The organism is Pelagicoccus mobilis (assembly GCF_016595505.1).
In the GTDB taxonomy this organism is placed as follows: domain Bacteria; phylum Verrucomicrobiota; class Verrucomicrobiia; order Opitutales; family Opitutaceae; genus Pelagicoccus; species Pelagicoccus mobilis.
The window spans coordinates 1-41,128 of the sequence record NZ_JAENIL010000057.1 but is presented as its reverse complement, the minus strand read 5'-3'; the positions used below and the strand labels follow the sequence as shown (position 1 = coordinate 41,128).

Below are 41,128 nucleotides of genomic sequence, written 5' to 3'. Positions count from 1 at the left end.
GTGTGCCCCCCCCCCGAAGCGAGACGTTTCTCAAGGACCTTCACCGCCGCTTCCATCATCTCAGGGGTTTCCTGCCAAGTGTATTGGCGACCTGGATGCAATCCGAACAAGTGAGAAATGTGGCGATGCCCTGGATTCGCTTCGCCGACCCCATCGGTCCACTCTAAAATTCGCCCATCGCCCCCAATACGTACTGGAGCAAGTCGACTCAACGTATCCCGCAATCGAGCCCGAAACGCTTCATCCGTATCCAAAATCTCAGACGCTTCAATGCAGGCGGAAAAATTCTCGTAAATAATCTGATGATCCATCGCCGGCCCCATGCAAACCGCGGCCTGATATCCGTCAGGAGCGATGAACCGATTTTCCGGTGAAATCGAAGGTCCCGAAACCAAATGACCGGACACTGGATGTTCCACTAGAAAATCCAGGTAGAACTCGGCAGCGGCTTTCATGAAGGGGTAGCCCCTCTCCCTTAGAAACGCCTCGTCTCCACCGTGCAAGTAATGTTCCCAAAAATGAGAGCCGACCCACCCTCCCGCCATGGGCCACATACCATAGTTCGGCTTCCCAAATCCAGTAGTGAACTTCCAGGCATCGGTCGTGTGGTGAATGGCAATTCCATTCGCTCCATACATCTCTTCGGCAGTCTTTCGGCCGTTAGGGACGAGTCCCTCAAGGAAGGTGAAAAGCGGTTCATGACAATCGGCCAAATTGAAGACTTCAGCCGCCCAGTAGTTCATCTGGACGTTGATATTCACATGGTAGTCCGAGTTCCACGCCGGTTTAACGCCATCGACCCATATCCCCTGCAAATTAGCAGGCAATGTACCCGGACGAGAACTACTGATCAGCAAGTAACGAGCGAACTGAACATACATAGCCATCAGCGAAGGATCGTACGAACCTCGCTTGATCGCATCGATGCGCTCATCCGTCGCGAAACTCGACGCCACCGACTCTCCAAGGTCGATACTGAAGCGGTTGAAGTAGCTCTGGTACTCTTCCACGTGATCAATGAGAGCCTCCTCGAATATTCGCGTCGAAGCCGCTTCGAGTTGCCTATCAGTCGCACCCACCGGATCGGACTCTGCATAGTCAGTGGCTCCAGTTATCACGAGCACCAAGGAATCGGCATTTTCGATAGTAATTTCGCCCGAAGCCGTCGTCAGCGTTCCGCCTGTATTCAAAACCTTTACACGGCAGTGAGCCCTAACTCCCTCGCCTACATGTTCGTAGAGATGGATTTCGTCTCCCTCTACGGAAACAGTTGGCTTCCCGCCATTCCGCTTCAACGAAAGAGAGCAGTTTACGCGCCCAGGCTTATCGCCTCCGATCCGAACATAGATGGCCTGATCGACTGCCGACGCAAACACCTCACGCGTGTACGAAACGCGATTCTTCCAATTCCCTGTTTTGAACTGCACCCGAGTAATCGCAGTTTCCAGGTCCAATTCACGCCGATAACTGTGAGCGTCTTCCAGCCCCTCGTATTCGATATGTAGGTCAGCTAAAACTTGGTAACAATTCGTCCCGGATTCCAAGCGCTCCCCAAGCAGTTTCTCGGAAATCAATGACTCCGCCGCCTTGAACTTACCCTCAAAGATCAGTCTCCGGATTTCGTCGACGTGCTCATGCCCGCCTGGCCGGTCTTTGTATTCACCACCCCGGCTCCAGACGCTCTCCTCGTTGATCACAATACGCTCATCTTCGATCCCTCCGAGAACCATCGCCCCAAGGCGACCGTTTCCCACCGGGATACCGTGGTCCCATTGGGCAGCCGGCTCCTTGTACCACATGAGCAAATCGGCTTTGGCGTCACATAGAACGGTCACAAACGAGATAAAGGGCAAGAGGAGAGGTAGAAGCGTCTTTCGCATAAAACACAATTGGCTTGTAGGGTCGAATGACAGACCATTGCAAAGAAATGGCCCGTTCAAGTAGCGCAAATACTATATCCGTTTACTGGCCCGATCTACTAACAACTATGTTGCGCGATTCATCACATTTGTGCCCCAGCAACATGCCCTGCCTAGGGGGCTATATGCGAAAATGATCAACGCCTAAAAAAGACGCTGATCAATATTCTTTCTTGGCCCTTCGCATAGAGCGCTCAGCCGCCCCGTCTACTCAGAATCGAGCAGTCCAGCTTTCCGGTGAATTTCGGCTAGCTCTTCGGGAGCGATCTTAACGACTTTGCGATCGTAAGTGAGGATTCCGTTGATCTCGCCTTCAACGTCGGTGGTTTGCGTGTAAACGCCTGCGGCGATTCCGTTCTCCTTCAGTTCTCCGAGGATTTCCATCGAGCGGACGTAGCGTTCCTTGTATTCCTCGATTGTCTTTGGCAGTCCACCGTACCCCCAATTACGCTTCTTTTTTGACCAGAGATGCCCTTCCACCGGCCAACCGTGACCACCAAATTCCCCAACGACCTTGACGTAGTCATCGAACACCTCGAGGGCTAACGGGAAACTCGGATCTGGATAGTTGTGCTCGTCTGCGATATCGCCGACCTCGAAGAAGTTACCACCGCTGGCAATGTTGAGGTGACGCGTCGTGTCATACTCCTCGACCCATTTCCCGACTTTCATGGAACGATGCTGCCCCCACCGTTCGTTGAAGGTCGTCCAGACCACAACGCTTGGATTATTGTAAAGCGTGTCGATCATGACCTTCAGTTCCGCCATGCATTGCTCGTGGGCCCAATCCGGCCAATCCGCTTCAAGATTGTCACCATCTTCCGGCTTCCACCATCGATTGTTCTTGGGCTCGTAGTCCGGCAACTCGGCACGGAGCTTTTTCCAGATCGGCCATTCGTTCGGTCCTGCTCCACCGGATACATGGTCCTGCCAAACAAGAAAGCCGAGTCGGTCTGCATGATAGTAGTAACGACGTGGCTCAACCTTCTTGTGCTTACGAATCATGTTGAAACCAGCCTCTTTAAGGAAATCCATCTCGAATACGATTGCCTCATCAGAAGGCGGATTGAGGAAGCCATCAGGCCACCAGCCTTGATCGAGCGGTCCGAGGTGAAAGATCTCCTCGCCATTTAAAGTGAAACGCAGATTACCATCAGCATCGGTCTCCTTACCCACAGAACGGAAGCCGACGTAAGAATCGATCGTTTCCGTTACCTTTCCCTTCCGATCAAGCAGTTCCACTTTTAGATCGTACAATGAAGGCTCGTCTGGCGACCAAAGCTTGGCGTCCTTCACCTTCAGTGAAAATCCAGAAGCGGGTCCCGTCTTCTTGGATACAGTTTCACCTCCTTCGAGAACAGACACACGTACTTTCGCACCATTCGCGGACTCTCCCACAACTCTCGCTTCGAAGTCCAATCCACCATGCATGTCGCCGACGAACTTAATGCTCTCTAGATAGGTTTCGGAGGTCTCCTCAAGCCAAACAGTCTGCCAAATCCCAGAGGACGGTGAATACCAGATACCACTGTTCTTCCGCTTCTGCTTACCACGAAGCTGATAGCGATCTGCTGAGTCTGTATCGTCGACCACTCGCATCACGATTTCGTTCTCACCCGACTGTACGAGCTCGGTGACGTCGAAAGAGAACGGCAAATTCCCGCCGACATGAGATCCCGCGTATCCACCGTTGACCCACACACGGCAAGCATAGTCCACACCTTCGAAGTTCAGATGCAACCTGCCTTCTGGAGCACTCGCCAATTCAAAATCCCGGCGATACCAAATCACCTCATCAAGCTCCAAGCGCTTACCGATGCCTGACAACGGCGTTTCCAGGGCAAATGGAACTAAGATTTCATCCGTCCACTTCTTAGGCTTTTCCGCAGTGTCTTTAGTAATAGCGACATCCCATATTCCGTTGAGATTGGTCCAGTCATCTCGAACTAACTGAGGTCGCGGATACTCAGTCCATGCGTTCTCTGGCGTGACCGTCTGGCCCCACTCTGTTAACATCGTTCCTTCGACCGGCTTCCATTCGGCATTCGACATCAGCGTCATGCCAATCGTAGCGCTCACAACAGCAGCGATTTTCTTCATTTCTAGTTAGTAGATAAATTCAAATTATTGGTTTAGAAGTGGGCTAGCGAAGTGCCTCTGTTTCTTCGCAGCCTTGTGTGATTCGACACGATCCAAAGCTGCCCCTGGATCTCCTTGCTCTGTCCGCCAAGTACCGAGAGCTTTCGCCATACGAGCTTTCACTTCGGCGTATTCAACGCTTTCAGCCAGATTGTTCAATTGATGCGGGTCGTTTTCGTTCCGATACAACTCCTCGCCTGGACGACTCATGAATCTGGCAAGAGCTTCGTAGCTTCGCTCATCCGTACCCGCGGTCCAAAACATTGATGGTACATAACCGTTGTGCTCCACCTTCGCCATCAGGTGCTTTTCAATGTAGATTCGATCTGGCTCCAAGTTCTCCAAATAATGAAAATCCCCGTCTGTGACTCCGCGAATTGGATACGGCGGCCCCTCGGGAACATTATTGTGCATAAAGAAAGCATAATCGCGGTGACGTTCTGATTCGCCGTTCAGGACACTCAGGAAGCTAGATCCATCAAAGGCGTCACTCTCGAACGTCCCGCCAACCGCATCAAGCAGTGTCGGCAGCACATCACAGTATTGGACGAGAGCATCAGTTCGAACACCCGCTTCAACTTTCCCTGGCCAACGAACAACAAAGCCTGTCTTCACTCCCGCAGACCAATTCGTCCACTTCGCTCCTGGGAACTGGGCACCCTGCTCGGAGGTAAAAATGACAATCGTATTATCAGCGAGACCTGTCTCCGCGAGGATATCCAATGTCTGACCTACCTGCTCATCGAGCACTTCGATCTCAGCTAAGTATCTGGCAAACCACTCCCTTGTCTCCTCGGTATCCGCTAAATGGGGAGGCATTTTGAACGCCTTCTGATCAAACTTGCTTGGATCACCAACCGTCCATGGAGCGTGAGGCGACGTTAGCGCAACAGTCAGAGCAAAGGGCTGTTCGCGGTCACGTGTCATAAACTCCTTGATCGGCGCCGCCTCGAAATAGCTCGTATCCGCAACGCAGTCTGGCTCAACTCCAGACACCGTTTCGTAGGGATAGACAGAGGCGGGTCTCAGGTGCGTCTTACCAGTCAAACCCACCCGATACCCTAGGTCTTTCAAATAATGAAAAGAACTCTTAGTCCCTTCACGAGCGGGAGCGTGGTTCCAAGCAACGCCCGATCGAAACGGATACAGTCCCGTCTGGATCGAAGCACGACAAGGAGCGCACATCGCCATCGACACATAGGCCTGGTCGAAAGTCATTCCTTCCGTAGCCAACGTATCGATACGTGGCGTCTTCACATTCTCACCACCATACAGGGACAGGTCGCTGTAAGTCGCATCATCACCGATGATCAGCAGTATATTTGGTTTCACACTCTCAGCACTCGCCTGGAAAGACAGGCAAAGCAGAGATAAAATTAGCATCAATCGATTCATATCAGTTATCGGTAGTTCGCTTTTCCGGTTTCGGGTAGACGCCTACTTCGTTGGCCCACTCCAGCCATTCTGCAGCCAAGTTCGCGACGAGTTCCGGCTTCTTCTTCGCAAGGTTATTCGTTTCGCTGCGGTCTTTTTTCATGTTGTACAGCTCCCATTTCTTTTCATTTGGTCCTCCTGGCACGGAAACGTTGCTCCCGACCAGTTTCCAATCTCCTTGCATGATGGCAGCATGGTCCTCGTGCTCGAAGAAGAGCGGATCCTCTCGTTCTAAGCTCTCACCTTTGAAGGCTGCATCCAAACTGACTCCCGGAAGATCCGCGATTCTTCTACCGTCATACGTCTTCGGATACTTCGTGCCAGCTAGGTCGTAAAACGTGGGGGCTAGGTCGATCAAGTAGGCTGGTTCTCTGTACCAGTCCTTTTGCGGCTTCACCCCTTTCGGCCAGTGCGCGATCATCGGCGTACCAATTCCACCTTCATGAGTGTAGTGTTTGAACTTTCGGAACGGAGTATTCGACGCGTTCGCCCAAACTTCACCGTAAGACGGTTTAGTCCCGTAAGTTCTTTCCCAAGCATCAACATCAAATGGATCCAACTTTCCGCCGAGCTTACCGCCTTCCTGGCAGGCACCATTATCGGAAAGAAAGAGGATGAGAGTGTTTTCGTATTTGCCCATCGCTTTGAGTCGATCCACAAGTTTCCCGATATTCTGATCCATACGATCAATCATCGCCGCATAATAAGCCATGCGAAGGTCCATATCCTTCTTCTTCTCTTCGCTCATCTCCTCCCACGCTTTGTGAGAGCGTTTCGGGAGTTTCCACTTATCATCAATCAAGCCGAGCTCTCGCTGACGTTTCAGGCGATCTTCACGCAACTGATCCCAACCTTCCGAATATTTGCCGACGTACTTCTGCACCTCCTCTTGATGGGCATGCAAGGGCCAGTGAGGCGATGTGTAGGCGAGGTACAAGAAAAACGGGCGATCTTCGTTCGCTTTCTCTTCCTCGATAAACTGCAACGCATAGTCAGTGAACGCATCGGTCGTGTAGTAGCGTCGGTCCGTTGTGCTCTCCGGATTCTGCACTTTCTCGTTGCCTAACCAAATCCCGCGCGGGTGCTCCGGATAGAAAAAATTGGTCGCTCCTGCTAGGCTTCCGTAGAATTTCTCGAAGCCACGCTGCAGAGGCCAGCGACTTTTATCATTCACTCCCAAGTGCCACTTTCCTGACATCAAGGTTGCGTATCCATTGTCTCCTAGCACCTCTGCCAAAGTAACACAGTCACGATTGAGAAAACCACGGTAGTTTGGAAACTCAGGCCCATGGTCCATCTTCCCTGTATTCGGTGGATTTGTCATCCAACCGATTCCCGTCTGATGTGGATGAAGCCCAGTCATCAGTGAGGCCCGAGTCGGGCAGCAACGAGCACTGTTGTAGAAGCGAGAAAACTTCATCCCACCGTCAGCCAACGCATCAAGCGCAGGTGTCTCGATTTCGCCACCGTAGGAACCGATATCGGAGAAGCCCATGTCGTCGGCCAAAATGACAATCAGATTAGGCCGGTCATCACTTTTTGCACAAACCGAGATCGCAAAGATAAACAGTGCAAAAACGGATACGATTGATCGAAGTAGAAGTGTCATTTGTTTTGATCTTAATAGCATCAGATGTAGGGCTGGTGCTTGCCGCCACGCCGCGTTGCTCGCGGAAATCACTGTGGTTGATGCGGCATGCCGCAAGCGGCAGCCCTACACACTATCTATGGTGATGAACAAGTAATTAAAGGGTATCAGCCCTACTTGGTCGAGAATCGGTAAACAGTCTTGGTTTCGTAAGTCTCGCCTGGCTTCAAAAGCGTAGATGGGAAGTTCTTTTGGTTTGGTGAATCAGGATAGTGCTGCGTTTCTAGACAGAGGCCACCACGGTAAACGTAAGTTTTGCCAGACTTCCCTTTCAAGCGACCATCGAGAAAGTTTCCGCAATAGAACTGGATACCTGGCTCACTGGTGAGCACTTCCATGTAGCGACCAGAACTCTTTTCATAGAGAGTCGCTGCGAGACGCATCCCATCTGTATCCAATTCACCGGACAGCACCCAGTTGTGGTCATAACCGAGACCGTAGGTTAGTTGTTGATTCTCTTTCTTGATATCCTTTCCAATCGACTTCGCTTTCTGGAAATCGAAGGGGGTTCCCTTCACGGGGCGAAGCTCACCGGTTGGAATCAAGCCTTCGTCGACAGGCGTAAACCGATCTGCTGCGATCATTAGCTTGTGACCGAGGATCGTACCATTCCCCTCTCCTGCTAGATTGAAGTAGGTATGATTGGTCAGGTTGCAGTGTGTCGCCTTGTCTGTCTGTGCCCAATACTCGATGGAAAGTGAATTATCGTCGCCGAGACTGTAGCGCACTTCGATGTCCAAGTTGCCTGGATACCCTTCTTCGCCGTCTTTAGCGAGGTAGGAGAATACAACAGAGCTACCCTCGATTCGTGCATCCCAAACCACCTTGTCGAAACCGATCACACCTCCGTGCAAGTGATTCTCCCCGTTGTTGGTCGCGAGAGTATATTCTTCTCCGTCGATGGAGAATTTACCCTTCGCGATGCGATTTCCGTAACGACCTACGATAGAGCCGAAATATGGCTTGTCGACCGCGTTCATGTAGGAAGACACATTGTTGTAGCCCAACGCCACATCTGCGACTTCGCCATTACGATCTGGAACAAGAATCGAGGTCACGGTCGCTCCATAGTTAGTGAGCGTCACCGACATTCCTGAGTCGTTGCTCAGCGTGAAGCTTCGAATATCATCGAAATCGTCTACGGAGACTGTTGCTGCCGAAACAATCCCGACAAATGCAAGAGATGCGGCCGAAACCAATGCGCGCTTAAATTTTGAGTACATACCTATTTATCAATCGATTGGGGTTAAATTACTTCTTTCCTCTCTGAGCTACCGCCGAGGGAAATGGATGTTGATCAGCAATACGTTCCAGCGTCGCCAACACTTCAGGTTGCGACTCGGCCAAGTTCACTGTCTCCAGAGGGTCTTTCTCATAGTCGTATAGCTCGTATATCGGACTCTCTTTCTCGTTTAGGTCTACCCAACGGACCATTCGGTAGCGGTCGGTGCGGATTGCTTGTCCAACGAGGTTGCCGCGTTTCGCGAAACTGTGGTAAGCATGATCGCGTATCCGTTCCTTGGAGTCTTTCAAGACTGGAACCATGCTCACTCCGTCGATGGGCTGCGGAACCTTCGGAGCTGGCAATCCAGCAAGTTCCGCCAGCGTAGGATAGATGTCGACAGTCTCTGCGAGCTGCGTAGTCGAGCTTCCCGGTTTCGCGACTCCTGGAGCGACAATCAAATAGGGAATCCGATTCGCTTGCTCGAAATTCGAATGTTTGGTCCAAGAACCATGATCGCCCAAATGCCAACCGTGGTCGCCCCAGAGAACGATGATCGTGTTGTCCTCCATCTTCAGTCGCTTGAGCTCATCGATCACCCGGCCAATCTGAGCGTCAACATACGACATCGAAGCGTAATATCCGTGGATTACATAGCGCTTCAGGTCATCAGAAATCGGCCCCGTTTCAGGAAAGGGTTTGAAGTTCGAAATTTCTCCTCGTCCCTTGACGGCAAACGCAGGCGTTCCCTTGGGAGCTTTTTCAAACTCGGGCATAGGCAGTTTTGCCGCGTCGTACATATCCCAATACTTCTTGGGGGCTGAGAACGGGAGGTGCGGACGAGCGAACCCAACCGCCATGAAAAATGGCTGATCCGGGTTCTTCTTCAACGTCCGCAAGCGGTTGATCGCGTGCGTCGCCACCCGACCATCTGCATAAGCTTCATCCAACACGTCTGGAGCTTCCCCCAAAGCCCCTCGAGGGATGTCCTTCATCGGAGGGAGCTTGAAGTGCATACGCGAGTTTTGGAAAAACACTTCTTCGCGCGTCAGCTGGCGATTCGTACTCTCCGGCACAACGTACTCAATCACCTTCTCCTTGTGGTGAGGAATCGACCAGGAGGCTTCGTCGTTCGTATTGCCATGCCCGATGTGGAACACCTTGCCCATCGATTCGACATGGTATCCGTTGTTCATGAAATGTTGCGGAAGCGTCACCGCATCTGGATACACCTCGCGGAACTGTGTTCCGAACCGATAAAAGCCCGTGCTCGTGGAACGTGAACCGAGCAGCAGATTGTACCGCGACGCCATGCACACCGATTGGTTGCAGTACGCGAGGTCGAAACGCATCCCCATATTGGCAAGGCGATCGATGTTGGGCGATATCGCATGCTCATCACCGTAAGCTCCCAAAGTCGGTTTGAGATCGTCCACGAGGATCAACATCACGTTTGGTCGCTCACTAGCGAAACCGTGGCTTGCGGCCCACAACATTAATCCACTCGCAAGTGCTCTCAGTGTTACTTTGTTCTTAATCATCTATTACAAATTCAAAAAACTCTTCAGTTCTTCGTTGGGGTTAATCTGATCGAAAATGGATATTGGCTACCAAGCGGAGACACGCTCGATATCGGGGTGAGAAATTTAGCGCAAAACGGCGGAATCGATTAGTCCATGCGGCTCAATCAACCACCGTTTTTGTGCCAAACATCAGGGAAAGGACGTAATACTGTTCTATTCTTCTCATTCAGCAGCTCCCTACCAACTGAACCGTTGCGTAATTCGTTACCATCCCGTGGGGCTCCTACTTCCAATCGTTCCGCAGATGCAGTCACACCTCCCGGAAGCATTCGGAAAACGGCTTGCGACTCTGCCCCCGTATTCTCCATCCAGAATGAAACAATAGTCCGGCGTTGTTCGCTTCGAAGCCAAGCCTGGGGAGCATGAGCATCGAAGCTAAACTCCGTAGCTAGGTGCTCCCCTCCGAGCTCAGGAATCTCAATTACCTTATCTGCTGTTGCTCCTTCCCTTGCCCACGGAAGCTCGGTACTACGTCGAGGATCAAAGGTACCGCCGTGCAACAGCACACTCTTGATCGCTTTTCGATCCACGAGGTAGTCGACTCGGATTCCAAGCAGAGCATTCGGATCGGATGACGCCTTCATGCTGAAAGTCTGCCCAACGAAAGACACAACCTCCGGCGTGTTGTCCATTGTCACCCCAGCAACTCCACGGCCGGTTTCGCCCTTCACGCCCACGCGAGCAGTCCAAGTCCTCCAATCGAAGTCACCGTAATCTCCTGTGATTCCATTCTCCGTTCGCCCCGCCCATTGCCAGGAACGGATGTAGGATGCCTCTAAATATGCTCCCTGTCTCGGTTCGCTCTCGGGCAAAATCTCGAAGTATACAATCCCAGGGCCAGGGATCTGCAAACGTTGCGACTCCAACGTTCCTTTTTGAAAATGTTCCACCAGCACAGGGATGCTCTCATCCGAAGAGCTCTCTTCGAGATAACTCCCGTGGTTTGAATCCACTCTGTACATCGAAACAGATCCCCTCTCGAAAGGCAGATTCGTAGTGGAGAGGTCAATACTTGCGGCTTCCTCAGACTCGTTCCAAAGCAAAACACCTGCTCCCATTGCGTCAGCAGAGGCAAATCCCTTAAGCCCCTTGGCTCCCTCTTTCCCAAGAGACAACATCTTTCTCTCAGTTGGCATTCGCCCATAAAAATCGAATGCATGGAAGATTGGCCGTTTTCTCAATTTATTGTCGATGAGTCCACCTTTGCGGTGATTAGGCCCTTGATGTTGATACCGGTTCCAAGTGACGAAAGGGATATCTGTCTGTTCGATAAAGTACTCTAAATCGGTCAAGAACTTCGTGGCTCCAACGGTTAGCTCACGCAAGTAGTGCCAAGGGACATCTGCCCCTGCCGGATAGTATTCGTACTCAGTAAAAACTAAGGGGACCGTTTGAAAGTCCGTCCCCATCGCCATTCTGGCTTTTTCAATAATGAAGTCGTTCCGATCGTCAGCGCCTCGCTTTCTTTTTCGCAGAGCCTTCTTGTGTCTTCCGTAGCTATGAATCGAGAAATAGTCCAATGGCAGATCGTCCTTTTTGACGTCCTGGACGAACGTCTCAATAAACGCTCCCGAAACTCTCTCGGAGTTTGCAACCGCTGGCCCCACAATCAAAGTATCCGGATCCGCCCTACGAATTGCGGGCGCAACGTTTTGGTAGATCTGTTTATAGTCACGACTAGTATCATCAGAATCTAAATACGCTTTTTCCTGAGGTTCGTTCCAGACCTCCCACATAAGCGGGTAAGTACCCTCGTACAGTCCCACAAACTCTTCCATAGCCCGTCCATAAAGATTAAAATCCCTGGGTGGTTCCTGTCTCGTTTTCCAATCCGCCCGTCGTAGGTCTTCCGGAGACTGGTACAAGGGGAGAATAGGAACGATCTGACGCTTGTGAGTTTCGCTAATGAAAGCAGTTAACGAGCGATCCCTTGTTACGCTCAGTTCCCCATTTTCATACGAGATAAGCTTGTCGCCACCTTGGTTCACCAGCGGACGAAAGGCTCGAATCTTCAAATCATCGAGCGGTTGCATCGCTACTTCAAGCGACGGCTTCTCCGCTAGACCCTCCTGAAAAAGACTGGCCTTTCCCTTAAGCAAAGGGAAATAGGCCGGTTTCGAGAAATCGACCGATACCTGTGTTTGAGCCGATGCTGACGGAACTGCAGCGAGAGAGGTAATCAGAAGAACTGAGAAAAACGTTCGAGCTGGAATCATTGTAAAAGAGGTAGGGTCTGACCGCCGGGCGAACCGCAACAATATTTGTCGGAACCCACTTCCGTGCGGCGTGCCCGGCGGTCACGCCCTACCTATGAATCTGTGAGTTTTTTGAAGATCTTGATTTCCTCTGGATCGTAAGGCGTACCGTCCATCCTTAGAAGGTCGTGGAACCAAATCTCCGGCTCCGGATAAGACTCGCCTGGGCGTATCACATTTCCGGATGCGCGCTCATGGTTCACGCTGATCTTTTTGCCTTCCGAATTGCGGCGGCTTTCCCAGTTCCAAATCGTCGCCGACTTTCCGGATACAAAGCCCCAATTAACTGCGCCAACATTCAGCTCCTTCATCAATGGCAGACTCGTTTCAACTACACTGCCTTTGTCGCGAGCCAGCCATTCGGTCACCATAACGGGGCGGCCATCCTTCTTGTATTCAAGAATCTCATCCCTCAAGCGTTCCACCGCATTTGTCCCCTTGCGAGGGTCGCCGCCATAGCTGTGAATTGAGTGCAAATCACTGTTAGTTCGGTTGATCAAAACATTGTTCTTTCCGATAGAACCTGAGGAGTTGGACATGATTGGTTGAGTCGGATTCACTTCTCGCGCCCAAACCCAGGAATCATAAACGAGTCGGTTAGATTTTTCACCGATTGACGACTTCACTTTCGTGGTTCCCATATCTCCGTTCAAACCGTTACCTCGTCCAGGCTCGTTATAGAGCTCCCACATGAGGACACGTTCATCATCTTTGAAACGTTCGATCGTCTTCTGCACATACCCCTTGAGGCGAGCGACTTCCGCCTTGGGAGATTCACCGTTTGCATAACGCAGGGCGACGTCCCGAGCAGGACTATTCACCCAACCCGAGTTGTGGTAACCCTTCACTGGAAGAGGCTGCTTACCAAGCTTTGGGTTCGGAAAGTGACAATCATCGAAAAAGACAAAAAAGGGACGGATCTCGTACTTCTGACAGATCGATAGAAACTGGTCCATTCGCTCGTAAAGCCCCTGTTCGTCATCTTCCCAAACCAGATCGTGCAAATAAACGCGTAGTGTGTTCATGCCAATGCCGGAAGCCCAGTCTAGCTCTAGATCGATCCGTTTTGGATCCCAAGTCGAGGCCTGCCACATGTCGATCTGATTGATCGCTGTAGCTGGATAGTAATTACAGCCAACGAGCCATGGTAACTCGCTGTACCAAGCATTCACTCTATCAGCATCCCAACGCCCTGGCACCGGAGTACTGTATTTCTCGTTGGCACGACCGCTCGTGGCGAGCGTTCCCAGTGCGAGCAAGCTCACGCAAATCGTTTTCAGTTTATTCATAGTGTAATTCGTGTTCGGCGGTTGAACCGCACTAATCGTAACGGCGACGGTAGAGACCGCCGCCGCACGTTGTTGCTAGATGAAATTCTAGAAGCTGAGCTTAGCGCTGAGCGAAACTTTTGTCGGAGCGACAACACGAGCACGTGTCATGTTACCAGCATCTTGGATACGGACGATCGAATAGTCGTTCTCCTGAAGGAGATCCTTAAGATTCAGCTGAATACTGAGTTTCTCCTTCTTCTTGTCACCCAACCAATTGACCTTGGTTTTGTATCCAAACAATAGATCCACTTCGGAAGTATCAAACCCGTAGATTTCCCTTCCGTCGATGGTCGCACCTGTCTCGACAATGTCCTGCCGAAGCTCGTCGCTAATATCCGCAGTTTGCAGAATTCCGACGAACGGAGCGTCAGAGTAGCGATAACCGCCACCAATGTAGAAGCCCTTCAGCGGGCCGTCATTGAAGTCGTAGCGAGTGAAAAGGCGGGCCTGGAAGTCACGGTGACCGTAGCTTTTAAGCCCCTCAACTGCTGTCATGTCGCGGAACCAGTCATTGAAGTTTTCGATTTCGGAGGCGATCGTACGACCATCAACACCGGGAATCGGCAGATCCAAACCGAAGCCTGTCCAAGTTGCCAACATGTCATCCTTTAAAGCACGGGTACGCTGGAGCATGTTCGTTTCAACGGTTTCGCTAGAGGTGACGTTCATGGTGAAACGCCAGTTCTCAGTCGGATTTGCAGTCATGCTGAGCTCCCAGCCAGATGTTTCCTTGTCGGCCAAGTCCCACGTGCTACCAACATAACGCAGAAGGTCAGCTTCCGAGCTTCCAATAAGATCCTGAGCGATCGCTTCGTCTAGGATACGATCGTTGCGGGCGATCACGTTGGGTTCCACAGAGAATCCACGAGCATCGTTCGCCGATGTGTTTTCGTAGTAAGCCGCACGGATACTAACACGGTTATCGAGCAGCTTAAGCATCACACCATACTCCTCGCTGATGCCCTCCAATACAGGGCGGAGAGAATTGTCAGGAATCAGTCCCAAAGAGTTACCTGGAATGTCGAAGTTTTCCGAGTTGTTGTAGAGCACACGCAACCAATCGGTCACCTCGCCCACTACACCGTAAGAGAAGTTGTCCACCGTACGAGAGAGCTCAGTGTAGTCCTCTGAAAAGATTTTAAGCCCAGTTTCAGGGTCACGCAGCGTAGCTCCAGTTTCTGGGTCAAGGGCAGTACGCACACTCTCGTCCACCTCTTCCTCACGGTATCCCATGGTGAAGATGACTCGGTCACGAAAGAGGAAGCTTTGGCTAGAGAGTTGCTGCCCCGTGTTCTTGCGAGTGTCGTCAGAGAGACTGTTGGTCGCCCATTGGGTTCCGATTGTCTCGAGCGTTCCGTCACCATCGCGGTCTACTTGAATTGTGGACATGTTTTCCCAGCTCGGCACGAAGTACTCGCTAGCATTACCGGGATTTTGGATGTAGTTGCGGGCAAACACACGATTTCGGCCTGCTTCTGGGTTCCCAGCTATGGGATCATCCACGCCAAGCTTACTGCCAACGCGGTAGCGGTTGCGTTCGCTCTGGCTCCACAAAGCCGCAATGACATGACGTCCTGTCCAGTCACTCTTGGTATTCAATTCGTAAGCCGCTGTTGCACGGTAGTTCGTGGTATCCCACAACTGAATACTCTGGTTCCAATTCCCTTCAACGAAGAGATCACCTTGGTACTCGTTAGTCTCACGGTTCTCTAGACTGTTTCCAAACCAGAAAGGACTTGGTTCTCCTCGAACAGCGTATGCCTCTTGACCAAGGTCATACCCAATCGAATCTCGATCCTGCTTGTTGTAAGCGAGCTCGACGAAAAGATTGTCTATCGGCTCCGCCTCCAGAGCGACCGTGAGATTGTCGAACTCCGAGTCCATGAAGTTCCCCGGCCCAGAATAGTACGCATCCAATGGAGCTAATTCGAAATCCAGCAGGGCATCATTGTTAGTGAAGGAGTCCGTGAAGTAGAGCCCCTGGGTATTTCGCCAGCCCTGATCGTCATCGACATAGATGATACGCTCGCGAAGAGGAGCCTTCTTAGTGCCGTTGTTGTAGCGTTTGATTCCGATCGCGGCTTGCGGTCCTTGATTCGGGTTCGTGACCAAAGTCGAACCATTCTCAGTCCAAGCAGAGATCCGGTCCTTCGCAACGAAGTCGCGGTTGTGAGTATTTACGAGATTCACGTTCTCGTAGCTGGCCCGCAACGTTGTCTTTTCAGCTAGCTTGTAAGTGGCCGCTAGATTGATTCGCTCATCGTTCTTGAACTCATAATCGCGCCACTTATCGCTGTCTTGCCAAAGACCGTTGAGGCGGACAGCAAACTTTTCGTTAATGCCCCAATTGTAATCGAGGGTGCTGCGAAGCGAGTCGTAGTTATCAATTCCAGCTGTGATACCGACGCTTCCAAAGTCGCGTCCAGGAATAGCTTTCTTTGTAGTAGTATTCAGGATGCCCCCTGCCCCACCAATACCAAAGAGAATGGAGTTCGCGCCGCGTGCTTCATCGAAGCGACCGCTATTGTAGGTGTCACCTGGGATGAAACTCTCAAAATAGTCACGGGTACGAGAGGCGACCATTCCACGAAGACGAAATTGGAAACCTGTACCGACAAAGCTCCCGCCCAATACGGCACCCGTTTGCTCGGTGGCTTCGACAACAGCCGAGGAAGAGTAAGCCATGAGATCGGCTTCATCCACCGCTCCGATATCCTCCATAAACTCTGGAGTGAAAACGGATACCGAGTTCGCGATGTCTTCGAGGTTAGAGTTCAAGCGACTGCCTGCGAGCGTGCTCGTGGCCGCGTATCCAACATCGTCAGATGCATCGACAGTGAATGGTGATAGCGTGAATACGTCTTCCTCATCTTCTTGGGCGAAGGAGTAAGGCAGGGCGGCGGTTAAAACCGCCAAAGCCAACAGAGTCCGCGAACTGCGGTTCGGTTTTTGTCTCATAGTGGGGGTACTCGTGTTTTTGGGTTCTATAGTTCGTATTTGATTCGAGACAGTGGCCGGGCAGACCGCTTGTCCCTTGATTCACGAAGCTACCACGCAACCGCCATTTTCCCTGAGAACCTGCGTGACAAAAAACCACCAAATTCTTGCCACCCCACCGCGGCCTACCGGAGATGTCTCAAAATTGCCGCCTATTGTCTCAAACGCGCCCCTAGCTAGCGCTCTCGCTATCTGCGGTGCGCTTCTGACGTGACGCACGGTATTCTGTAGGAGTGCCTCCGAACATCGACTTGAACCACTTGTTGAAGGTTCGCTGCTCCAATATACCAACGGCATCCATAACCTCACCCACTCGCATATCAGTGCTGAGCAATAATTGCCCTGCCCGACGCATTCGTCGCGTGCGAATAAAGTTAGCAGCCGAGACATCGGCCGTCGCCTTCAAGCGTCGATAAAGCGACCTGCGGCTCATACCCAACTTTTGGGCCAAGATTTCCGCATCAAACTCATAGTCGCCCAACTGCTCTTCGACGATCTCGTTCGCTCGGACTAGGAACGGGTCCTCAACCTCAGTCACTTGCTCTTCGACGAGACTGCGCTCAAGCTCGACCTTCAGTTTAGTCCGTAAACCATCTCGAATGGAAAGCTGATTAGCCAATCGTTGCTCCAAGGCTTCGATCGAAAAGGGCTTCCCAAGGAAGGCGTTCGCTCCCGCACGCAACCCTTCTATCTCATTTCGCTCCGAGGACGCAGCGGTCAACATAATGATCGGAATGTGAGCCGTCGCCAGATCAGCTCGCAAGGCACGACAAAGTTCAAACCCATCCATCTTTGGCATCATCCGATCTGTGAGGACAATGTCCGGAATCGTCTCACGTGCGCACTCCACACCGCTTACGCCGTCTTGTCTCCAGATCGTGCGATAGCTCTCTCCTAGCTCTCGACAAAGGAAATCACCCATCTCCTTGTCATCTTCCACGATCAACAGAACAGGCAGCCCTTCATCCGAATCCTGATCTTCGTCAACCGCGCTCGCCTCAAAGGAGTCCAGCACCTCACTTGCAGTCTCCTCCAGCGGTTGCATCGGAAAAGCAAAACTTACGCGAGATCCTGGATACTCTTCATTCTCAGGCTCGAGCGGACTTTCAATTTCGATAGAGCCGCCGCACACCTCCAGCAACTCATTTACATAGGCCAAGCCAATCCCGGTTCCCTTAACCGAACGCGACCGCTCATCCCCGCCCCTCGCAAAGGGCTTGAGCGCAAGCTTCACAAAATCGGGACTCATCCCAATTCCACGGTCCTCTACGGCTATGTAGAACTTCGAGCGATCTCCGTTCTTGACACGCAACGAAACCCGAACCACTGCACCATCTGGACTGTAGTGCAGCGCGTTTAAAACCAAGTTATTCAGGATGCTCCGCAGTTTTCCAACATCCACCTTACCCGGGAGGCTTTGTAGCGACGACTCGAATACAACACTCTGACCACGCTCACCTGCCATCACACTCATCGACTTCGCAAAATCGGAGACAAACACAGCCACATCCGCATGCTCTGGACGCACCTTCATCACACCGCTCTGAGCACGGCGAAAGTCGAGTAGCTGATCCACAATACGTTTCAACTCGTCAGACGCTTTTCGGGCACGCTTCAAGTAGCCCTGTACTTCTTCCTTTTCACTCAAGCGCATCGCACGCTCGAGTGGAGCCATCACCAGAGCGAGTGGGGTTCGAATCTCGTGCGAGATATTCGTGAAGAAGCTCAGCTTCTGCTGCTCGAGGGCGAGAAGATTCTTAGCACGATGTCGAATACCCAACACATAAACCCCAAGCCCAGCCACGGAGAATACAACCAGCATCGGGTAAAACCAGCTCTCCTTCCAAAACGGGATCGCAATCGTCAGATCGATAAACGAACCAACTGAATCGACATTGAAATCTAGATCCCGAGAACGAGCTTCTATTCGGTGCGTACCCTCTGACAGCTCCTGAAAAACCACTGAATGCGAATCGGAAAACGGCGTCCATGCTCCCCCATCGATTCGGTAGGAAAACTGTAAGTCGCTTTTATTCGTCCGCGAATAGTAGTCGGCTCCTTCCATTCTTCCGATAAACGAACGTGAATTTGCTTCCGAGGTCGCAACACGCCTCAAGGTCGTTGTCGGTGCGGTAAAATCGAATTCGTAACGGTATGAAAAAAACGGAACCTCACTCGACCAAGGAATGCTACGATTCAGCCTCTTTCGCATGTACCAGCTCGGGTGAACCAGATTTATCCAAAGAGCGCCATCAGCCGCAACTCTCAGAGCTCCTCCTCCTTCCGGCAAAGGACGAGCAAAGGGCAGTTTCAATGACTCGACCCATTGATCACCATCGAACCGATACACTGCATTCGAGGTCAACGCGACCACATCTCCGTTTTTCAGTATCGACAAATCAATGACGGATAGATCTTCCAAACCATCTTCGAAGGTTCGAAACCATCTGGTGCCATCATCACTGATCTGGAAGATCCCTTTCCCAAACGAAGCTCCCCACAGAGTACGTTCCGGCCCCATTTTCAAGGAATTTATCCATGATCCGGGTGCACCGAGACGGTTATTTTCGACGTTCACATCATCACCGGAAATTCGCATCATTCGACTCCCACCTGAATACAAAACACCCTCATCATCTGAGACGATCTCGTGCACACGCCAGGGAATACCATCCTCGTTAGCAGGCAGGACTTCACTCCACCATTTCTTTCCGCCTCGACGCGTCTTTAGCATGCCCGCCTGCTTTTTCGGCAAACTTCCCCACGATTGGCCACTGCCTAGGATGACTGTGCCATCATCCAGCTCACAGAACGAGTCGTAATCAAATTTCGTGGCAAAGGCAGGAAAACGCTGAAGTTCCCACTCCTCGCCATCAAACACCGATACAGCCGCCACGCGCTTGTGGGCTCCAATAGCCCAAATTTCGCCTGTTCGCGAAACGAACAAGCCTACTGCCGTATCGATCAAATTTGGATCTTCAATCGCCAAAACAGCATCCGAATCGTCCTGCGCTCTCACAACCTTTCCAAACTCGGTAGTGAACCAACGGTATCCAAACGCCTCACACTGAAAGTGATACCCATCAAATTGACGCCACGGGCTTTTCTCCAGACTCAAGTAAGTCAGGCCGCCCCTAACCGATCCATGCCACAAGCCGTTATTCGAATCGAATTGAAAGACATCAACGTCCTGCGAGTTTCCCGATACGTATTTTTCGAATACATCCACTTTGCCATCTTTGATCCGGTACAGGCTATCCGAAGAACATACCCACGCATTACCTTCCGGCCCCACTGCCATATCGTACACGATAGTCCCCCTCGTATCTTCGTTCAGGTAAACGAAGGTCCACTCTTCCGTTTTCAGGTCAAAATATCGGACTCGGCTCCCTCCCTTGATATCGCCAAACCACACCTTTCCATCACTCGTGGAAATCAGGCTCGAAAACCCGACGGGCGAATCATGCTCCGGCAGCATTTCCTCGCGAACACGAGTCGTTACAATCTCCTCTGCGGATCCCTCTGCTCGAAACACCTTTCTCGAGGCACCCTCGACCCACCAGATCGCCCCCTCGGCATCCTCGCAAAAATCCACGGCACTATTGCCAGGGGGAGCCAACCGAGACTCGCCATTCGCCATCAACACGCCAAAGCCAAGTTCGTGACCAAACCACAAGTCTCCCTCGGTCGATTCAAACAGACATCCCGCCGGCGAAACACTCCCTTCCAGCTCCACGATTTGCCTCCAGGTACCGTTTTCTAAGACATACAACCCGCTTCCGGTCAGGCCCACAACCTCACCAGAGTCCCTCACATGGAGTGCCTTAAACGGACCATCCTCTTCTCCACGTGGTAAGGGATAGTCGGTCCAAGAAACTCCATTGTAGCGAGCCGCCGATGCCATCGCTCCAACCCAAAGCGAACCATCTGAGCCAGCAGCGATCGTTCTCAAATTCACCCCTCCCGGCATATCGATCGACCGCCAGTTCACCGGCAGTTCCAGACTATCCAATTGCAAGGATTTCGCTTGCCCAAAGCTCAGTTGAGCGAAGTTCACCCCCAGAAACAATAGGAAGATGCCATAGCTGGCGGCACGTCTGAGGAGTGACAAACTCTTGGGGTGAACGAAAATCATAAACGGGAATAAAAGCGGGTCATACTAACAAATAGCTACCAGACGCGATAGACCGTTTGTGTCAACCTACCCTCCTGATCGTGCCACAGGGCGTCACAACGGCAACGCACAAGCGACTCAACAATTCAGCCCTGCCATGCTGGCCCCCACTCCACGTGCCATTTCCAGTGCCCCGTGTGCCAAAGGCTTGAGATCGCCCACGATACGCTCCACAGCCAGAATACAGATCACTCGCACAGCAATTAGCTCCCCCGATATGAAACCTCTCCAGATCTTTGCCATTCTGGCATCAATACTCTTCGTTCCACACTTCACGCTCTTCGCGGCCTCGTCCGGGAAACCCAATGTGCTCTTCATCGTCGTCGACGACCTAAACGACTACGTCTCCCTGCTCGAGGACTATCCGGGAATAAAAACGCCGAACTTGGACAAGTTCTCCAAGACAGCCATGACCTTCTCCCAGGCCTACTGCGCGGGTCCGATCTGCAATCCATCACGAACGTCCCTCATCAGCGGCATCGCCCCCTATCGCTCCGGAATCTACATTAATAGCGACCAACTCCGAGCCTCCCCACCCGTCGTGAAGTCTGTCCTGCTACCCGAGCAATTCAAACGCAACGGGTACCAAACGCTCTGGAACGGTAAACTCTTCCACTCCAGGCCCTCAGACAAACGCTTCGCCGCCATGTGGGACAACACCGAAGGCGGAAAAGGCCACTACGGTCCAAACGCAAAAAACAGCCCGATTCCGGACCACATCGAGCGACCCAAAAACTTCAACTACGAAGCCTGGACCGGTCCCGACACCGACTTTCCCGACTATTCCAACATGCTCATCAACGAGCAACGTTTGGCCCAAAAGTACGACGACCCCTTCTTCATGGTCTACGGGATCTACCGTCCCCACAACCCGTGGACAGCTCCCAAACGCTTTTTCGACATGTATCCGCTCGACGAGATCGTCATGCCGGAAGTCCCAGACGACGACCTCGATGACATTCCCGCGATCGGCCAACAATACGCCCGCCGCCCCGTCAGCCTCCAGGAGCTAAAAGAGGCCGGACAATGGAAACCGGTCGTCCAGTCCTACCTAGCTAGTATCAGCTTCATGGATTATTGCCTCGGCCGCGTGCTCGACGCCCTCGACAACGGCCCCAACGCGCACAACACCATTGTCTGCATCGTCGCGGACCACGGTTTCCACATGGGCGAGAAACAACACTTCGCCAAATACGCCCTCTGGGAAAAAACCACCCGCGTACTCTACACCTGGCGGGTCCCGGGCATGACCGAACCGGGCAGTGTTTCCAACGCGACCGTCAACCTACTCGATATCTACCCAACCCTAAACGAGCTCTGCGGACTGAGCGAGGTTCCTCAACGGTTAGATGGCAAAAGCATCGTTCCAATCCTTAAAGATTCAGACGCTGACTGGAATCGCCCCTCGATCACGACTTACCAGCAAAACGACCATGCGATTCGCACCGACCGCTGGCGATACATCCGCTACCGAGACGGTTCTGAAGAACTCTATGACCACTCCAACGACCCCAACGAGTACACGAACTTAGCACCAAACCCTGAATACGCCTCAGTCATAGCGAATCTAGCCAAACACCTCCCCAAAGAAAACGCCGCCCCCGTCGGAAAATTCAAAAAGCAAAAATAGGTAGGGCGGCATCGCCGAGGCCGCCGCTAAGCCCACCATCAGAACCACCCTTCCCCTAAAATGAAATTTCTCACCCTACTTTCCCTTTTCGCCCTCTCTCTACTAGCAGCCGCTAACGCCTCCGAAAAACCAAACTTCCTCTTCATTATCGCCGATGACTGCACCTACCGCGATCTCGGAGTATACGGAGGACAAGCCTACACGCCCAACCTGGAGAAGCTCGCGTCCCAAGGCATGAAGTTCGAACGCTGCTTCCAAACATCCCCAATGTGCTCGCCCACGCGTCACACGATCTACACAGGACTCTATCCAGTTAAAAACGGAGCCTTCACAAACCACAGCCACGCCTACGATCACGTCAAAAGTATCGTCCACTACCTGAAGCCCCACGGCTACCGCGTCGCTCTTTCCGGAAAAAGCCACGTCGCCCCCAAGTCCGTCTTCCCCTTCGAAGAAACCCGCATCACTGGCGAAGTCGCCAAAGAACAAACCATCATCGACATGGAAGCGGTCGACGCTCTCATGAGCGACTCCGCGAAAACCGGCAAGCCCTTCGCACTCATCGCCGGCTCAAACGAGCCGCACACCCCATGGAATAAAGGCAAAGAGTTCCGTAGCCGCTACAACACGAAGAAACTCAAGCTCCGTCCCTACATGGTGGATACAGAGTTAACACGTAAAGAATACCGCAACTACCTCGCGGAAATCTCCTTCTTCGACAACGAAGTCGGCCAACTCCTCGAACTCCTCGAGAAAAACGGACACGCAGAAAACACCATGGTCGTCGTCGTGTCCGAACAAGGAAACAACTTCCCCTTCGCCAAGTGGTCCTGCTACGACTCCGGACTCCAATCCGGCATGATCGTCCGCTGGCCGGGAAAAGTCGAACCAGGCAGTGCAACCGAGGCGATGGTCGAGTACATCGACATCCTCCCCACCTTCATCGAAGCCGCGGGAGACACACCACCAGAAGTGCTCGATGGCCAAAGCCTCATGCCTGTCCTCTCCGGAGAAACATACCACCACAAAGATTACGTCTACGGCCTGCAAACGAGCCGAGGCATTTTCAGAGGCCCTCACCACTACGGCATCCGCTCCGTCCGCGACGAGAAGTACAAACTCATCGTCAACCTCGACCCCGACGCCGAATTCTACAACACGATCAATCGGAGCGGATTCTTCAAGGAATGGCAAAGTCTCGCAGCAGAGGGCCACGAACACGCTCAAGCGGTCGTCAATCGCTTCAAGAAGCGCCCGGCCATCGAACTCTACGACATCACCAAAGACACGTACGAGATGACGAATCTCGCAAGTAATCCCGAATACGCAGAAGTCGTCGAGCGACTCAGCAAACAACTCGAGTCCTGGATGGAATCGCAGGGAGACGAGGGACAGGAGACTGAGCTCGCCGCGTTCTACCGCATGGGTGCTGGCAACGCGGAGTACAAAGCGTGGGCCAAAGAAAACGGCAACCCCATCAAAAGCAAACAGTAGAGTGCAATCGTATTGTACCCTCAACTACACTAAAAAAAGAATGACTAAGCCCCTATTAAACGCCCTTGCAATCACTCATCTGGCAATTGCCAGCATTTTCGCAGCTGAGGATACAACCTTACCACCTGGAGTTGAGCCCGCCATGCCCCGCGAGGTGATCGAAGCAGGACTCAAGTCACACGACCGAGCACTCTACATCAAACAAGGTTGGATACGCGACCCGTACATCACTTTGGGTCCCGACGATTACTACTACCTCACCGGTACAACCATCAACGCTGATGATCCTCGCGAGGAGACCGATCCTTACAACATAGGACTCTGGGATACCTCCGCAGTCGGCAACACCGTACAGGTCTGGAAAAGTAAGGACCTCATCGATTGGGACTACCTCGGCACCCCATTCACCTTGCAGGACAGCATGCACGAAGAACCGGGCAATCTCGTTTGGGCTCCTGAAGTACACTGGCTAGGCAGCCGTTGGGCACTGGTTCATTGCCCCGGAGGCAAAGCAAATTTCTCTCTCACAGAAGGAGCAGAGCTCAAAGGTCCCTGGACACATGCCATGACTCCCGAAACTCTCGGCCGCAAACATGACCCATCCCTCTTCAAAGATGGAGACACTTGGTGGATGCTCTGGGCCAACACCCGACTCGCACCTTTGAGCGACGACCTCTCCAAATTCACAGCCAAACCAAAACGTATCGACCCTTCCAGTACGCGTCCAGATCCCAAGGATCCCTCCAAGACCATCCGTCGCATTGGGCACGAAGGAGCCACCATGATGAAGATTGGCGACAAGTACGTGCACCTCGGTACTGCTTGGTCAACCGATCTCGGCCGTCAGGGCTCTTACAATCTCTACTACTGCACCTCAGATAAAATCGATGGCACCTATGGTCCCCGTAAATTCGCTGGACGCTTCCTCGGTCACGGCACTCCATTTCAAACTCGCGACGGCAAATGGTGGTGCACCGCCTTCTTCAATGGCAACGTCCCTCCCCTCGAGCGCGAAGGCATCGAAACCCGCGACCTAAGCGAAACCGCCCAAACCATCAACCAACGCGGCACAACAATTGTCCCACTCGAGGTACGTATCCAAAAAGACGGAGATATCTACATTCGAGCGAAAGACCCAGCCTACGCAAATCCTGGCCCGGACGAAGTCCAAGCCTTCAATTAGAACCAAAACACGCCTCTCTCAAATACTCGGACCATCCACCCAACGCGCTTCAACAACCGTGATGTGGTTCTGTGACGGAACTCCTCGCTCGTTCCGGTTCATTTGGTCGATCAGCTGATTCGCTGCAATTCTTCCTTTTTCTCCCCAGTTAGCCACCAGACCAGCAAATCCATCCAAGTCTTTTTGCATGTCTAGGTGCACGAATCCCACATCCTCTGGAACTCGTAGGCCGATCTTCTTCATGGTGCGATACAACTGCATATGCTGCGAAGCCACCACTTGCGGCTTGTGCTTCTCAAACCATGCTTGAAAACCTTCCTCAAGTTCCGAGATCGTTCTTGGTGTATAAATGCTGGCGGAATCGATCGACGGATACAGTGACGCCACTTGCTTGAAAGCCGCTTCACGCCGGTATCCAATAATCGACTCTGTCGGCAGAGTATTCACGAGTCCTATACGTCGATACCCTCTCTCCAGCAGCTTTTCGGCAGCGATCGCCATCGCTTGGTAGTGGTCGGTATCAATGCGATGAAGACTAGGATTCATCATAGAACGACCAATCGCCACCGCAGACAAGTTCGACAAGTCAACATCCAGTCGCTTCACCGGAACCCAGAAATGCTCGAAAATAACTCCTTGGATCCCTCTTGCGTTGATGATCTCGATCAACCGCTTGGGCGTCATCCCTGGCTCATTCAAGTAGAACTCTTCCAGGTCATACCCTTGTTTCCCCGCCTGTTCGCGCAAGCTCTCGCGTAGCTCGATCATCTGAATCGCCAGCTTCTTCTTGTAAGGCAGACAATGGATCAATCCCAGAGCTAACGCCTGCTCCTTTTTCCCACCGCGATGATGCCCCAGATCAGTCATCAAAGCTGAAACCAAAGGGTTTGGACGATACCCTAGCTCTTCCGCTACGTCCAATATCCGCTTGCGCGTTTCCCTATTGTGATTCGGGTGATTCCGAAGTACGCGGCTTACGGTCGTCTTGGAAACACCGACTCGGTCCGCGATGGTTTGCATGGTGGGGCGAGGCATGGAAACAGATATTTATGGTACGAGTTACATAAAGCTCAAAAGGGGGAGGGGTGTCAAACTCCCGTCGAATTCGCAGGGAATAAGTTACGTTCTTCGTAACGTAGCTAAAGTCATGTGCCACAAGCCCATTTGCCCGCCAGTCTTAATGTTACGGGTTACATGACTGGGAATTTGCGAGATCGACCGAAGATTCCTCTTTTAGAAAACACCTACAACAGCCCCACCCTGACCGCTCAAGTAAAGCAAATCTACCCCTGTATTGCCTGCTGGAGCTTTCGACTCTCAAGCCCCCGTTTGATGTTTCGTTCCCCGCCGCATGAGCCATGCGTTTCTGGGCACAGGAGATGACTGTTTCTTGAAACACTACATACCCAAGATGAACACAGGAGACACACCCACCTACCTAAATCTTGTAGTACGCAACTCACTACGCGTGGCTACACCTTCACTGCTCGCTCTTGCAGCGACAACTTCAACTTACTCCCAAGACGACGAACAAGTCTACGAATTATCTCCCTTCGAGGTAGATGGCTCAGACGATGTCGGATACGCTGCACAAAATACACTTGCGGGCAGTCGAATGAACAGTCGCCTGAAAGACACACCTACTCCGCTGACCGTCTATACGAAGGAATTCATGGAGGACATTGGAGCAGACAGCCTTGAGGAAACGCTCGAATATTCAGTCAATATGACTCCTGAGATGTCTCAGGACGAAGGCGATTTCGGGGCGAACCAGGGCACCGCCTTTGACGCGCGCTATCGTATCCGCGGACTGAATGCGGACCAAGCCCGCAACTTCTTTGCCTACGAATGGGACCAAGATATCTACAACATTGAACGCGTTGACGAATCCCGCGGCCCAAACTCTATTCTGTTCGGAATCGCCAAGGCCGGAGGCCTCATAAACTCCAGCACAAAGAAGCCGATCCTCGCCGACAATTTCACAACTTTGAACGTAACAGTAGGCGACGCTGATCGCTTTCGTACCAGTCTCGATTTCAATAAGGTCCTGATCGAGGACAAACTCGGCGTTCGCTTCAACTTGCTTCATAACGAAAATGGAGAAAACAAACGTCCTTGGGTTTCGCGTAGAGACGATCGCTACCACATGTCGGTCAAGTATCGCCCATTCGAAAAGACAACCATCGACTTCGAGTATGAATACGGCGACGTAATTGACTCTCCAACACAACCATTCGGGCCTCAGGATAGAGCATCGGTGTGGTTGGCCGCAGGGCGCCCACTTACAACTTCGCATGCCGGGTCTGCAGAAGGCCTGATCGGCTCAAACAGCGGCGCTGGTCACTACGTTTATATCGACAATGGCACCGGCATGGTCGCCAACCACTCAGGACTCGCCAAAACGAGTATCTCCGATGCCGGATTCCGTGACAACCACTTCACTTTCGACAACAACCTCCTGTCAGACCCTTCAGGAGTCGGAACGCTCGAAGTCCCCGTCTACGCTTCACTCTCCGGTCCACTCTCAATGAGAGGGTCGCGAGACATCACCAACATGACGGCGACCATAAACCAGCAATTCGGTGAAAATACGTTCCTTGAATTGGCTTGGGCGAAATACGAAGTCGATCGCTTTAGCCACCGAATGGGTGGTGGTGTCGATCTTCAGGGCGACCCCAACCCGACCCTAGCGGATGGCAGCCCGAACCCATGGGCAGGCGAACTGTTTTTCGAAACCCGTCTCGAACGTGATACTCGACTATTCACCGAAGATTACCTGAGGGCGACTCTGTCGCACGAAATCGACACCGATGGATGGCTCGGAAAGCACAGACTCGCCGGAATGGTACAGAGTCGCGAAAGTGGTTTTCAGCGAAACTCACAAATGCACTCTTGGGTAAACCCGTCTCAGGCAAACGACTACAGAGGCGGCCCTTTCACCAAAACGGCATGGGGTGGACAAAACCAAGTGAAGATCCGTCACTATCTCGAGTACCCGACCGACGTGAGCGACTGGCGTGTCGGCTCCGTTCCCGGAGTCGGCTTCGGCTCCGACTGGAATGGCGAGTCCCTCTCAATGACAGTTCCCTTCAGCGCTCTACGTTACTCCAGCGACTTCCCTGAGGTCGATCCCAACACTCCTGTAGAAATCGTTTCAGATTGGATCACAAATCGCGTCAAAGACGAAGAGTCGACAATCGATGCCAAAATGATCGCCGGTCAAAGCTTCTTCCTCGATAACAAGCTCGTAGTTACTTACGGACTACGTGAGGATGACTTCTATCTCTTTTCGCCCAACGGAAATGGATTGGTCGATCCAACTGACGGTCAACGCAACATCATCGACCGAGAAAACGCTCTCGTACAGGAGTTCACTGGCGAGACCGAGTCTTACGGAGCTGTCTATCACCTAACCGACCAGATCTCACTCATCTATAACTCCTCCACGAATGCCGGGATCTCCGACTATTCCGACAAAGACATCTTCGGTGCTCCAGGCGAACAAGGAGGAATCAATCCCGTCCCTAGCGGTAAGTCCGAGGACTTCGGTATCTCCGCGTCGCTTCTAGAGGGGCGTTTCTTCCTCAAGGCAGCGATGTTTGAAACGTCTTCCAACAACACCACTTCATTCCTGCAATGGGTCGACGGCAATCCGATCAGCGGTGTAAACAACCTTTACGACGAATTGGAAGACCTGGGCCTCATCACCGAAGCAACTAACCAGTCCCAACGAACAACCGCAGAAGTAGGAACCACCTCAGGCGGCTCAGAGGGATATGAGTTTACCGCGATCGGTAATCTTACCCCAAGCTGGAGAGCCACCTTCAACTACTCCTACACGGACGTATCCATAACAGATACCTTCCACGAGTTTACTCCATGGTGGGAAGGCAGTACCGGAAAGTCCTTTTTTCAGCAATTCGCCAGCGAGGTCATGATCGATCCAATTGGTGACCTGAATGAAGGCGCCACAGTTGCTGACGGAATCGCGTACATCGAGAACGCCGCGCAAGCGCGACAAGCTCTCGCAGGTGGCATCAAACCGGGCCAACGCCAAAAGAAAGCGAATTTCTTCACCAACTACACCTTCAGAGAAGGTCGATTCAACAACCTTCGCATAGGCGGTGGAGCTCGCTACGCAAGTGGTCGCATCCAGGTTCATCCTGACCTTGGAGTCTTGGAGCACAACGATTCGCTCTACTTCGACACGGTCATAGGCTGGACCAAGAAGTTCGAAAGATACACACTCGATCTACAGCTCAATATCCGCAACCTCTTCGACGAAGACGAGATTTCAATCAACCAGGTTGACACAGCCCAAGCGGCTGACGGCAACTACTACGTGAGAAACTACATCTTACCGAAACGACGCGACATTAAGCTTCGTGCAGCGTTCCGTTTCTAAGCGTCTATTGCTTTAATTCCCCTACCCCCAAACGGTGCGACTTCGGGTCGCACCGTTTTTTGTACAACATACGTCAGAACGCCAATCGCGAACGCACGGAACGAATCCGCAAAATAGATACAGTTTCCTTTTGCGTTAAAAGTAGATCTACCCATTTCTGAATACACCGTTTCCTAATCCACCTAATACGTGCCATCTACCCCTACCAAATTAGCACGCGTACTCCTCGCTCGTGCAGTCTGCCTACTGTTGGGTCTCTTAGTCTCGTCCGTATCGCTTGCGAAAGAGGCCTTTCCCGTACGCCCAGTCAAATTGATCATCCCTTTCTCCGCAGGAGGCGGAAGCGACACCTTCGCACGGATCATAGTGCAAGCGATTCGAGAGGAGAATCTCCTCCAGCAACCTATCGTCGTCATCAACGTCAATGGAGCAAGCGGGACCATCGGTTCTCGACGCGTCAAAAACGCTCGCCCAGATGGCTACACGATCATGATGCTTCACGATGCGATCTTTACCGCTAAGCATACTGGACTAACTTCCTACGGCGCCGAAGCATTTGCTCCGATCGCAGCCACAGGAGAAGTCGACTTAGTACTCACTGTGCAAGAGGACTCTCCGTTCAACAGCTTGTCGGAGCTTGTTGAATACGCATCCCAAAAACCTGATGAACTCGTTTACGGCACCGCCATCGGCTCCCCCACGCATATCATGGGACTCCTCCTAGAAGAGGAGCATGGTACGGCCAAATTTCGATACACCCAAGCAGGAAGCGGCTCGCAGCGAATCGTAGCCTTAAACGGAGGGCATATCGATCTTTCACCTTTTTCAGTCGAAGAATATCTCCGTTACGAATCCACTGGAATAAAGGCTCTAGCCGTATTCAGCGAGAAACGACACCCCAACATTCCATCCGTGCCAACCGCCAAAGAACAAGGTTTCGACCTAAACGCAGGAATCAGAAACTTCTGGTGGGCTCCGAAAGGAACTCCCCAAGAACATATAGACACGATTGCAGCAGTCCTAGCTAAAGCGATGGCTACAGAATATGTCCGTGAAAAGCTAGATGCCTCCGCCATTTCTCCTAGCGTCTTAATGCGAGACAACCTCGACCAAGAAATTGCACGTCGCGATGCAGCCATCTCCAATGTAAGTATTGCTAAAACTGATGCCGTACCCCGCTTCGAGCTTTGGGTGCTCGGCCTTGCCGCGGCTCTCCTTACAGCAGTCGTTGTGAGAAATCGACAAGCCCTGTCCGCAGGATGGTATTCGACGGAGTCAAAAAACCTCAAACTTCCACTCTGCATCGCCCTCACCTTTTTCTATGCGTCTACCATCGCGCTCGAGCTTAGCGGCTACGCCATTGCGACAACGTTGTACGCTTTCACTCTTTGCGTCATCGTAGGAGGTTTTTCACTACCAATCATCATCCGATCCATTCCCTTCGCAGCGACGATGGGATTCGGGCTATACTACTTGTTTACTCAGGTGCTCACCATCGACCTTCCCCGCTGAAGTAGCGACACAACAGCAAAGATGGACCTCATAATACCTACCCTTAACTACCTGTGCTCGCCGTGGCCGCTTTTCCTCATCGCCCTCGGCACGCTCTCCGGCATTTTGGTCGGAGCGATACCAGGCCTAACGGGCGGCATGCTGATAGCGCTCTCGCTTCCATTGACCTTCTCCATGCAAGGGACAGACGCGCTGGTTCTCATGGTCTCAATGTATGTCGGCTCGATCAGCGGAGGGCTCGTAACTGCTACCTTGCTAAAAATGCCGGGCACTCCCTCTTCCATCATCACGACCCTTGACGGCTATCCGATGGCGCAAGCCGGCAAGCCAGCCCGAGCGCTTGGGTTGGGAATATGCGCGTCTTTTGTTGGAGGGATCATTTCTTGGATCTTTCTGGCAACGCTAGCTGCCCCTCTCGCCGCCGTCGCCCACACGCTCGGCCCATTTGACTATTTTTCGCTAACCCTGACCGCCTTAGCGATCATCGCTTTGGTTGAAAAGTCGGTACTAACCGGAATTGCATCCGGCGTACTGGGGATTCTCGCGTCAATGCCCGGCACTTCACCCGTCACTGGAGATGTACGCTTCACTTTCGGGTATTCACAATTAGACGACGGTTTCAAATTGCTACCGACCTTGATCGGACTTTACGCCTTGAGCGAAGTCTTCATCTTGATTTCGAAAAAGAACGCCACTCCGCAAGCAACCCACACTGGGCGCCACGGCATGCTGATGTCCTTGAGAGACTACAAGAACCAAGCGGTTAATCTAATCCGATCCTCGGTGATCGGAACCTGGATTGGAGTTCTCCCTGGAATCGGAGCAAGCATCGGATCCGTCACCGCCTACACCGCCGCAAAAAAATTCTCTAAAAGCCCAGAAGAGTTTGGTAACGGATCAGAAGACGGCATCGTCGCCTCTGAATCAGCCAACAACGCCACAGTCGCTGGGGCACTGATTCCGCTACTCTCCCTCGGAATCCCGGCCTCCGTCGTTGATGCCATTCTGATCGGTGCAATGATCATTCATGGGCTACAACCGGGCCCACTGCTCATGAATAGCGATCCACTCGCAGTTTCCTCCATCATCGGAGCCTGTCTCGTAGCAAATGTGTTCATGTTTGTGTTCATGCTAATAATTTCCCCGTCGCTAACGAGACTAGCGAGTATTCCCAGATACCTGCTAACCTCAGGAATCATGGTTTTTTGCATCATAGGCTCTTACAGCCTAGCCAATCGCATGTTCGACGTATTCGTCATGCTGGCCTTTGGCATACTCGGACTGGGCATGCGCAAACTCGGGCTTGGCCTTGCCCCATTCGTAATCGGATTCGTTCTAGGCCCAATCGCCGAAGAGAATCTAGGCGCCGGTCTCATGGCCACCAACGGGAGCTGGGCACCACTCATAACGCGGCCCGTATCGCTTGTTCTAATACTTCTGGCGATCAGCCTAGTCGTCTGGCCAAGCCTAAAGAAACGGCAGCCACCTAAGCTCTGACAGCTTAAGTTGCCGGTGGTCACTGCAAATTGAGGCGCTGCCACATGGCAGCCCTGTGACTAGTCCTCAAACGTAATCCGGACTCTGTCTTCCGAAATGTATTTGTAGTACACTCTCCCGGTTTTCTCGTCCAATACCCAAACCGCATCTTCCGATGCTTCTGCGATCGAGTAATCCGAACTACGCTGCTCTAAATAGTAAACGATCGCAAACGCCGTTAAACACACAAAAAGGGCGGCCCAAAAGACCGCTTGGGGCAAGGACATGAATTTCATAGCAAGAGAGAACTAATTTTTCGGGAACCTATATCTAATCGAAACTCCCGTTAAATCCACCCCACAGCGAAAAAATAATAGCGTTTGACCATTAAGTGGCAGCCTCGCAGGGACTTCCCCGACATAAAAGACCCCAGAATTCGTGTTCTGAAATTCACAAGCAACGACTTAGAGGCCTTGAGCGTGGGAATCGATATTTAGAAGATTCGACGATAAAACTGAGCAATCGTAAAAGTACTCCATTCCCGCAAATATTCAACCACTTCGAAGAATCGATATTCAGGGTTAAGCTTTGTCGGCAACAAGACCTTGGTACGAATGCCAATTCAATCGCCCGGAGCGCTCAATTCATAGACCACTGGCTGACCGGAGCTTTGAGTCACCACCAGCTCCTCTAAACCGTTACCGTCGAGATCGCCCCAAGCCATCCCACGAGGGTAGCCACTAAGCCCGAGACCCGACTCCTTTGCCAAAACAGTTCTGAACACTCTCCCTCCCGCGTTGAGAAACAACGCCAGATGCCCCTTCTCGAACCTCTTCGCCCAGGGCTCAGGACTTGGCTGCTCAAGTGAAAGCAAAAGATCAGTCGCTCCATCTCCATCTAGGTCATGACTTAGAACGCCGCGAACTTTCCCCGATTGGGCAAACGAAGGCAAAGGCTCGAACGTAAAACGGCCATCCGCTCCTTGCCAAAATACGCCAGAGCGAAGCTCTTGAATCTCTTTGTATTCATACCGCTTTGACCGGATCTCTGGAAACAGGCTTTGAAAATCTTGTTTCGCAAATGCTTCGTAGCTGCGAAACCGATTCACCTCCGCAGGAAAACTCTGCTGCAGCCTCCAGCGCACCTCACGCGACCATTCCCGATTGTCAGAATCTAAGGATGTCTCGATCAGCTTAACTTCACCATCCGCACGGTCGGAGTACCATAGACGAATCGGCGCCTCTGCAACTGCCTCGTATTCAGAATTCAATCCTAAGTTGCCCGCGAAAACGTCGAGAAGCCCGTCGCCATCAAAGTCTGCGACCGATATCTCCGACCACCATCCAGAGTGAACGCTTGAATCAAACATTTCCTCTATCAACTCGTAACTTTCCCCTGTATCCGAAATATAGAGAGGCGCTCCCCATTCTTGTAAAATCACCAAATCCTCGTCTCCATCACCATCAAAATCCGCCCAAGTAGCATCACTTACACGAGCGATTCGATCCATCCAGCTGACCTCGACTTCCTCAAAAACGCCGTTCTTAAAACGCCAGAGCGACGATTCAGCCGCATAGGGATACTCGCGCGGAACGGACTTCCCTCCCGCAAAAACGGAGCGACTTCCATCGCCGCGTTTCTGGCTCATCGCAATAACCTGAGTTGATGCCAGCTTCTCAGATATCCCAGCATCAAAATCCCTTTCAAACTCGCCCTCTCCAACATTTAGGTAATAGCGGTCGGCGTAAAAAGAGTCTCCCTTATCCAGCTCGACACCGCCCGAGCTAATCAGCAAATCCAGATCGCCATCCTCATCGAGATCGCCGACCACAAGGTCCGTATCTTCGCATCCGAAGTCATCCTGAAAATCGAATGGCAAAGAATATTCGAAACTCGCATCACCTCGATTTAGCAGCAGACAGCTCTCCTGACCGGTAGCCCCCGATAGCAGGACATCGAGAGTTCCATCCTGATTGAAATCCTCCAAAGCGACATCACCGCCATCCCGAGACTCAGCAAAGGGCAGAAGCGGTTGACCCACAAAATCGCCAAAGGATTGTTCGCTTCGCGACGCCTCTTCAGGAAACTCGTACCGTTTTTGCGTAAAGAGGGTCCTCGCACCCGTAGGCTCCCGCCTCCCAATGCTGGTTTCCTCTCTTATGATGTAATGCGCGTTTGCCTCTAATTCCTCGAAAAACTGACGTTTGCCACTTGGCCACAGAACCTCCAGCGTCTCGATTGATTCATGCTCTGCCAACCCAAAGTGCAGGATTGGCTCATCTGTCGACATGTATCCACGCATGGAGGACAATTCCTTCGTCTGCACTAGATCGCCGCAGGTAACTACCACTCGAGCTCCAAGTCCGAAACGATTACTATCGTCCCCCACTAAACGCAGCGTAATCCGATTCGACCGTGCCTCGTCGTTTCGAAAGACCGAGACCTCGTCGTCGAAGTTGTTCAGCACGAAATCCAAATCACCATCTAAGTCAATATCCCCGAAAGCCACTCCAAAGCTAACTCCCAACTTATCTACCCCCCAGTCCTCGCTTCGGTCAGAAAACTGCATGTCTCCAAGGTTTTCATACGCCAGATTACGTTCCCTCAGCACCGGTTCATTACGGAAAACAAGCTTCATCCACTCCCTATGAGAGGCCCTTGCTTGTTTAGATCCTAAATCTCCATCGTGAAAAGATCTCAGCATCCCGTTAGTCGCAAACGCATCCAACCAACCGTCATTGTTCAAATCCACGAGTCTCGCCGCCCAAGTCCAATCCGTCCGCGCGAGTCCGGATAGGAATCCAATCTCCGCAAATGACGAAGGTCCAGATTTCAAGAGCAACGCGTTTTTAAGCGACTGGTGGGTTTGCCCGAGCATCCCTACATTGTAAACGTGGCGATGCGTTCCAACCGTCCGGATGTGGTGCTCGCGCGAAGTCGCAGCCATATCAGCTACCCAGTAATCGCTTTGGCCATCGTTGTTGATATCGCCAAAGTCAGCCCCCATCGAGTAGTAAGGCACCTGCGGCATCACCTCTGAGAGCACATCGGTAAAGGTACCGTCCTTGTTGTTTCGATACAGCTTATCAAGATCGCTAAAGTCGTTGGCGACATAGATATCTGGCCAACCATCTTCATTAAAGTCCCACCACAACGCGGAGTGGCCATGCCCTTCGCCGCTAATCCCAGCGCTTTCCGTAACCTCGGCAAACCGATCGCCAAGGTTTTCAAACAACTGGTCCTCAAGCTTTTCGAACTTTGGTCCGTCGTTCAGCAGATTGTTCTGCAAATAGAAATCCAGGTCTCCATCCCGGTCATAGTCGGCGAAGGACGCCATCGTACATCCATTGCTAATGGCAACTCCCCACGCGTCTCCCCTCTCCTCGAAACGACCGGCTCCATCATTGATCCACAATTCGTTTACCCCTCCTACAAAACAAAGATACAGGTCAAGATCTCCGTCGTTATCGATATCTACCATAGCAACGCCGCTCGCAGGATCTGAGGAGTCTAGAATTCCAGACTCTTTAGTCACATCTTCAAATCTCGCACCGTTCACATTGCGAAACAGCCGACTTTCCTCGTCCTTGCTCGCGACAAACAGGTCCGGGTAACGGTCGCCATCGATGTCCCCCAAGGCAATCCCAGTACCGATGGTCCCGAGAATGTACTCCCGCCAACGACGCGTCCAAACCTCTGGACCGGTGTAGTTGTTCGTGAATACCGACAGCCCCATCACCATAGGATCTAGCTCCTCAAAAAGCGTCCCTCCCGCTCTCGAGTTCCCTCTATTTTCTAGCGGATAACTCTCAATTCCAGGACTAGCCATGCCCTGAGACATCATCGAAAACACAATAAAGAACCAAAACAGTCGATGGCGTTGACTTCGAACAAAGGAAGCGAACATGGGGCAAGGCACGGGCATATGTTGATCAAGTCTCACAGAGTCCTAGCTCACCGGCAATTGTGAAATCGAATCATCAAGCTAAACCCTGTTTCCGACATAGATCCAAATAGAGCTCGGAACACACCATCAACTCATCATGCGAACCGATCGCTCGCACCTGTCCATGATCCATCACGACGATCCGATCTGAGTCCAAGATGGTTGCGAGACGGTGAGCAACCGTGATGGACGTACGCCCCTTGAGCAGACGATCCATGGCTGCCTTTATCACCTTCTCCGATGCGGAATCCAAAGCGCTTGTCGGTTCGTCGAACAAGATAACGGCTGGATCCTTTAGGAAGGCCCGCGCGATTGAAAGCCGCTGCTTTTGCCCTCCTGAAAGCTTAGCTCCTCTTTCACCAATTTCACAATCGAGCTCCCCAATTTGTTCACGCACAAACTCCGCCGCATTCGCGGCCTCCAGCGCTTTCCAAATCTCCGCCTCGCTAGCATCCGGCCTCGCCAACCTCATGTTTTCTGCAATCGAACCAGCAAAGAACAGACTCTCCTGCATGACTACGCCAATGTTTCCTCTGAGCTGCTGTTGTTGCACATTTCGGATATTCACCCCATCCAGCAAAACCCGCCCGTCACTCGGATCGTAAAAGCGCAGCAGCAGCGACAATAGTGTACTTTTACCGGCGCCACTCGGACCAACGAGAGCTAGCTTCTCACCTGTCTGAACTGACAGGTTGAAGTTTTCAAGAGCTGGAGCTTTTCCCCTTTCCGCCCCCGGATACTGGAAATCAATTCCCTCGAAATCCACCTGTCCCTTGATGCTCGACAAGACTTCTGGATCCTTAGCATCCACCACCAAAGCCCGCTCCTCAAAAAAGGCGGCGATTCGATCAAAGGCCGCCCCAATCGCCATCAGTCCTGAAAAAGCAAATACAATCCCTTGCATCACTCCGGCGAGAATCAGCCAATACCCCCAAAACGCCGCGAGATCTCCCGCAAGAATCTCCCCGTTTTTCATCAAAATCGCTCCGTACAGCAATATCAGTAAAGGACCACCGAACTTCGCGAAAGTCTGCATAATGTCCGTAAACGCGTTCTGCTTACGGATCACTTCCTCACGCCTTCTCAACAGCAAGTCGCTTGCCGAGCGCACAATGCCCTCCGCGAAATCCTCTCGAGCATAAGACTTGATCAAACCGTTTATCCCAACGTATTCAGTTACCACCGACGAAACCTCGCCGGACGCGTCTCTGACATTGCGGTTCCACCGTTTCATCATCGGCATGAACAGATAGGAAACAAATACGATCGAAAGCAAAAGAACCGTGCAGAATAGGCCAAGTTTCCAGTTGATCCAGAACATCATCGCCATCGAGTAAAGAATCAAAGACGGAGCCCACGAAATCATAGAAATCAAGCCAGCGCTCCCGCCGATGGCTTCCATATCGGAGTTCAGACGAGCATTGATCTCACCAATTTTGAACTTCTGAAAGAAGTCCATCGACATGCTTTGCACGTGACCGTAGAGCGACACCTGAATATTCCGACACATTCGAGCCACTGCCGTGCTCACCCAAACGTGGAAATAATAGGCGATCGGAATAAACAAAAGACCTAAGCCAATGCCGACCGCAATCGTCGGCACAAGTTGCTCACTTACGAAGCCATTCGCATCGGTCTGGATCCAGTTTAGGACATAGCGAAAAAAGAGCGGCACGCTTGCTTGAGCGCCCGCATCCAAAACTCCTAGAAACAGCCCAACATAGAGCATGCTCTTCACCCCAACCAAATATTTTCCAAGCTTCATAGTCCGACCACAGCTCCTTCTGTCAGTAAACAAGAGCCTCAAACCAAGCACCACTTCATACACAAGGACTCACCAAACTAATCTCGTTCAGACAAGTTCGGGTGAAATCAATCCGCTATTCGGGCAACGCAGCTCGCCATCCAGCCTGCTTAAGCTCAAGCAAATCGGAAACAAGATCCGGATGCTCGCTCGAGATGTCGATCAGGTTTAGGGGATCCGTCACCCTATCGAAAAGCATCGGGGCTTTCTCCCCGTCGTGAACCAAATTATACGCCTTCGTCTTCACCCCGGTGAGTGGGAGATTATAGGCGCCATGGGTGAAGGCAGCCTTCTTCCAAGCTCGATCCGGATGATCAAGGAGCGGAACAAAGCTAGTACCCTCCAGTTCCTGTGGCGGCAAGGGAAGATCACACAGGTCAACAAGAGTTGGATACACGTCCACCAACTCAACGATTCCCGAGCTGCGTTTTCCATTGTTCGGATTCCCCGGAACCCTGACCATCAGCGGCACCTCAGTCTCAATGTCCCATACGTTCGTCTTCCCCCAGCGTTCATGGTAGCCAAGGCTAAACCCGTGATCGAATACCCCTACCAGGATGATTGTTTTCTCGAAAAGTCCCCGGCCCTTCAACTCGTCCAAAAAAGACCCGACGAGCCGATCCACGTCGCTGATCTCTCCGTAGTAATCGCAGACCATTTCCTGCATCTGCCGCTCGCTGAGCTCGGTCACCTCCCCTTTGTATTGAAAACGCGAGGTTCGGTGCTCCACCGAGATTCGACTGGGCTCGTACAACGCTCGAGACTCTGCAGATGGTGTCCACGGGTCGTGAGCTTGCTTATATCCCACTGCGAGAAAAAACGGCCGATCCTGACTTATCGCCTCCTCCAGCCCTTTAAAAACGAGCTCATTGCTCTCCACTCCCCACTCCTCGTACGTTGTGTCGAAGGCTTCATCTAGCGGACCAGAGCGTGGATCCGTGTACTTTCCCACCCTCACCGCGTAGTAGCCGTTGTCGCGAAAGTGGCGGGATAAACTAACCGTATTTGGCAAGGTCTCCAACATAGGATCGTCGATCTTTACGATCCCGCTCGTAGTCGGCCGGACTCCCATCACGATGCTCGTACGCGATGCCGTGCAGAGGGCGACCTGGCAATGAACGTCCTCAAAAAGCAGAGATTCTTTAGCGAATCGATCGATATGAGGCGATTTGACGATCGGGTGACCATAACACCCCAGATCTGTGCTCATATCCTCAATACAAATGTAGACGACATTCAACTTTTCAGGCTTCTCGAAAGAACACCCGCAAAGAAACGAAACGATGAGCGCCAAGGGAATTGATGATTTGAAGGAATGAACTATCATAAACTAAAGTAAGAACGCCAGTACGCTTGCCTGAACGTCGGTCCCCACGAAGCTCTCAGCATCTCTTTCGACTCGATTCTATAACTTCTAGGCAGGCAGTAACAGTTGGTCCATCCCTCGCTAGACTAGCAACCACACACTGCTGAAACCAGTTTCACTCCAAACGATAAGACCACCCCATGAAAAAACGTCGCTACCATGTCATCCTCACCTCGCTCGTTCTGCTTGCAGCCAGCGTGCTGACTGCTGCTCCAAAATCCGAAAAGCCGAATATCGTATTCATTTTCTGCGATGACCTTGGCTATGGCGATCTCGGGTGCTTCGGAGCAAAGGATATCAAAACGCCAAATATCGACCGGCTCGCAGACACGGGAATCAAGTTCACCGACTTCTACTCCGTCTCCCCCGTTTGCACACCTTCTCGAGCTGGACTAATGACCGGCCGCGTTCCTCAACGCATGGGGGTTGTCGGCGTCTACTTCCCCGAATCTTTCACCGGCATGCCGACCAACGAGATTACCATCGCTCAAGTCCTCAAAAAAGCTGGATACAAAACCGGTATCGTAGGCAAGTGGCACCTAGGACACCACCACCAGTTTCTCCCCCTGCAACGCGGATTCGACGAGTATTTTGGCATTCCCTACAGCAACGATATGGAGAGCGTCGTTTACATAAAAGGAAACGAGGTCGTCGATTTTCAAGTCGATCAAACGTAGACCACCCAAACCTACACCCAAAAGTCGATCGATTTCATCAATCGTCACAAGGACGGGCCCTTCTACCTCTTCCTTGGCCATTCCATGCCTCATGTGCCCATCTACGCGTCTCCCGACTTCCAAGGCACTTCCCAACGAGGACTATACGGCGATGTGATTCAGGAGCTCGATTGGAGTGTAGGCGAAATCGTCAAAGCTCTGGACAAAAACGAGATTCTTGAGAACACCCTAATTGTCTTCACGAGCGACAATGGTCCATGGCTCGTCATGGAAGATCATGGCGGCTCGGCAGGCATTCTGCGCGAAGGCAAGCAATTCACATTCGAAGGTGGTCAGCGCGTGCCAACCGTTGCCAGTTGGCCAAACGGAATTGCTCCAAAAACCGAATACAACGGGCTCGCTCTCATGACCGACTGGTTCAAAACAATAGCCGAGATGGGAGATGCCCCCATTCCCCAAGACCGCGAGTACGACAGCGAATCCCTTACCTCCGTTTTTCAAGGAGGCAAGCGTCCCGGTACCGACGAGTTTCTTTACTTCGACGGGACAAAGCTAGAATGCTACCGCAAAGGAGACTGGAAGATTAAGCTCGCCTACGAGGGCTTCGAAGGAGCGAACTGGAAAAGCGCTGTGGATCCGCATCCGCTCCTACTCATAAATTTGAACGAAGATCCCGGCGAAACCAACAACCTCGCCGACAAACACCCAGAGAAAGTCGCCTCCATGCTCGCAGATATGCAGGCCTATCGAGAGCGACTGGGAACATTCCCTCCCGACATCCCGATCCGTTCTCCCGCCGACAACTCTCACTACAAGTATCTGCAAGAGAAGCGACAGCACTCCGAGCACTAGTGTCATGTCATGCTTGAAACGTAGCGCGGTGCTTTAGCCCGCGTCACCACTGCAGGAACACTCTCCCCGTGGTCGCGGGCT

General features: G+C 52.1%; 21 protein-coding genes and 1 pseudogene. 7 read left to right on the top strand and 15 right to left on the bottom strand.

All coding sequences use genetic code 11. The annotated features are described in order from the left end of the window. The 10 genes from JIN87_RS22980 to JIN87_RS22935 all read right to left on the bottom strand — a co-directional run. Window positions 1–1,835 (bottom strand): glycoside hydrolase family 95 protein (locus JIN87_RS22980; protein ID WP_325176406.1); only part of this gene is annotated, 1,835 nt, incomplete at its 3' end. 291 nt (window positions 1,836–2,126) lie between these two features. Next, entirely contained in the window at window positions 2,127–4,019 is a 1,893-nt protein-coding gene (locus tag JIN87_RS22975; protein ID WP_200357979.1) for a glycoside hydrolase family 2 protein, read from the bottom strand. Between the two features lie 24 nt (window positions 4,020–4,043). After that, on the bottom strand, window positions 4,044–5,441 hold the full coding sequence (locus tag JIN87_RS22970) for a sulfatase family protein (RefSeq protein ID WP_200357978.1): 1,398 nt from the start codon (window positions 5,439–5,441) through the stop codon (window positions 4,044–4,046). Between the two features lie 13 nt (window positions 5,442–5,454). Continuing rightward, window positions 5,455–7,101 (bottom strand): arylsulfatase, encoded by a 1,647-nt coding sequence (locus JIN87_RS22965; RefSeq protein ID WP_200357977.1) that lies wholly within the window; start codon window positions 7,099–7,101, stop codon window positions 5,455–5,457. Between the two features lie 152 nt (window positions 7,102–7,253). Beyond that, window positions 7,254–8,363, bottom strand: coding sequence for an aldose epimerase family protein (locus JIN87_RS22960; RefSeq protein ID WP_200357976.1), 1,110 nt, complete (start codon window positions 8,361–8,363; stop codon window positions 7,254–7,256). 28 nt (window positions 8,364–8,391) lie between these two features. Next, window positions 8,392–9,903: a sulfatase gene (locus JIN87_RS22955; protein WP_200357975.1), complete on the bottom strand. Its 1,512-nt coding sequence runs from the start codon at window positions 9,901–9,903 to the stop codon at window positions 8,392–8,394. 146 nt (window positions 9,904–10,049) lie between these two features. After that, complete coding sequence (locus JIN87_RS22950; protein WP_200357974.1) at window positions 10,050–12,161, bottom strand: GH39 family glycosyl hydrolase; 2,112 nt, start codon at window positions 12,159–12,161, stop codon at window positions 10,050–10,052. A gap of 92 nt (window positions 12,162–12,253) precedes the next feature. Next, on the bottom strand, window positions 12,254–13,489 hold the full coding sequence (locus JIN87_RS22945; protein WP_200357973.1) for a cellulase family glycosylhydrolase: 1,236 nt from the start codon (window positions 13,487–13,489) through the stop codon (window positions 12,254–12,256). Between the two features lie 87 nt (window positions 13,490–13,576). Then, window positions 13,577–16,489, bottom strand: a complete 2,913-nt coding sequence (locus JIN87_RS22940) for a TonB-dependent receptor (protein WP_200357972.1) — start codon at window positions 16,487–16,489, stop codon at window positions 13,577–13,579. Between the two features lie 211 nt (window positions 16,490–16,700). Beyond that, window positions 16,701–20,639, bottom strand: coding sequence for a response regulator (locus JIN87_RS22935; RefSeq protein WP_200357971.1), 3,939 nt, complete (start codon window positions 20,637–20,639; stop codon window positions 16,701–16,703). A 280-nt stretch (window positions 20,640–20,919) separates the two neighbouring features. On the opposite strand from JIN87_RS22935, the gene JIN87_RS22930 reads away from it, so the two are divergent. The 3 genes from JIN87_RS22930 to JIN87_RS22920 are packed head-to-tail and all read left to right on the top strand — an operon-like array spanning window position 20,920 to window position 25,009. Then, window positions 20,920–22,332: a sulfatase gene (locus tag JIN87_RS22930; protein WP_200357970.1), complete on the top strand. Its 1,413-nt coding sequence runs from the start codon at window positions 20,920–20,922 to the stop codon at window positions 22,330–22,332. A gap of 60 nt (window positions 22,333–22,392) precedes the next feature. Further along, entirely contained in the window at window positions 22,393–23,826 is a 1,434-nt protein-coding gene (locus JIN87_RS22925) for a sulfatase family protein (RefSeq protein ID WP_200357969.1), read from the top strand. A 40-nt stretch (window positions 23,827–23,866) separates the two neighbouring features. Continuing rightward, window positions 23,867–25,009, top strand: a complete 1,143-nt coding sequence (locus JIN87_RS22920) for a family 43 glycosylhydrolase (RefSeq protein WP_200357968.1) — start codon at window positions 23,867–23,869, stop codon at window positions 25,007–25,009. An 18-nt stretch (window positions 25,010–25,027) separates the two neighbouring features. Here the strand turns inward: JIN87_RS22920 and JIN87_RS22915 are convergent, their stop codons facing one another. Beyond that, entirely contained in the window at window positions 25,028–26,044 is a 1,017-nt protein-coding gene (locus JIN87_RS22915) for a LacI family DNA-binding transcriptional regulator (protein WP_200357967.1), read from the bottom strand. Window positions 26,045–26,420: 376 nt separating this feature from the next. On the opposite strand from JIN87_RS22915, the gene JIN87_RS22910 reads away from it, so the two are divergent. From JIN87_RS22910 to JIN87_RS22900, 3 genes are all read left to right on the top strand, one after another. Further along, window positions 26,421–29,414, top strand: coding sequence for a TonB-dependent siderophore receptor (locus JIN87_RS22910; RefSeq protein WP_200357966.1), 2,994 nt, complete (start codon window positions 26,421–26,423; stop codon window positions 29,412–29,414). A 312-nt stretch (window positions 29,415–29,726) separates the two neighbouring features. Then, window positions 29,727–30,926 (top strand): tripartite tricarboxylate transporter substrate-binding protein, encoded by a 1,200-nt coding sequence (locus tag JIN87_RS22905; protein WP_200357965.1) that lies wholly within the window; start codon window positions 29,727–29,729, stop codon window positions 30,924–30,926. A gap of 21 nt (window positions 30,927–30,947) precedes the next feature. Next, window positions 30,948–32,423, top strand: coding sequence for a tripartite tricarboxylate transporter permease (locus JIN87_RS22900; RefSeq protein ID WP_200357964.1), 1,476 nt, complete (start codon window positions 30,948–30,950; stop codon window positions 32,421–32,423). A gap of 59 nt (window positions 32,424–32,482) precedes the next feature. On the opposite strand, the gene JIN87_RS22895 is transcribed toward JIN87_RS22900, so the two are convergent. From JIN87_RS22895 to JIN87_RS22880, 4 genes are all read right to left on the bottom strand, one after another. Beyond that, window positions 32,483–32,698: a hypothetical protein gene (locus JIN87_RS22895; RefSeq protein WP_200357963.1), complete on the bottom strand. Its 216-nt coding sequence runs from the start codon at window positions 32,696–32,698 to the stop codon at window positions 32,483–32,485. 326 nt (window positions 32,699–33,024) lie between these two features. Beyond that, window positions 33,025–36,231 carry a VCBS repeat-containing protein gene (locus JIN87_RS22890; RefSeq protein WP_200357962.1) on the bottom strand — a complete coding sequence of 1,069 codons (3,207 nt, stop codon included), beginning with the start codon at window positions 36,229–36,231 and terminating at the stop codon, window positions 33,025–33,027. A gap of 151 nt (window positions 36,232–36,382) precedes the next feature. Beyond that, complete coding sequence (locus JIN87_RS22885; RefSeq protein WP_200357961.1) at window positions 36,383–38,113, bottom strand: ABC transporter ATP-binding protein; 1,731 nt, start codon at window positions 38,111–38,113, stop codon at window positions 36,383–36,385. Window positions 38,114–38,228: 115 nt separating this feature from the next. Beyond that, window positions 38,229–39,479, bottom strand: coding sequence for a sulfatase-like hydrolase/transferase (locus tag JIN87_RS22880; RefSeq protein ID WP_267909440.1), 1,251 nt, complete (start codon window positions 39,477–39,479; stop codon window positions 38,229–38,231). A 179-nt stretch (window positions 39,480–39,658) separates the two neighbouring features. Here JIN87_RS22880 and JIN87_RS28395 point away from each other — a divergent pair. Continuing rightward, window positions 39,659–41,047: pseudogene (locus tag JIN87_RS28395) on the top strand (sulfatase family protein). The last annotated feature ends 81 nt before the right edge of the window (window positions 41,048–41,128 follow it).

Excerpts from the sequence above, each read along its gene's own strand:
- JIN87_RS22975 (WP_200357979.1), bottom strand. The coding sequence starts at position 4,019 with ATGAAGAAAATCGCTGCTGTTGTGAGCGCTACGATTGGCATGACGCTG.
- JIN87_RS22970 (WP_200357978.1), bottom strand. The coding sequence starts at position 5,441 with ATGCTAATTTTATCTCTGCTTTGCCTGTCTTTCCAGGCGAGTGCTGAG.
- JIN87_RS22965 (WP_200357977.1), bottom strand. The coding sequence starts at position 7,101 with ATGACACTTCTACTTCGATCAATCGTATCCGTTTTTGCACTGTTTATC.
- JIN87_RS22960 (WP_200357976.1), bottom strand. The coding sequence starts at position 8,363 with ATGTACTCAAAATTTAAGCGCGCATTGGTTTCGGCCGCATCTCTTGCA.
- JIN87_RS22955 (WP_200357975.1), bottom strand. The coding sequence starts at position 9,903 with ATGATTAAGAACAAAGTAACACTGAGAGCACTTGCGAGTGGATTAATG.
- JIN87_RS22950 (WP_200357974.1), bottom strand. The coding sequence starts at position 12,161 with ATGATTCCAGCTCGAACGTTTTTCTCAGTTCTTCTGATTACCTCTCTC.
- JIN87_RS22945 (WP_200357973.1), bottom strand. The coding sequence starts at position 13,489 with ATGAATAAACTGAAAACGATTTGCGTGAGCTTGCTCGCACTGGGAACG.
- JIN87_RS22940 (WP_200357972.1), bottom strand. The coding sequence starts at position 16,489 with ATGAGACAAAAACCGAACCGCAGTTCGCGGACTCTGTTGGCTTTGGCG.
- JIN87_RS22930 (WP_200357970.1), top strand. The coding sequence starts at position 20,920 with ATGAAACCTCTCCAGATCTTTGCCATTCTGGCATCAATACTCTTCGTT.
- JIN87_RS22925 (WP_200357969.1), top strand. The coding sequence starts at position 22,393 with ATGAAATTTCTCACCCTACTTTCCCTTTTCGCCCTCTCTCTACTAGCA.
- JIN87_RS22920 (WP_200357968.1), top strand. The coding sequence starts at position 23,867 with ATGACTAAGCCCCTATTAAACGCCCTTGCAATCACTCATCTGGCAATT.
- JIN87_RS22915 (WP_200357967.1), bottom strand. The coding sequence starts at position 26,044 with ATGCCTCGCCCCACCATGCAAACCATCGCGGACCGAGTCGGTGTTTCC.
- JIN87_RS22910 (WP_200357966.1), top strand. The coding sequence starts at position 26,421 with ATGAACACAGGAGACACACCCACCTACCTAAATCTTGTAGTACGCAAC.
- JIN87_RS22900 (WP_200357964.1), top strand. The coding sequence starts at position 30,948 with ATGGACCTCATAATACCTACCCTTAACTACCTGTGCTCGCCGTGGCCG.
- JIN87_RS22895 (WP_200357963.1), bottom strand. The coding sequence starts at position 32,698 with ATGAAATTCATGTCCTTGCCCCAAGCGGTCTTTTGGGCCGCCCTTTTT.
- JIN87_RS22890 (WP_200357962.1), bottom strand. The coding sequence starts at position 36,231 with ATGGCTAGTCCTGGAATTGAGAGTTATCCGCTAGAAAATAGAGGGAAC.
- JIN87_RS22885 (WP_200357961.1), bottom strand. The coding sequence starts at position 38,113 with ATGAAGCTTGGAAAATATTTGGTTGGGGTGAAGAGCATGCTCTATGTT.
- JIN87_RS22880 (WP_267909440.1), bottom strand. The coding sequence starts at position 39,479 with ATGATAGTTCATTCCTTCAAATCATCAATTCCCTTGGCGCTCATCGTT.